Source organism: Dyella sp. (assembly GCF_036384435.1).
GTDB lineage: Bacteria > Pseudomonadota > Gammaproteobacteria > Xanthomonadales > Rhodanobacteraceae > GSA-30.
Genome location: NZ_DASVMI010000146.1, coordinates 1 through 57,671, shown reverse-complemented (window position 1 = coordinate 57,671; position 57,671 = coordinate 1). Strand labels below are relative to the sequence as shown.

The window sequence follows — 57,671 nt, the reverse complement described above, 5'->3', positions numbered from 1 at the left end:
ACGCACGCTGCCGTACCACTGCTGCTTGGCGGCGTCGCGGGCCGTAAATGCGTCAGCGGGCGCCTGCTCGCGACCGGCGCCATCGCGGCAATGCTGCCCGACGCCGACACGGTCGGTTTCAAACTCGGCATCGCCTATGCCAGCGATTTCGGACACCGTGGCGCTGCGCATTCAATCGCTTTCGCCCTGGCTGTCGCCTGCCTGGCGGCGGCATCGCATCGCTTATTGCTCACCACACCATGGCGGGCATTCGGCTTTGTCGCCTTGGCTGCCTTGTCGCACCCGCTGCTCGATGCATGTACCAATGGCGGACTCGGTGTGGCACTGGCCTGGCCGATGGACGATCATCGGTATTTCCTCCCGTGGCGCCCCATCGAAGTCTCACCGATCGGCGCCCGTTTCTTCAGTGCCCGCGGGTTGGTTGTGATCGGTTCGGAGCTGACATGGGTGGTGCTACCGACCGCCGGACTGGCCGGACTGGCATGGATCGCAGGGCGTCGACGCGCCGCGCGCCGACAAATGCCGCAACGCCGCATGCCATAATGAAACGCTAGCCACACAGCGAACTGGATAATGTCTCGTCGACTTCTCGTCACCCATGCCCTGCCCTACGCCAACGGCCCCTTGCACCTGGGACACATGCTTGGCTATATCCAGACCGACATCTGGGTACGCGCACAGCGCATGATGGGCAACGAGACCATTTTCGTAGCCGCCGACGACGCACACGGCACGCCGATCATGCTGGCGGCCGAAAAGGCCGGTAAATCCCCAGAGGCGTTCATTGCCCAGATCCGCGCCAGCCATGAGGCGGATTTCGCCGCATTCCATTTCAGCTACGACAACTACCACACCACGCATTCGCCCGAGAATGCCGAACTGGCGTCGTTGATCTATACACGCCTGCGTGACAGTGGCCGGATCGCCAAGCGCACGATCCAGCAGTTGTACGACCCGCAGAAGGAAATGTTCCTGCCTGACCGCTACATCAAGGGTACTTGCCCGCGCTGTGGCACAGCCGACCAGTACGGCGACAACTGCGAAAACTGCGGCGCCACCTATGCGCCCACCGACCTGATCAATCCCTATTCGGTGATGTCCGGCGCTACGCCAGTGTTGCGCGATACCGAACATTATTTCTTCGAGCTATCCAAGTTCGAGGCGTTGCTGCGCGACTGGTTCGACGGCAAGTACACCGGCGGTAAGCCGGTCATGAACAGTGGCGTGACCGCCAAGCTCCATGAGTGGCTGGAAAGCGGCCTGCGCGACTGGGACATTTCACGTGACGCGCCTTACTTCGGCTTCCCGATTCCCGATGCGCCGGGCAAGTTCTTCTATGTGTGGCTGGACGCCCCGGTGGGCTACCTGGCCAGCTTCAAGAACCTGTGTGATCGCACAGGCATCCGCTTCGACGATTTCCTGGCCCCCGGTAGCGGCGCCGAGATGCACCACTTCATCGGCAAGGACATCATCAACTTCCACGGTCTGTTCTGGCCGGCGATGCTGCACGGCGCGGGCCTGCGCGTGCCCACCGCACTGCACGTCAACGGTTACCTGTCGGTCAACGGCGCGAAGATGTCCAAATCGCGCGGCACCTTCATCATGGCCCGCACCTACCTGGACGTCGGCCTCAACCCGGATTTCCTGCGCTATTACTTCGCCAGCGTGCTGGGCGATACGCCCGTGGACGTCGATCTTGACCTGAAGGCCTTCGAGGAACGCGTCAATTCACACCTGGTTGGCAAGTGGGTCAACATCGCCAGCCGCACGGCAGGTTTCGTGCAGAAGTTCTTCGAGGGCCGGCTCGCTGACGCTTTCGGCGAGGAGGAAGCCCTCCTGTGGCAAGCACTGCTCACGCAGTACGACGATATCCACACGCTGTACGAAAGTGGCGAGTTTGCCGAGATAACCCGGCGCTTCGTCAGCATGGCCGACTTGGTCAACGGCCATATCGCTACCAAGGCGCCCTGGGTGCTGGCCAAGGACGATACCCGCCGCGTTGAACTGCATCAGGTGTGCTCCTTTGCGCTGGCGGCTTTTCGCCTGCTCGCCGGCCTGCTCAAGCCGATTGTTCCAGCCACCGTCGAGGCAGCCGAGCACTTCCTGGGAGCGCCCATCGCCAGCTTCGACGACGCGCGCACCCCATTGCACGGCCATACCGTCAACCCGTTCGAACCGCTCCTTGCGCGCATCGATCCCAAGCACGTGGAGGCCATGGTCGAAGCGTCACGGGAGTCATTGGGCGAGGAAGCGGCTACACCTGCCGCCAAAACCAAGGAACCTGCAAAACCCATGACCTCCAATACCACCTCCGAGCCGGCGGCCACTGCCACTATTGGAATCGACGATTTCGCCAAGCTCGACCTGCGCATTGGCAAGGTCCTGGCCTGCGAATTCGTCGAGGGCTCGGACAAACTGCTACGCTTCGAGCTCGATGCCGGCACGCTCGGCAAGCGCCAGATCTTCTCGGGCATCCGCGCTGCCTATGGCGAACCGGAAAAACTGATCGGCCGCAACGTCGTGTTCATCGCCAATCTGGCCGCACGCAAGATGCGCTTTGGCGTGTCCGAAGGCATGATCCTTTCAGCGGGGGAAGGCGGTAGCGACTTGTTCCTGCTCGACGCCGACCAGGGCGCACAACCAGGCGCGACCGTGCGCTGATCATCTCGTTCACGGGCGCCGCAGTCGAATACACTGCGGCGCCTTTCGTTTTTTTGCCCAGCCAGGATGCTTAGCATGTCACCGATTCGTCAGTTGTCGTTTGCCCTGATCCTGCTCGCTGGCACTGCCGCCATGCAAGCCAGGGCCGAATGTGCCCAGGCCGCTGCTATCGTGCAACACGCCTACCCCAATGCCACCGAGGGCGACAATGGACACTACGAGGCCGGCGGTTACACCCTGGCCGTCCCCGGTGACGGCTATAACGACTCGCACACCATGATCTGCAAGACCTGGCCTGCGCATCCGGAGCTCACGCTTGCGGCCGTGCCCTTGATGCAGTCCAGCACGGACGACGAAAACGCCGGCGATCTGGATGTACTCGTGCTCGACAGCGCAAGTCAGAAAGTGCAACAGCGGCTGCGCTTGAAGCATTTCATGGATGACGATGCCATCCGCATCGAAACCATCGCTTTCGATACCGCGCGCTACCAGCTTGCACCTGGCATCCTGGCATTCGGCGTTCGCAAGACACTGGAAGGTAGCTCACACGTCAATCCCTTCGAGGAAGTCGATCTTTCTCTGTATGTCATTGACAACGGCAAGCTACGCGCGGTAATCGATGGCGTGGTGGTATCCAAAAGCAACGGCGAGTGGGATGGCAACTGTGCTGGCACATCCACCGACAGCAAATCCGTGCTCAGCATGTCCAAGGACAACAGCCATGGCTTTGCTGGCATCGATATCGCCACGACCACGCAAGAAGCCAGCAGCGAACTGGACAGCCAGAAGCAGTGCCAGGACAAGCTGGGCAAGTCTCGCCGCGACCAGGTGCATCTCAGCTATGACGGCCAGAAATACGCGATGCCCAAGCATCTGGTACCGATATCGTGAATTCGCTGGTCGATCGCATTGATGCTCTGCTGCCACAAACGCAGTGCGAGCAGTGCGGTTACCACGGCTGCCGTCCGTACGCACAAGCCATGGCCGACAACCAGGCGTCCATCAATCGTTGTCCCCCCGGCGGGGCGGAGGGCATCGAACGATTGGCGGCACTGCTCGGTCGCCCGGCACTCCCCCTTGATCCGGAACATGGTGTCGAAAAGCCACGTCAACTTGCCCGTATTGTCGAAGCCGACTGTATCGGATGCACCAAGTGCATTCAGGTATGCCCAGTGGACGCCATCGTCGGGGCCGCCAAATTGATGCATACCGTCATCGCCGATGACTGCACCGGCTGCGAACTATGCGTGCCGGCGTGCCCTGTCGATTGCATTGCCCTGTTGCCCATGCCCGAAGCGCAGATCGACCTGCCGCATGCCGATAAGGCCAGGGCACATTTCCAGCGTCGCGAGGCTCGCCTGGAAGGGCTGCGCACCCGCCGCGATGCCGAGCTTGTCGCGCGCAAAGCACAACTCGATTCGCAGACCAATCCCGTGCTGGCAGCGCTCGCCCGAGCACGGATGAAGAAGGACTCGTCCCCGTGAAGCGCATCGCCATCATCGACATGTTCTCGCGTCTTCGCGAACTCGACCCGCACCCGACCACCGAACTGGATTACACCTCCCCCTTCGAACTGCTGGTCGCAGTCGTGCTCTCGGCACAAGCCACCGATGTCGGCGTGAACAAGGCAACCAGGAAGCTTTTCCCCGTCGCCAATACACCGCAAGGCATCGTTGACCTGGGCGAAGAGAAGCTCAAGAAATACATAAGCACCATTGGCTTGTTCAATGGCAAAGCCAGGAATGTCATCGCGCTTTCGAAGATCCTGGTCGAGCAGTACGACGCGCAGGTGCCCAACAGCCGGGAAGCGCTGGAGGCCTTACCTGGCGTCGGGCGCAAGACAGCCAATGTCGTATTGAATACGGCATTCGGTCATCCGACCATTGCCGTGGACACACACATCTTTCGTGTCTGCAACCGCACCGGCCTGGCACCGGGCAAGGATGTCCGCGCCGTTGAAGACAAACTGGAAAAAGTGGTGCCTGCGGAATTCAGACAGGATGCACACCACTGGCTCATCCTGCATGGCCGTTACGTGTGCAAGGCACGCAAGCCGGAGTGTCCGCGCTGCGTGATCCGTGACCTATGTGCATTCAAGCCCAAGGTGACCCAGTAAGGAGTGCGTGAATCAGGAGTAAGGAGCGAGAGAAAAGCGCGACCCGGCGAGGCTGCTGGATGCCGGGCTCTCCTCTCACTCCCCACTCCTCTTCACTTACTCCTATAAAAGCGGGCTTCCTCAGGCAGCGCTCTTCTGCCCTTCGACCCTGCGATTGAGCTCCGCCCAATCCACGATCAACTCACTTCCCTTCGAAGCGGCGCTCCGCCCCCAGTCCCGCAACAATTCGAGACAGGCCTGGTCGATGTGATGCAAGCGATCGAGCACCACTTTCAGGCGCGTATTAGGAGGCACCTGCTCAAGCGTACGCGCCATGCTGGGCACCTTGAGAAAGGTCGCCGAACCTTCCAGGCGCAACGAGGCCAAGCCTGGTTCGTTGCGATCCTGGTCAAGACCAATCTTAAGGCGCGAGGAAAGCAACGCGAGGCGGAACAACGAGGCTGCGAAGCCGATGATCACGCCGGTCAGCAGATCGGTCGCGACAATGGCCAAGGTCGTGACCACATAGATCGCCGCCGTGCCCTTTCCATAGGCCGCAAGCGACTTGATCTGCATGGGATTGACCATTTTGATGCCTGTGTAGACCAGGATGCCTGCCAGGCAAGCCACCGGGGTCATGCGCAGCAACCAGGGCAGAAGCAAAGCAAACACCATGATCCACAAGCCATGCAGGATGGTCGCCATACGCGTGGCCGAACCGGCCTGCACGTTGGCTGCGCTGCGCACAATCACACCCGTCATGGGCAACGCACCCAGCAAACCACAAAGAAGGTTACCCACGCCTTGTGCGGTCAGCTCCTTGTCGTAACGCGTGCGAGGACCATCATGCATGCGATCAACGGCTGCTGCGGAAAGTAGTGTTTCCGCACTTGCGATGAAAGCGAACGTGACAGCGGCAATCAACATGGAAGGCTGCAGAGCGTTGGTGAAATCACCCAGGCCAGGCAGGCTGATCGTAGCCAGCAGGTTGGAGGGTACATCCACCTTTTTTACGTCCAATCCCATGAGTTGCACCGTGGCCGTCAGGATCACCACCGCAAGCAAGGCACCCGGCAGGAATCGCAGGCGCGCGGGACGCAACTTCTCCCATGCCAGCATGATGGAAATCGTCGCCACGCCGACACCGAATGCCGCAAGGCTGCCAGCGCCTTCGATTTCACGCATCGCGTCGAACATGGCCGTTGGCCACGCCACGAAGTTCTCCAAGCCACGTGCCTTGGGAGTGGCATCGATCAGCACATGCATCTGGGAGGCGAGGATCAGGATACCAATGCCGGACAGCATGCCCGCGATCACCGCAGGCGAGGTCATGCGAAACCAGACACCCGCACGACACAAGCCAGCCACGATCTGGATCAGGCCCGCCATCAGCACGACCGGGCCGAGCGCCGCCGCACCATGCTCGCGCACAAGCTCGAACACCAGCACCGCCAGGCCCGCGGCTGGACCGCTGACCTGCATGGGAGAGCCAGCGATCATACCGACGACAACACCGCCGATCACACCCGTGATCAGCCCGGCTGCCGGCGGCATGCCGGAGGCGATGGCAATGCCCATGCACAAAGGCAGGGCTACGAGGAAGACGACAACCGAACCGAGCAGGTCTCGTCCAAACAGGCCTTGGGAAAAATAGGCGCGCATGTGATGTCCTTAAGCGGCGTTCGCCGCTGCGACTCGCAACGAAAATCGAGCATGCGGCGTCGCATCCGGAACGTTATCGGACTGCGGATCAAGCTTGACGAAACGCCCTTCATTGGCATCGAAGGCCGAGATGTCAGCATGCTCGATGTCGTAGATCCAGCCATGGATATTAAGGCTGCCAGTGGCAATGGCTGCCGCCACGGACGGCAGGGTACGCAGATGCTCAAGCTGCCCGACTACGTTTTCCTCGGTGAGTCGGCGCAGGGTTTCGGAATCGGTCATGGTCGCGCCATGCTCGGCAACAACGTAACGGGCAACATCCGCATGCTTCAGCCACGCTTCGACAGATGGCTTGTCCTGCAAGGCGGCCGGATTCATCAGTGCCTTCATCGCACCACAATCGGAATGACCGCAGATCACGATATGCGCGACACGCAGAACCTTGACTGCATACTCGATCGCCGCCACCACACCGCTGACGTGCTGGGCATACGGCGGCACGATGTTGCCGATGTTGCGATAGACAAAGAGCTCGCCAGGCTGTGCGGAAAAGATCATCTCCGGCATCACGCGCGAGTCGGCACACGTAATGAACAACGTATGCGGATTTTGCTTGTCGGCCAGGCGTTTGAAGAGCTCTCGCTGCTGCGGAAATACGTCACGACGGAACGTATCGAAACCTTGGATGAGTCGTTTCATGGTCGGATATCTCCAGATAAAAGGATGAAAATGCCAGCGCTTGAGCGCAGGCGATGCCCATCGGCGACGCGCGATGCGTCGATTGATGAAAATCAGGGAAGTACGGAGAAATGGTGACCACGATCACTGCGCACCATAACGGCGCATCGAGGTGTCAGGTCACAACTTGGGTTCGCCTCGAGTAAGGTACGAACCGACCGCCTGTCAGGAGATGGAAGGAGGGCGCGGCATCAGAGAGGTATCGTGATGAAAACCGAGGCACTCAAATGGATGAGGTTTTGCATCCGGACGCTGTTGTAAAGCCACCTGGAAGCCATCTGGCACGATGGCCGGCTCTTCGAGGTTGCCGCTGTCATCGCTGCTGGAGCCCAGGTCGTCGCTCGCCTGGGCATCGTCTGGCTGATCCAGCAGCGCCACGACCGCACCCACCGAAGATGTGCCATGCAGTGAGGTAGCCTGTGCCAGGGTCGCCATCGCCAGCATCATGCCCAATAGGCATGCGAAATACGGCAACAGGTGGCGGCGGAGATAAGGCATGGGGTGAAACTATCGAAAAGATGCCGAGTTAGGCAAGTCCAATACTGAAAAGTTCCATAACAGAACCCCGTTGATCCACACCAGCCCATGCCACCCAAAAAGGACATAAGCTAGGCAAAAGCCTGGCATCCAAGAATAGGATGGCGCGGCTCCGCTCGAGCCATAACACTTATACAGCCATGCACATCCTGCTTGTGGAAGACGACACCGAATTGGGAGAGGCCATCAAGCACGCACTTGAGCATCAGTCCTATGCGGTGACCTGGCTCAAGGATGGCCGGCAGGCCATGGCGGCGTTGGCCGACGGGGCGATGGACCTGGTACTCCTGGATCTCGGCCTGCCGGGCAAGGATGGATTGGACGTATTGGCCGAAGCCCGGCGCGACGGAGTAAAGACGCCCATCCTGGTGATGACCGCCAGGGATGCGCTGGAAACCCGCATTCGAGGCCTGGATCTAGGTGCCGACGATTACCTGGTCAAGCCCTTTCACTTAGGTGAGCTGGCCGCCCGCATCCGCTCCCTGACCCGGCGCGCGCAGGGCCTGGCCGACAACCGTGTCGAAGTCGGTGGTCTGCGCCTGGACTTGGCCACCATGGAGGTGCAATTCCGTGACCAGAGCATTACCCTCACCCGCCGCGAGTTCTCGGTGCTGCGCATCCTGATGGAGCGCGCCGGCCGCATCGTGCGCCGGGAAACACTGGAAAATTCGGTCTATGGTTTCGATACGGTCGTCGATCGCAACGCCATTGAAGTCCAGGTCCACTGGCTGCGGCGCAAACTCAGCGCGGATGTGATCCACACCGTGCGTGGCATTGGCTACATGATCCCTCGCGATCCTCGATGAAGACCGCCAGCCTACGGACACGACTGACTTGGTTGATCATCGCCGTGCTGGTGGTGGTACTGATCCCACTAGGCACGATTAGTTATCGTCGCGAGCAACGCGAAATGAACCAGTTGCTCGATGGCCGCCTGGCCCAGGCCGGACGAACCCTCGGCACCCTTATCGCCTATAACCAAGGTAGCTACCCCGCAGCGGCCTCATCCACGGGCCTGACATTGCCCAGCGATGTCCAACATGGCAGCGTGGTGGTGTCGGTCCATCCCCGCAATTACGAGCCCGAAGTCGGCTTTCAGGCCTACGACCCCCATGGGAGGCTGATCGCTGCCACCGCCAATCTGGCCGACCTGGCGCCCCCGCCCCCCGAAGAGCGCGGCTTTAGCGATTTGCACCACCATGATCATCGCTGGCGTCTTTTCACGCTCAAGAATCGCTTTGGGCTGGTGATCCGCATCGGCGAACGCTATGACAACCGCCGGGACATCACGCGGGGATTGATCCTCGAACACGGGCTTCCCTTACTGATCGGCCTGCCCCTGCTGGCCATTCTGGTCAGCCTTGCCGTCAAACGAGGATTACGCCCACTGGACCTTCTGACCCGCCTGCTGGCCAAGCGCACCCCCGGTAGCCGGCGCACGATTTCGATCGAACGCACGCCGCGGGAGATCAAGCCGCTGATTGTGACTCTTAATCAACAGTTGGAACGGCTGGAGGACGCCATCGATCGCGAACATCGTTTCGCCAGCGACGTCGCGCATGAGTTGCGCACGCCATTGGCCGCAACCATGATCCATCTGGAAAGCGCGATCATCGCCGAAGACCCTGAAGAAATTTCCTACACGCTCAAGAATGCCCGGCGCAGCCTCGCCCGCCTCGGGCGGCGTATCGAGCAGATTTTGGCCATCGCGCGACTGGAAGCTGGCGCAGCGTCACAACAGCGCATGCCGCTGGACCTGATCGTCATCGCCACCGAAGTTGTCGAGGAACTGGCACCGATCATCGCCGAAAAAGATATCTCGCTCAGCCTCAACCACGATGAACCGGATTTGCATGTCTCCGGGCACGAAGTCGCCTTGACCGCCATGTTCCGCAACCTGGTCGAAAACGCCTTGCGCTATGCGCCCTCGGGAGGTCAGGTGGATATCGCCATCGCTCGCGTCGACGGCAAGGCGGTTATTGATATCAGTGACGATGGCCCAGGGATTCCAGCCGAACGCAGGGAAACGGTATTCAAGCGATTTCACCGTGAAAGCGAAGCCACCTCGCAGGGCTTCGGCCTGGGCCTGAGTATCGTGCAGCGCGCGGTGGAACTGCATGAAGCGACGATCTCGCTACTCGAATCGCCCGGCGGCCAGGGACTGCTGGTACGTATTCGCATGGATGCCCTGCCAGCCTGATCGATAAGATCGACCGTCCTTTCCTGCCATGCCATGGAAAGGTATCGGCCTGACCGGGTGACTGGCCCGGGGCCCCAAAAGGTTTCCACAAGCATCCCCGCCGATGATGGTTCTGGGCGCTTCTGCCCGACGCAAAGCCAAGTGTTATTCGCGATGAACCCGCTCTCCACGATTCGACACGCCGACGGCAACTCCTGTGTCACATCCGCGTCATGCAGGCATGCTGAGGAGCCCAAGGCATGCTAGCCCTCGTACGCATAGCCCTGTCCCGCCCGTACACGTTCATCGTGCTCGCGCTGGTCATCCTGATCGCCGGCCCGTTGGCCGCCATGCGCACGCCGACGGATATCTTTCCCAACATCGGTATCCCGGTCATCAGCGTGGTGTGGTCGTACAACGGCCTGCCCCCGGACCAGATGTCTGGTCGCGTGATTTACTACTACGAACGCCAGCTGACCACGGCGGTCAATGACATCGAGCACATCGAGTCGCAATCGCTGCCTGGCGTGGGCATCGTGAAGATCTTCTTCCAGCCCGGCGTCGACATTCGCACCGCGACGGCCCAGGTCACCTCGATCTCTCAGACCGTGGTCAAGCAGATGCCTCCCGGCATCACGCCGCCACAAATCCTCAACTACAATGCCTCGACCGTTCCGGTGTTGCAGATGGCACTGTCCAGTACCGAGCTGAGCGAAGCCAACATCCGCGACATCGCGCAGAATTTCATGCGCCCTACGCTGATCTCGGTGCCCGGCGTGGCCATCCCGACTCCTTACGGCGGCAAGCAGAAGCAAGTCACGCTGGATCTCAATCCGCAGGCACTGGCGGCCAAGGGGTTGTCGGCACAGGACGTCGGTAACGCGCTGAGTGCACAGAACCAGATCATTCCCGTGGGCACCGCCAAGATCGGCACCTACGAATACCACGTGCAGCTCAACAACAGCCCAACGCTTATCGATGAGCTCAACCGCTTGCCGATCAAGACTGTCAACGGTGCCACGATCACTATTGGCGACGTGGCTCATGTGCGCGATGGCGCGCCACCGCAGAACAATATTGTACGCGTGGATGGCAAGCGCGCAGTACTGATGCCTGCCTTGAAGAACGGCAATGCATCGACGCTGGACGTGGTGGCCGGCATCAAGAAACTCCTGCCACTTATCCAGGAGACGCAGCCGAAGTCGCTGAAGATGAACCTGCTTGCCGACCAGTCGTTGTTCGTCAAAGCAGCCATCACTTCGGTGGCGCGCGAAGGCATCATCGCCGCCTTGCTTACCTCGGTGATGATCCTGCTGTTCCTCGGCAGCTGGCGCTCGACCGTCATCATCGCGTTGTCGATCCCGCTATCGATCCTCTCGGCTATCGCGCTGCTGGCGACATTCGGCCAGACATTGAACGTGATGACGCTGGGAGGACTGGCACTGGCCGTAGGCATCCTGGTCGATGACGCCACGGTAACAATCGAAAACATCAATTGGCATCTCGAACAGGGCAAGGATGTGATGACGGCGATCATGGACGGCGCCAAGCAGATCGTGACGCCAGCCTTTGTGTCGCTGTTGTGCATCTGCATCGTGTTCGTGCCGATGTTCATGCTCAACGGCATCGCCGGCTTCCTATTCCGTCCGATGGCCCTGGCGGTGATCTTTGCCATGGCTTCCTCGTTCATCCTGTCTCGCACGCTGGTGCCGACACTGGCGATGTTCCTACTCAAACCGCACCATACCGAGGGCGGCGACGGTGACCATCCCGAGGATGCCTACCTCAACCATCACGAGGGCGACCAGCATCCACCACGCAAGCGCAACGCGATCGTTGCCGGACTTGTCCGCTTTCAGCATGGGTTTGAACATCGCTTTACGCGAATCCGCGATACGTATTACGCCACACTCGCCGTAGCACTGGAAAACCGCAAGCGCTTCATTATCGGGTTCCTGTGCTTCGTGCTGGCTTCATTCGCCCTCGTGCCGACCCTTGGACGCGATTTTTTCCCAGCCATCGATTCCGACTCCATCGCCATGCATGTTCGTGCGCCGATGGGTACGCGCGTGGAAGAAACCGCCGCCGAATTCGATCGCATCGAACACGCCGTCAGGCAGGTGATACCGCCCGATCAGTTAGAAACCATCATCGACAATATCGGTCTTCCGTTAAGCGGCACCAACCTGGTCTACAACAGCAGCGGCACCATTGGCCCGCAGGATGGCGATATCCAGATCGTGCTCAAGGATGGCCACCAGCCAAGTGCCGAATTCGTCAAGTCGCTGCGCGAAAAACTACCGCATGAATTCCCTGGCACCAGCTTCGCATTTCTGCCTGCGGACATGACCAGCCAGATCCTCAACTTTGGCGCGCCGGCTCCGCTGGATGTTTCCATTGCCGGCCGCGATCGTAAGGGTAATGAGCGCTACGCTTTGGAAATCCTCAAGGAACTTCGCAAGATTCCCGGCATTGCCGACGTGCGAATGCAGCAGAGCTCCAGCTATCCACAGCTCAACGTCAACGTTGATCGCGTTCGCGCCGATAGCCTGGGCATTACCGAACGTGATGTCACGAACAGCATGGTCGCCTCGCTGGCCGGCAGTTCGCAGGTGGCCCCAGCGTTCTGGCTCAATCCCAAGAACGGCGTGTCCTACGCCATCGTCGCAGCCACGCCACAGTACCTGATGGATTCGATGTCCGACCTGACAGGCCTTCCGGTCACCTCGTCCACCCAGAAGGCCACGCAGATTCTTGGCGGCCTGGCCAGCTTCACGCGCGGGCCCAGCGACGCGGTAGTCTCGCATTACAACATCATGCCGGCGTATGACATCTACGCGACCATCCAGGGACGTGACCTCGGTGGCGTGTCCGGCGATATTCAGAAGGTGCTCGATCGGTTCGCCGGTACGCGCCCGAAGGGAACGCTGGTCAGCCTGCATGGGCAGGTCGGCACGATGAACGAAGCTTTCGGTGGCTTGATCTTCGGCCTGATCGGTGCGGTGGTGCTGATCTACCTGCTGATCGTCGTGAACTTCCAGTCCTGGCTCGATCCGTTCGTGATCATCACCGCCCTACCCGCCGCGCTTGCGGGCATCGTATGGATGCTCTTTCTTACCCATACGAGCCTTTCCGTACCGGCATTGACCGGCGCCATCATGTGCATGGGCGTAGCTACCGCAAACTCGATCCTGGTCGTGAGCTTCTGCCGCGAACGCCTGGCCGAGCATGGCGACGCGGTCAAGGCTGCCATGGAGGCCGGCTTTACACGCTTCCGCCCGGTCTGCATGACGGCGCTGGCAATGGTCATCGGCATGTTGCCAATGGCGTTGAGCCAGGAGCAGAACTCGCCCCTGGGCCGCGCCGTGATCGGCGGTCTCATGTTCGCCACCTTTGCCACGCTGCTGTTCGTTCCGGTGATCTTCTCGATCGTACATGAACGCAAATCACCCGCACCCAATCAACATCGCCTCATCGGAGATACCCCTCATGTCGCATGACGCCACCGCCGCGCTTCCCGGGCGTCCGCCGCGCCTGCGCCTGGCCATCACCATCGGATTGGGCCTGGCTGTGGCTGCCGTGGTTGCCGGTCTTTCCTATCGCTCTGTCGAGTCGCACGATCTCAAGCAATGGACGGATGCGCAGATCACCCCTACGGTGACGGTGATCGAGCCGTCCCACCACAGCGGCGTGCAGAGCATGACGCTGCCTGGACATCTCGACGCCTGGATCAGCGCACCTATCCATGCGCGCGTCGGGGGTTACCTGAAACATTGGAGCGTGGACATCGGCGACAAGGTGAACGCCGGCGATGTCCTTGCGACCATCGACACGCCCGAGCTCGATCAGCAATTCGAACAGGCCAAGGCCGAACTCTCACGCGCACAGGCGAACGTACGCCTGGCCGACACCACAGCCAAGCGTTGGCAGAACCTGCTCCAATCACGCTCGGTGTCCAAGCAGGAGGCCGATGAAAAAGCCAGCGAAGCGGAGACAGCCCGTGCCAACGCGCTAGCGGCCAAAGCCGATGTGGATCGCATCGCCGCGCTGGAGTCGTTCAAGCGCATCGTCGCCCCGTTCGCCGGCACCGTGACCAGCCGCAATACTGATATTGGCGACCTGATTACCGCCAATAACAATAGCGGCAAACCGCTGTTCACGATCGCCGATACCAACAAGATGCGCTTGTACACGGAAGTGCCGCAGAGTTTCGCCTCGTCTGTCACGCCCGGCATGAAGGTCAAGTTGCTCGTGTTGGGCCATGGCGGCGAAACCGTCGACGGCACTCTGATCGGTAACTCCAACGCCATCAACCAGGCATCAGGTACATTGCTGGCGCAGTTCCAGGTCGACAACCCGCGCAAGGATCTTCTGCCCGGCGATTTCGCCGAAGTGCAACTGCCGCTGGCCGCCAACGAGAAAACGGTCACCGTACCTGCCACTACCCTGCTGTTTCGTGCCGCCGGCCCACAGATCGCCGTGGTGGGCAAAGATAATCATGTGGTACTGCGTGACGTGCACATTGCGATGGATCTGGGTGATCGACTGGAAATCGACCACGGCCTGGAGCCAGGCGACCGTGTCGTCGACCACCCTTCCGATTCGCTGATGCAAGGCGACACGGTGCAAGTTGCTTCAACCGTGAAGGATGAGCCGGGCCATGCCAAAGAACATTGATCGCGCGCTGCGTCTTCTTCCCCTGTCGCTGCTGCTCGCCATGAGTGGCTGCTCGCTCGCACCAACCTATCAAAAACCCGGAGTCGGCCCGCTGCCCGAAGCCTTCAAGGGTGCGGCCGCCCCCGAGGGATGGACGGTAGCCAAGCCTGGCGATGACACCACCCGGGGAAGCTGGTGGAAAGTCTACGGCGATCCAAAGCTGGATCAGCTTGAAGATACGCTCGACATCAACAACCCCAACATTGCCGTGGCACTAGCGCGCTACGATGCTTCGCGCGCCTTCGAGCAGCAATTGCGATCGGACCAAATGCCGCACGCTGGCCTGATGGCCAGCCCGACCAACGACCGGCAATCGGATAATCGCCCACTGCGTGGCGCCAACCAGCCCAACGAATACGACACGCGCACCGTGCAATTGTCAGCCATCTATGAGCTGGATCTGTGGGGGCGTATCCGCAATGAAGTCGCCGCAGGCGCGGCGCAAAGTGAAGCGGCAGGGGCAGACCTCGCATCGGCCAAACTCAGCCTGCAAGCCCAGTTGGCGGATCTGTACATCCAGCTCCGTGGCTACGACGTGGAAGCTCGCATCATCAAGGACTCGCTCGATGCCTATCAGCAGGGCCAGCAGATGACGCAGCAGCGCATGGAGGGTGGCGTATCGTCGGGCCTGGATGTAGCTCGCGCCAACGCTCAGTACGCCGATGCGCAGGCACAGGCATCGGATCTTCGTGCGCAACGGGCATTGACCGAGCATGCCATCGCCGCCTTGATCGGACAGCCTGCGTCGAGTTTCTCGCTCGCGCCGCAGACCACGGCGTTGAGCATTCCGGCCGTGCCATTGGGCGTGCCTTCCACGCTGCTGCAGCGCCGCCCCGATATTGCCGCGGCCGAGCGACGCACGTATGCGGCCAATGCGAATATCGGAGTAGCGCGCGCGGCCTTCTTTCCGACGCTCAGCCTCAGCGCAGCTTTGGGCTGGCAGGATGTCGGTCATGGTAGTTTCGTCGCCAAGGGCAACCGGTTCTGGGCACTGGGACCACTGGCCTCATTGAACCTGTTTGACGGCGGCCTGCGGCGTGCCCGGGTCGCGCAGGCGCATGCCGAATTCGATGCCGCATCCGCGCAATATCGCGCGGTGGTACTCACCGCGTTCCAGCAGGTCGAAGACAACCTGTCGCTGTTACAGGAACTCGGCCAGGAAGCCATGCAGGAAGATGCCGCCGCCGATGCCGCCAAGGAATCGCAGACTCTGGCGACCAACCGCTACATGGAGGGTGTCGTGAGTTACCTGGATGTGGTCAGCGCGCAGACCAGCGCGCTACAAGCCGAGCGCAGGGCTGAACTGGTACGCACGCGGCGCCTGCAAGCGAGCGTAGATCTGATTCGAGCACTCGGTGGAGGATGGCAGTCACCCGACGACAAGGGCACCGAAGTATCTTCACGCTGAGGCGCATTCGCGCCTCACGCCACAGCACACCCGAATCAGCCAACGCTCCGCCGGAGGCCTCCAGCGGAGCGTTTTTGCATGACGTCTACGCACTGTGCCTGTGGATGCATGCCGGCAACGCCGATCCTGCACTCGCTGAGGCATCGAAGCCAAGCGTTTGACCTGCCCAAAGGCCAGACAGCAAAACGGCGGGACGAGCCCGCCGTTTTTCCATCCCTGGGTCGAACTCCCTTCCGATATTCGGTAAATCAGAACGGATAGTAGCGGAAGCTGGTGAAGAACATGTCTTCCTTGGCTTTCGGAGCGCCACCCACGCCTTCGAACGCTTCGCGCTCGGTGTGCGAATACTGCGCACCAAACTGCGCCTTGCCGAACTTGCCCTGGTAGAACTTCCACCAGAAGCCCATCGTGCCCTGCCAGATTTCCTTGGTGTTGCCTACGCAGCTGCCACCCTCGGTGTTGCAGCCGGCGTTGTTGTACAGCGGGTTGCCGATACCGAGCGGAACGCCGTTGTAGTCGAATGCTTCCTTGTCTTCGCGCTCACGACCGCCAAAGGCATAGATATCCCAATCCGGCGTGGCATGCAGCGTCAGTCCCGCCAGCAGCATGTTTTCCTTGATCGGCGCGATCGAGCCATTGGGACGGAACGTCACGTCAGGCAACTGCGCGCTGCCATAGCGGCCAATGCCTCGACCCTGCATGCCCGAGAACTGGAAGTCCAGCACCTTTTCGACCAATGGCAGGATCACCCCGATACCGTAACCACCGCCATACACGTTATGGTTGCTTGTGCCCTGGCCGGGCGTGGCGTAGCGGTTGTAGAACGCGCGGCCGATGCCGAAGATTTCATAGTGGCCGTAACCCGGGTCGGCGGCCAGCTTCACCACCACATCCGGAATGTGGTTGAGCGAGAGCGTATTGGCCGCATCGAAGCCCGAACCTGCAGCGATGTTGTAAACCGGCTGCACCGGCGCCTTGGACTGATTCGGGCTCACGCCGAACGTGGTCTGCGGATTTTCCAGCGAGATACCGAGCCACCAGGTCTTGTCGAAATCCTTGACCAGGCGGATCTGCGTCTGGCGAGCCCAGGTGAAGCCCGGCAGGTACTGGGCATCGATCTGCGGCGGTGTCAGTTCAGTGCGGGGAGTGATGCCCTTGCTGTTGAGCGTCAACAGCGACCAGTTCTGGCCGGCCAGCAGGTGCAGGCCCGGATTGTCCCAGTCGATAGTCATGTAGACGTTGCGCTCGCGCGGGTTAAACGAGTTGCTCTCGTTCGAGTTCGCGGTCTGGGCACCACCGATGAAGTCGGCCTCGATGTAACCGGCAACATGCGTATCCGGACTCACGTCACCCTGGGCGAGCAGCGAGACGCGGCTCTGGCGGGCGCTGAAGCGCGTTTCGGCGGCATGCCCGGCGACGGAATTCTTGTACGGGATGGCGTTGTAGCTCGATGCGATATCCGCGCCTTCGTTATGCGAGCGATAGATCGTTTCGGCTGCCAGGAAGCCACCCAGCGTGATGTTCACGCCCTTGTAGGCCAGCTTGTCGGAAGACTTCTTCACCTGAGCCTCGGTCGCAGCCTGCTGCTTCTGCACCGCTTCGATGTTCTGGCCGTTGGCTACGTTGATGTCCGACTGCGCGTCAGTGCGCTGCTCCAGCTCCGACACCTTTTCCTGCAGCGCCTGCAGTTGGGCCTTGAGCGCCTCGATTTCGGCGTTCTTGGAGGCCGCATCAGAGCTCTGGCTGGTGGTGTGGGTCTTCTTGGCCGGCGCTGGTGCCGGGTCCGCGCAGACGTGGAAACTGGTAACGCCCAAACCGGCAGCAATGGCCACCGCGAGCAACTTGGAACGCATGGAGTGTACCCCTATGGTGAGAAAGCCCTGACTGGACGGCCGCCGTCGTCGTATGTGTATGGCCGTCCAGGTTTTCGAACATGCGTTAGGATGAAGTTAGGTGTTTACGGTTAAATGCAGTTGATGTGACAGATCCAAGACACCGTAACCACCACGACGGCTGATATGCTTGGCCGATGGAGATAACCAACAACAGCATGGCTAACCGCCTGAGCGACCGCTTTCGTGGCTTTCTGCCGGTGATCGTGGACGTGGAAACCGGGGGGTTCGATGACCAGCGCGATGCGTTGCTGGAGATCGCCGCGGTCACCCTGGGCATGGACCAGGAGGGTTTCATCCATCCTCATCCGGCCGTGTTCGCCCATGTGGAACCCTTTCCGGGCGCCAACATCGATCCGCGCTCGCTGGAGATCACCGGCATCGACCCGGACAACCCCTTGCGCGGCGCCATGAACGAGCGCGCGGCACTGGATCACATTTTTAAAACAGTGCGTGAGTCACTACGCGAGCACGACTGCCTGCGCGCGATCCTGGTCGGACACAACGCTTCCTTCGACCTGGGCTTCCTGAACGCAGCAGTGGAACGCACAGGGCACAAGCGCAATCCGTTTCATCCCTTCAGCACTTTCGACACGGTGACCCTGAGCGGCTTGGCTTACGGCCAGACGGTACTGAGCAAGGCCGTGCAGGCGTCAGGCCATCCCTTCGATGCGCGCGAAGCGCATTCGGCCATTTATGACGCCGAGCGCACGGCGGAGCTGTTCTGCACCATCGTCAATCGCTGGCGCCGACTGGAGCTGTTCGAGCGCGAGCACATCGGGCTGGACGTGCTATGACGGGCATCCGATTCGCAACATATTGCGAATCGGTGCTTTTTCCCTTTGTCGGCCTGTCCGTGGTCATGGGCCATGTGCCGATTTCACAAGGAAAAATGACAGTCTTGCTCGACTTGTCATAAAGATGAAACATTCAACTCATTTCATTGCAACACAGCCCGCATGAAATAGAGGGCGGGCGGGAATCCCCCGTTGCCTTCTCATACCAGGAGCGACCGTGTTGACTACTTCATCCATGACCCGCATCGGTGCCGCCGTTGCGTTCGCCGCCACCTCGATGTTCGGCATGACGGCTCAGGCCACCGATATCACCGGTGCCGGCTCGAGCTTCGTCTACCCTGTGCTGTCGAAGTGGTCCGCCACTTACGCCGAGAAGACCGGTAACAAGCTTAACTACCAATCCGTCGGCTCCGGCGCCGGTGTAGCGCAGATCAAGGAAGGCACGATCGATTTCGGCGCGACCGACGCCCCGCTCAAGGCCGAGGATCTGCAGCAGTTCGGCCTGGGCCAGTTCCCGGTCGTGGTCGGCGGCATCGTGCCCGTCGTCAACGTCGCTGGCGTCGAAGCCGGCCAGATCAAGCTCGATGGCCCCACCCTGGCCGACATCTTCCTCGGCAAGATCACCAACTGGAACGATCCGAAGATCGCCGCGCTGAATGCTGGCGTGAAGATCCCCGACGGCAAAATCACTGTCGTGCATCGTTCGGACGGTTCGGGCACCTCGTTCAACTTCACCAACTACCTGTCCAAGGTCAGCACCGACTGGGCCAGCAAGGTCAAGTTCGGCACCGCCGTCGACTGGCCGACCGGCGTGGGTGGCAAGGGCAACGAAGGCGTGTCGCAGTACGTCAAGCAGATCAAGGGTTCGATCGGCTATGTCGAGTACGCCTATGCGGTCAAGAACAAGATCACCTGGGTAAACATGAAGAACTCGGCCGGCCAATTCATCGCGCCGAATGCCAAAGCCTTTGCTGCCGCCGCCGCGACCGCGGACTGGGGTTCGGCCAAGGACTTCAATGTGATCATGACCAACGCCCCGGGCGCCGAAGCCTGGCCGATCACCGCCACCACCTGGGTGGTGATGTACAAGAAGCCCAAGAACGCCGAACACACCAAGATCGCTTTCGACTTCTTCAAGTGGTCGCTGGAAAACGGCCAGCAGGAAGCCGCTTCGCTCGACTACGTGGCACTGCCCGATACCCTGGTCAAGAAGATCGAGGCCTACTGGTCCTCGGACTTCAAGTAAGTATTCTTCGCCGCCGGACGGGATGTCCGGCGGCAAGCAACGCGGCCGCCCCTCCCTCATAAGGATCGGGCGGCCTGTCGTTGAAAGAGGCCATGGATACGCGCCCCTCCACCCAGGTGCCGTAAGTCGCCTGGATCGTTACAAGCCTTAAGAACAAAGAAGCATTGAGGGATCCCCATCTCATGCAAGCCGAACAGAGCAAGGCCGCTCCCGTGATTGCTCCACCTACCGAGCGCGCCGTTCGCGACGCACGCAATGACAGCCTGTTCGGCGCATTGCTGATGATCTGCGCCTTGCTCGTGTTGGCCGCGCTGTTAGGTGCTGCCGGCGCCACGCTCTGGGGTGGCCGACACGCCTTCGGCACCTTTGGCTGGCATTTCCTGGTCAGCACCGAATGGGATCCCAGCTCGGATACTTACGGCGCACTGGTACCGGTCTACGGCACCATCATGACCTCGTTGATCGCATTGCTCATCGCCGTACCGGTGAGTTTCGGCATTGCGCTGTACCTGTCGGAAGTCGCGCCGCCATGGCTCCGCACGCCGGTCGCCTCGGCCATCGAGCTGCTGGCGGGCATTCCATCGATCATCTACGGCATGTGGGGCCTTTTCATTTTCGCGCCCTTCTTCGCCGACCACATCAAGCCCTGGTTGGCCAATTACCTGGGCGACAAGCCCGACGATGGCCATCCGAGCTGGGTTGCCAGCCATACGTTCCTGGGCAAGCTGTTCGGCAGCGATTATCCATTCGGCGCCAGCGTGCTGACGGCCGGCATCGTGCTGGCCATCATGATCATCCCGTTCATCTCCTCAGTGATGCGCGAGGTTTTCCAGACCGTGCCGACCCGCCTGAAAGAGTCGGCTTATGCACTGGGCTCGAGCACCTGGGAGGTGTCATGGGACATCGTGCTGCCCTATACACGCTCGGCGGTGATCGGCGGCATTTTCCTCGGTCTGGGCCGCGCGCTGGGCGAAACAATGGCGGTGACCTTCGTGCTCGGCAACGCCATGCAATTCTCGCCCTCCCTGCTCGACCCTGGCGCCTCGATCGCATCGACCATTGCCAACCAGTTCAGCGAAGCGGCCGGTCTGCAAAAGTCCAGCCTGATGGCGCTGGCATTCCTGCTGTTCGTGGTGACCTTCATCGTGCTTCTGATCGCACGCATGATGCTGCGCCGCCTCGCCCACAAGGAGGGCCGCTGATGGCCGGCAACCAGTCACTTTACCTGAGCCGCCGCATCAAGAACGTGGTGGCACTCAGCCTCAGTACCCTGGCCACACTGATCGGCCTGGTGTTTCTGGCCTGGATCCTGTGGGAAACCTTGCGCCAGGGCATCGGCGCGCTGAACTTCAAGCTCTTCACCAAGATCACCGCCTACGGCGAGGATGGCGGCCTGCTCAATGCCATGGTGGGCAGCTTGATCATCAACTTCATCGGTATCGCGATCGCCACGCCGATCGGGGTGATGGCTGGCACCTGGCTGGCCGAATACGCCAACCGCACCAAGCTGGGCGAAACGATCCGCTTCCTCAACGACATCCTTCTGTCGGCACCCTCGATCGTGCTGGGACTGTTCGTCTACACCATCGTGGTGCTGCCGACCACGGCAATCACCAGCGGTTCGACCACGTTCTCGGGCTTGGCCGGCGGCGTCGCGCTCGCCCTGATCGCGCTGCCAGTGATCGTGCGCACCACCGACGAGATGCTGCGCCTGGTTCCGTCCACGCTTCGCGAAGCCGCGCTGTCGCTGGGTGTGCCGCAGTGGAAGCTCACCGTCAACATCCTGATTCGCGCAGCCCGTTCGGGCATCATCACCGGCGTCCTGCTGGCATTGGCGCGCATCAGTGGCGAAACGGCACCGCTGCTGTTCACCGCATTCGGCAACAACTACATGACCGCCAACCCGATGGACAAGATGTCCAGCCTGCCGCAGGTGATCTACCAGTACGCCAATGATCCGGGGGAGACGATGCATGCCATCGCCTGGGCCGGTGCGTTCGTGGTCACCATGTTCGTGCTGCTGCTGAGCCTTGCATCCCGTCTGGTCCTTTCCCGCAACAAGGTGTCCCATGACTGAGCCCGCCGCCGCCGGCATCCAACCGCAAGCGTCGACCCCAACGGCGCCGACCAAGATCGCCGTCAAGGACCTGCATTTCTACTACCAGGGTTTCCATGCGCTCAAGGGCATCAACATGGAGATTCCAGAGAAGAAGGTCACCGCAATCATCGGACCATCCGGTTGCGGCAAATCCACACTATTGCGTATTTTCAACCGCATCTACGCCATCTATCCGAAGCTGGAAGCCAAGGGCGAGATCATCCTGGACAACGAGAACATCCTTGATCCTCGCTATTCCATGAATCGCCTGCGTAGCAAGGTGGGCATGGTCTTCCAGAAGCCGGTGCCGTTCCCGATGACCATCTTCGAGAACGTCGCCTATGGCATCCGCCACCACGAGAAGCTTTCGCGTGCCGACATGGAAATCCGCGTCGAGCAGGCCCTGCGTAGTGCCGCGCTGTGGGACGAAGTCAAGGACAAGCTCAAGCAGAATGCGTTAGGCCTGTCCGGCGGCCAGCAGCAGCGCCTGTGCATCGCCCGCGGTATCGCACTGAAACCGGAAGTATTGCTATTGGACGAGCCCACCTCGGCGCTCGATCCGATCGCCACCGGCCGCATCGAGCAACTGGTGGAGGAACTCAAGAACGAGTACACCATCGTCATCGTGACGCATAACATGCAGCAGGCTGCACGCTGCTCGGACCTGACCGCCTTCATGTACCTGGGTGAGCTGATCGAATTCGACCGAACCGAAAAGATCTTCACCAAGCCGAGCAAGAAGCAGACTGAAGACTACATCACCGGCCGGTTCGGTTGATGCGCCCCTGTCCTGACGAGATCACATCATGAGCGGTAGCAGCAAAGAACACATCATCAAAAGCTACGACGACGAACTGACACGCCTGACCGGTGAAATCGTGCGCATGGGCGAACTGGCTGCCAGTCAGCTCGAATCGGCCATCGACGTCATCGAGCGTCGTGACGAACGCGCCGCCCAGGCCGTGGTCAACAACGACGACGCCATCGACCTGCTCGAACAGGAAATCAGCCACGACGTGGTGCGCCTGCTCGCTTTGCGTGCACCCATCGCCGGCGACTTGCGCAACGTATTCGCCGCGCTGCGCATTGCGGCCGATATCGAACGCATCGGTGACTACGCCGCCAACGTCGCCAAGCGCTCGATCCCGCTTTCGCTGGTCGCGCCGATTGCGCCGACCACCGGCCTGGCCTACTTGGCCGAGCTGGCGGCAGCCGAAGTGCGCGAAGTCTTGCTGGCCTACCGTGATCGCGATGCCGAACGCGCCTATCAGGTGTGGAAGGACGATGCGACGCTGGACGAAGCCTATACCGGCTACTTCCGTCAATTGCTGACGTACATGATGGAAGATCCGCGCAACATCACGCCCTGCACGCACCTGCTGTTCATGGCCAAGAACATCGAGCGCATCGGTGACCATGCCACCAACATCGCCGAGAACGTATGGTTCCAGGTGCATGGCGAACCGCTGACGGCCCAGCGTGCCAAGAAGGATTTCACCTCGAATCCGGAAATGACCAAACTGGGCGATCGCGACTGAGGGGAGCTTCGAAAATTCATCCCATCCGTCGTCCCGATGCAGGCCGGAATCTGATTGACGCTGCCTTGATGGAGCGACATGGCCCGGATTCCGGCGCTTGGGTCTTCCCGAGTATTGACCAGCGACGAGCCACAGCCTTGGCTCCAACTTGTAGCCGGAAAGGTGGCGAGGTATCGATCACACCTTGCCCTGTTCATACAGCAATCAATCCACCCGCAATCTCGCCAGGATCGACAGGTCCGTGCCGTCGAAATCCGTCGAGCGGGTGACATCGGCCCAGGCTTCGGCCTCCTGGCGACGTACTGCGTCGGCCTGATTGAACACGTGCTGGGCATCGCTGCCTAGCAGCAGGTGCGTAGGCACGGATTCCCGGCGCGTCAGGTCGACAATGACCTGTGCAACCTTGGCTGGGTCACCGATCTCATGACCCACATAGTGTTGCAGCAGTTGCTGGATCGCTCCTACGCTGGCCTGGTATTCCGGGAGCAGTTCGGGGGCATTGCCACGTGCGTTATAGCCCCAATCCGTGCGCATGCCACCGGGCTCGACGGCAACGACCTTCACACCAAAGCCTGCCGTCTCTTTGGCCAGCACTTCGGTGAATCCGCCCACGGCCCATTTGGCGGCCTGGTAGGCACTCATGCCGGGCGTGCCCATGCGCCCACCTACCGATGACAACTGGATGATGTGACCGGCACGCTGCCTGCGCATCACCGGCAATGCCGCGCGGCTCAAATTCACCACGCCGTAGAAGTTGGTATCGATCTGCGATCGAAAGTCTACTTCGCTGGCCTGTTCGAACGGGGCCAGATGGCCAAAGCCGGCGTTATTGACCAGCACGTCCAGCCGTCCAAACGCGGCAACGGCCGCCTCAACCGCCGCCTGTGCCGCCATCATGTCGGTCACATCCAGCATGAAGCTGGCCAGGCGATCGCCATGCACCGCCTTCAGATCGTCAAGGCGACCTGGATCGCGCGCGGTCGCCAATACGTTGTCACCAGCAGCCAGCGCCGCTTCGACGATAAAGCGGCCCAGGCCGCGCGCACTGCCTGTGATCAACCAAGTCTTACTCATGATGCGAGTCCTCGTTTTTAATGAGCATGTACTTACTCATTTAAATAAACCCAAAAAAAACGCCCTATCAAGTACGGGCGATCCCGGTCCAGAAAATCTCGAAGCCCGAACGCTTGTAGTGCTCGTGCTTGCGTGGATGCGCGGCGATGAAATCCAGCGTCGTGTCGGCGAGCGCATTCAACACGGCGTACGCATATCGGATACCCTGCCCACCGGCCATATGACTGGCGAGGTCCTTGTCCTGCAGCTTGCGGATCGGACGAAATAGCGAATCGCCGCATTGACGACTCTCGTCCGATACCCTGTCCGATGCCTTGAGCTGGCGCATGGCGCGCAGCTTGTGCGGATGAGCCGCGCCCCAGTCGATCAGCCGGCTCCATACGTGCCAGCTGCGCTCACGGGCATCGGCCTGGGCCGGATAACCATCCGTCAGAACCCTGGCCAGGTCTTCTTCGATGCTCAAGAAAAGCTGGTTGAGCAGTTCGTCCTTGCTAGCGAAATAGGTGAAGAGCGTGCCCTCGGAAACGCCCGCGGCCTTGGCGATCCGAACAGTCGGCGCAGCCGTACCCACGGTCGCTACCAGTTCAGCGGCAGCAGCCAGCAGGGATTCGCGTTTTTCCTCGCTGAGTGGACGGGCCATGGGATTAAATGAGTAAGCACTTGCTCATAGAGTAGTGACAGCCAGCTCTGCTTTCAAGGTCTTGCGGGGGAGTCCGGGGCGGCGGATGGGTAACGGAGCACCCCGCCACGGCCCGGGGCGCTTCCAGTCGACGAACGTGCTGCCACAAAAGGGGAACTCATCGCTCGCACGAGCTTGCGCCTCCACGACATATCCCCCATCTGCAATCCCCAGCTTCATCAGGGGCTGGTCAGCTTCAGGCCGACGATGCCTGCCAGTACCAGGCCCACACAGGCCAGCCGCATCGGTGTGGCCGGGTCCTTGAACAGCACGATGCCCGCGATGACGGCACCGACCGCACCGATACCCGTCCACACCGCATACGCCGTACCAATCGGCAATTGCCTGCTCGCCACCGCGAGCAAGATCACGCTGATGACCATGGCACCGATGGTGCCAACGGTCGGCCATGGGCGGGAGAAACCCTCAGAGTATTTCAGGCCGATCGCCCAAACCACTTCGAACAGGGCGGCGATGACCAGGACAATCCACGACATGACGGCAAACCCTCTTGCATACAGGGCCGTCCCCGCGAAATGAAAACACCATGGGGTCGTCCCCGAGGGAGGCCGCGTGCGCGACCTGTCGTCATTCTAGGCCAGGGCGACACGTGCTGGATGCGGCATGGTGTCGCCCCGATCGATTACCAGGCTTGCGTCTTGTGTCCCGCCGCCCGGGCCTGGCGCCTGACTCGCACGCCACGCACGATGCCGAATACGCTGATGAGCACCCACGCCAGTTCCATGAGGAAAGCCGAGGTATTGAAGCTGCCGAACATCAGCGAAATGATCACACCACCGGCACCGAGCGCATTGATCACTTGATAGACCAGGCCCGTGCCATGCAGCACGCGCATCTGCAACAGCAAATACGCCAGCAGCACCAATACAACGCCGATGTAACCGGCCCAGTCGTGCCACAGAACGTTGCTCATGCCAATCCTCCTCGTTGACGCAGCGCCTCGAACAATACGATGCCAGTGGCTACCGACACGTTGAGACTTTCCATGCTGCCAGGCATGGGGATGCGCGCGACAAAGTCGCATGTCTCGCGCGTCAGGCGGCGCATGCCCTCGCCTTCGCTCCCCATTACCAGCGCCACGGGGCCTTTCAGGTCGATGCCATAGATCGATGTCTCGGTGTCGCCGGCCAGGCCAGTGATCCACACGCCAGCATCCTTGAGCACGCGCAGCACGCGCGCAAGATTAGTTGCCGCGATCAATGGAACGCGGTCGGCGCCGCCAGCCGACGCGCGCCGCACGACCGGAGTCAGGCCTACGGCGCGATCCTTGGGCACGATCACCGCGGTCACTCGGGCGGCGGCGGCACTGCGCAGGCATGCACCGAGGTTGTGCGGATCGGTCACGCCATCGAGCACCAGCACCAACGCTTCGCTGCCAGCCTTGGCGAGCAGGTCAGGCAGATCGGACTCGCTGGCCGTCGGAGGGGCCTCGTAGCGCGCGATCACACCCTGGTGGCGCGCCTCGCCGGCCAATCGATCCAGTTGCTCACGCGGACGCTGATGCACGGCAATCTTCAAGCCGCGCGCACGCTCGGCCAGTTCCTGTACACGCGGATTGCGCTGGCCGATTTCGACCAGCACTTCGCGCACACGTTCGGCGTCATTGTTCAATGCGCCATCCACCGGGTTAATCCCGGCGATCCAACTATCGCTCATCGCTTGCCTTTGGGTTTGCCCGACCGCTTGGCGGTCTTAGGCTTGCTTGTTGCTGACTTGCGGGCTTTGGCCGCACGTTTGACGTCGTCCTTCTTGGGCTTGGCGCTCTTGCCGCCCTTCTTGGGCGCGGACACGCCGCCATTATCGCGCGCCATGGCTTGCGTGGGAGCAACACCGCGCCCCTTGGGCAAGGAGTAGCGTTCGCCCGCCGCAGCGTAGTCATAGGCACGCCGCGGCATACCGGGCGGCGCATCGCTCGAAGCGGCATGCTGCGGCACAAGGCGGAAATCGATCTTGCGATCTTCCAGGCTGGCACGCAGCACCTGCACTCGCACATGATCACCCAGGCGGAACTGCGAACCGCTGCGCTCGCCCTTGAGCAAATGGCGAATCGGATCGAAATGGTAGTAATCATTGGAAAGCTGGCTGATGTGTACCAGGCCAGAGACCTTCGACTCTTCCAGTTCAACGAACAGGCCGAATGACGTCACGCCAGTTACCGTGCCGTCGAACTCACTGCCCACATGCTTGGACATCCACGCACACTTGAAGCGCTCGTCGACGTCGCGCTCGGCCTCTTCGGCACGACGCTCGCGCTGGGAGCAATGGACGGCCATGGCTGCCATGTCGCTCGGCGAATAATGGTAGGCGCTGGGCTTGCCCTTGCCAATCGCATAACGGATCGCGCGATGAACCAGCAGATCCGGGTAACGGCGGATCGGCGAGGTGAAATGCGCATAAGCCTCCAGCGCCAGGCCAAAATGTCCTCGATTGTCCGGCTGGTAGGCCGCCATGCTCTGCGCGCGCAACAACACCGATTGCACCAACTCACGCTCGGGGCGATCCCTCACCTTGGCTAGTACCGCCGAGAAATCAGCCGGCGTGACCTGCTCGACCGGCGGCATGCGCAACTTGAACTCGCGCAGGAACTGTTGGAGATCCTCGTATTTCTCTACCGGCGGCGGCTCATGCGCGCGAAACAACGCGGGAATCTTCTTGCGTTGCAGGAACAACGCCGCCTGCACGTTGGCCGCGATCATGCACTCCTCGATCAGCTTGTGTGCGTCGTTGCGCTCGGTCGCGCCCATCGACATCACTTCCCCGGTCTGGTCGAGGCGGAATTTCACTTCCGGCGTTTCGAAGTCGATCGCGCCACGCTGCTTGCGCTGCGCGGCCATCGCCTTGTACAGCGCGTGCAGGTTTTCAAGCTGCGGCAGCACGTCGGCCACTTCGTCGCGTGCCTGGGCATCTTTCAAGCCCACGGCCTGCCAGACCTTGTCGTAGGTCAGGCGTGCGTGCGAGAGCATGACGGCGTTGTAGAACTTCGACCGCGTGACCTCGCCATCCTTGTTGACGTGCATGTCGCACACCATGCAAAGCCGCTCGACTTTGGGGTTGAGCGAACAGATGCCATTGGAAAGGGTCTCCGGCAGCATCGGCACCACGAAGCCGGGGAAATAGGTCGAGGTGCTGCGCTCATAGGCTTCCTTGTCCAGCGCACTGCCTACGCGCACGTAATGCGATACGTCCGCGATCGCCACGACCAGGCGAAAACCACCACCGCGCTTGGGCTCGGCATACACGGCATCGTCGAAATCCTTCGCATCCGCCCCGTCGATGGTCACCAGCGGCAAGTCACGCAGGTCCACGCGCCCCTCGCGCTCGGCCGCGGTCACCTGCGGCTCGACCTCCGCTGCGTCGCGGAGCACCTCGGCGGGCCACTCGCTGGGCAGGTCGTGACTGGCAATGGCCATCTCTACCAGCAATGAGGGTTGCAGTCGTTCACCGAGCACCGTGCGGATCGCACCCAGCGGGGCCCGGAAAGCCGTCGGTGGATCGGTGATTTCCACCACCACGATCTGCCCGGAATGGGCACCCTGCTCCTTACCTGGCGGAATGATGATGTCCTGATGCAGGCGACGATCATCAGGGGTCACCATGGTGACCCCGTTCTCTATCATCACGCGCCCGACCAGGCGCGGTGAGCGACGCTGCAACACCTCGACGATAGCGCCCTGGCGGCGCCCGCGTCGATCCAGGCCGACCACGCTGGCCAGCACGCGGTCGCCATGCAGCACCTGGCGCATCTGGTGCGGAGACAGATAAAGATCGTCCCCTCCTTCGTCAGGTCGCAGGAAACCGTAACCCTCGGCATTGGCAATCACCACACCAGGGATAAGATCCAGCTTGCGCGCCGGCGCATATGCGCCGCGACGGCCGAGCAACAGCTGCCCGTCGCGCACCATCGCATTCAAGCGCTTGCGCAATGCATGCAGCGAGTATTCGTCATCCAGTTGCAGCGCTGCGGCGATGGCCGCCTCGGCCAGCAACTGGCCGCGCTCATCCAGCAGGGCGAGGATGGCTTCGCGGCTGGGAATCGGGCGCTCGTAGCGCTGGGCCTCACGTTCGGCCTGCGGATCGACGATGCCTGCCTCGGGCTGCGGGAGTTGGGGAAGCTTGGGCAACTTCGATGACCGGGCGTTACCTGCCTCGGTCTTGATGGGCGCCGGACGCGCCGAAGCCTTGGCAGGCTTGGCCGTGCGCGAGCGCTTTTCCTTGGTTTTTTTGGTCACTTATCCGCCTTGGGATGAGGCATGGCCTCAATGAAGAGAATCATGCGATGAAAAAAGAATAAAAGAATAGTTGACAAGACCCAGGTCAATACCTAATCTACGCGGCTCACGCAGCCCGAAAGGCGAAGTGACACCTGCCCAGGTGGCGGAATTGGTAGACGCACTAGTTTCAGGTACTAGCGGGTAAAACCGTGGAGGTTCGAGTCCTCTCCTGGGCACCAATTGTAAACGAAGCCCGCAGCGATGCGGGCTTCGTTTTTTCGTGCATTCACTTTTCTTGCGACTTGATGTGGCGCAGGGACGCATGCCGCCTTATGCGCAAGGGGCCGTCAGCGAGGGCACGCCGCCACCGCCCCTCCTTAAACACGCGATGTACGCAAGCAGTTCGCTGCGTTGAAGATCCACGCAAGTTTTCGGGCGCGCGCCCTCACTATCGAACTCTCGGCGCCCTTGCCAGCGTCCCCGAGGCCGACCACAGCAGAGATCGCCACGCCGGTGAGACCGGAGTCGACAGGCCTGCAAACCCTGGCGGAACGACTTATAATCAAGTCTTCGCAAGCTCGCGGTGGGAGAAGCGGGGAAACCCGCTGCCGAAGGCGCAACGCCCGTAATCGCTCAGGCTCCCATACCACCGTGCGCGAAACTCTGGAGAGACCGGTTCAATCCGGCGCCGAAGGGGCACGAAGCGCCAGCGCTTCCAAACTCTCAGGCAAAAGGACAGAGGGGCGCCCCGCGCACGGCACGTGCGCTTGTCTTCGGATGCCCTTCAATCCATGAGCCAGAACTCCACTCCCTCCCTGCGTGAGCTCGAGCACCACGGCGCGTTCATCGAGCGCCACATTGGCCCCAACGACACCGAGATCGCACAGATACTGCGCACGGTCGGCTACGACTCGCTCGAAGCCATGACCGATGCCATCGTACCGGGCAAGATCAAGTCGCCCGCACCACTGGCCCTGCCCCAGTCGGTGACCGAGGAACAGGCGCTGGCCAAGATCCGCAAGATCGCCGACAGGAACCAGGTGTTCCGCAGCTTCATCGGCCAGGGCTACCACGGTACGCTGACGCCCAACGTCATCCTGCGCAACATTCTGGAGAACCCGGCCTGGTACACGGCCTATACGCCATACCAGGCAGAAATCTCCCAGGGCCGCATGGAAGCGTTGATCAACTTCCAGACCATGGTCGCCGACCTCACGGGCATGGACATCTCCAATGCCTCGCTGCTGGATGAAGCCACCGCCGCCGCCGAGGCCATGACGCTGACCAAGCGCTCGGCCAAGTCCAAGTCGAACGTATTCTTCGTTTCCAGCCACGTGCACCCGCAGACGCTGGAGGTGCTACGCACGCGCGCGGACGGCGTTGGCATCGAGCTTCATGTCGGCGACGACGATGAAGCACTCCATGTCGACAGTTTTGGTGCGCTACTGCAATACCCCAATACGTTCGGCCAGATCGGCGATTACAAGGCGCTGACGGACGCCGTGCATGCGCGCGGCGGGCTCGTGGCCGTAGCCACCGACCTGCTGGCTCTCACACTGATCGCCTCGCCGGGAAGCTGGGGTGCCGATATCGTGGTCGGCAACAGCCAGCGCTTTGGCGTACCGTTCGGTTTCGGCGGCCCTCACGCCGCTTATCTGGCCTGCCGCGACGCCTACAAGCGTTCGATGCCGGGCCGCCTGATCGGCGTGTCCATCGATACCGAAGGCAAGCCGGCCTACCGCCTGACCTTGCAGACACGCGAACAGCACATCCGCCGCGAGAAGGCTACGTCCAACATCTGCACGGCGCAGGTGCTGCTCGCGGTCATGGCAAGCATGTACGCCGTTTATCACGGACCCGATGGACTGCGCCGCATTGCCACGCGCGTGCATCGCATGACGGCGATCCTCGCCGCCGCGCTGCGCAACCAGGGCATCACGGTGGGCCCGGACTTCTTCGACACCCTGCACATCGTTGGTATCGACGCCGGGACCATCCATACCAAGGCCAGGGCCGCGGGTATCAACCTGCGGGCGATCGATGCTGGCAGCATCGGCATCAGCCTGGATGAAACGACCACCCGCGACGACCTCACCGCGCTGGCCGGTATCTTCGGCGCCACGCTGGACATCGACTCCCTCGATGCATCCACGCCTGATGCCTTGCCCGCCGCTCTGCGCCGACAGGGTGCGTTCCTCGAGCATCCGGTGTTCAACACACATCACAGCGAGCACGAACTATTGCGCTACCTGCGCTCGCTGGCCGACAAGGATCTGGCGCTGGACCGCACCATGATTCCGTTGGGCTCGTGCACGATGAAGCTCAACGCTACCGCCGAGATGATCCCGGTCACCTGGCCCGAGTTCGCCAACGTGCATCCGCTGGCCCCTGCCGAGCAGACCCAGGGCTACAAGCAGTTGATCGACGAACTGGAAGCCATGCTGGTCGAATGCACCGGCTATGACGCCGTGAGCCTGCAACCGAACTCCGGCGCGCAGGGCGAGTATGCCGGCTTGCTGGCAATCCGTGCCTATCATCGCTCACGCGGTGAAGACCACCGCGATATCTGCCTGATCCCCGAGTCCGCCCATGGCACGAACCCGGCCTCCGCACAGATGTGCGGCATGACGGTCGTCGTGACCAAGTGCGACAGCAACGGCAACGTCGATCTCGACGACATCCGCGCCAAGGCCGAGAAATACTCCGACCGCCTGGCCGCACTGATGATCACCTACCCTTCCACGCACGGCGTGTTCGAGGAAGATGTGGTCGCCATCTGCGATATCGTCCACAAGCATGGCGGTCAGGTATATACGGACGGCGCCAACATGAACGCGCTGGTTGGCCTGGCCAAGCCTGGCAAGTGGGGCTCGGATGTCTCGCACCTCAACCTGCACAAGACCTTCTGCATTCCGCACGGTGGTGGCGGCCCCGGTGTGGGTCCCTGCGCCGTGAAGTCGCACCTGGCGCCGTTCCTGCCGCGCAGTCTGGGTGGCGAAGGGGACGTCGGCATGGTCAGCGCCGCTACATTCGGCAGCGCCAGCATCCTGCCGATCAGCTGGATGTACATCACGCTGATGGGCACCGAAGGTCTGCGCAAGGCCACCCAGGTAGCCTTGCTCAACGCCAATTACATTGCCAAGCGACTGGAAGCGCACTTTGAAACGCTATATACCGGGCGTAACGGCCTGGTAGCCCACGAATGCATCCTCGACCTGCGCCCGATCAAAGACAGCACCGGCATCAGTGCCGAGGACGTTGCCAAGCGACTGATCGATTTCGGCTTCCATGCGCCCACGCTGAGCTTCCCGGTGGCCGGTACGTTGATGGTCGAGCCAACCGAGAGCGAATCGCTGCATGAGCTGGATCGCTTCATCGACGCAATGATCCAGATTCGCGACGAAATCCGTGCCGTCGAACAAGGCAACCTGGACCGTGATGACAACCCGCTGCGCAATGCACCACACACCGCCACCATGGTGACGGCCAGCGAGTGGACGCATGCCTATTCGCGCGAACTGGCCGCATTTCCGCTGCCGAGCCTTAAGGTGCAGAAGTACTGGTCGCCAGTGGCTCGCGTGGACAACGTCTATGGCGACAAGAACGTGATGTGCGCCTGCATCCCGATCGATGCCTATAAGGAAGAAGCCGAAGCCTGATCTTTCAGGTTGCCATGGAGCCCCGCTTCGGCGGGGCTTTTTTGCACAGCGTCCAACCAACACATCTGGACAACACGCTGCATACAATGGCATAGCCGTGCTCGATAGCTTCACAACTGAAGTCATAACGACAACCGCGCAACGTCCGCAGGACTCATTGGGTCAAAACCCGCACATAAGGCTCAAGGAACTAGCCGTAAGCTTGACGCAAACCATTTCGTCAAAACGATGAAAACGATTCCACGCACGGACATTTAGACATCCAATTAGAATTATCCACTTATTTTCAGATACAAAAGCAGACACAACCAACAACACAAATAAATAATCATCTTTTTTATCTCGATTGAAATACCACGTCACAAAACAAATTTTATTCGCACCTGTACATTAACCGCTCGTCGCCCGGCGACGAAGCGAACAGGGGTAGCGTATCGCGCGATGACGCCGATAGGCTTCAGGGACGACTTTCCTTTCCTTGTCGTAAGGAGTCGTTGTGATGATCAAGCTCTGTATCGGAGGACGTATCGCACGCTATGTCGCAGCGGTACTGTGCCTCATCGGCATCATCCTCGCAGGTGTTTCCACTGCCCAGGCGGCCGGCATGCAATTGACGAAAGTCGGCCAACTCAGCGCCGCACGCAAACCCCAGGGTGTACCGGATGATTATGTGGTCACACCCAATGGCTATTTCTCCTCAAGCTGCGTCGTGACCCTGCACAAGGGCGATCAGTTGCAGGCCAGCGGCATGATCAAGCGCGTGACGGGTGTGATGGAAAAACCCGCACAATGCACGCAGCCCAACTACACATTGCAAGGCGACCGCATCGAAGCCAATGGCCAACGCTCCCTGCTCAACAGCAAGACGCCACCGCCAGAGCAGAGTGGCTGGGTGGAATCGGCCAACTACAGCAGCTCCACGCCGATCGGTCGTATCGTCGCCACATGGACCGTGCCTTCGCAACCGTCCAATCGAGGCGACCAGGTGATCTATTTCTTCCCTGGCCTTGAGCAATTGCCCAATGTGCAGTCCATCCTGCAACCGGTACTCGGCTGGAATGGCTATGGCGACAAGGCCTGGACACTGGCGAGCTGGAATTGCTGCGTAGACGGCACCACGTTCCATAGCGACCCCATCTCGGCGAACGCGGGTGACGTCGTTGTCGGCGATACCTATTCCAATTGTGGCGCAGGCGTGGCCTGCTCCAGTTGGAATATCGATTCGCGCGACACCACCACCGGCCAGACCAGTTCGCTGACTACCAACCCCTATGCCGACCTGAACTGGGTTTTCGGCGGGGTTCTGGAAGTCTACAGCGTGGCGACCTGCGACCAGTATCCTGGTGGACCTATCACGTTCAGCAACATCCAGGTCTACGATCGCAACAACAACCGCGTCTCGAATCCACCCTGGCAGGGTTCGGATACCTCAGGCATCAACCCGCAGTGCAACTACGGCATGCAGACATCGGCAACGTCCGCGACGCTGTCCTACTGATCGACCAGGAAGCCGCACGGTGTATCGTGCCGGCTTCTCGCGCATCAAAGCAAAAAGAAAGGCTCCCACCAAGGGAGCCTTTCCATGACGAGAAAGGAGTAAAGACTCAACCGCCGTGCTTTTTCAACCATGCGTCGATGGCCGGTAGGCGCTCGTTGCGCACCTGGATGCGGTACTGGATGTTGGCAATCACAGTATCGGCGCCACGACGCGAACTGGCAGCGATGTACTTGTCCGAGAACGCCTTGACCTTGTCGATAGTGGCCGGGTCCAGCGAACGGTTGGCCAAGGCAGGGTAGTAACGCGCCGTGGAAGTCGAGTCGACCTTCTTGTCCACTTGATCCTTGTGTGTCACCGCAAAGTCAAAAGCCATCTCCGGGTGATTGAAGGACACACCGCTGATCATGCCGCTGCTGTTGGTCGCACCCGGCTCATCGGTCAATGCCAGATCCAGTGCGCGCTGAGCCAGTACCTTGTCGCGGGCGATCGACAGCAGACCATACAACTGATCCTTCACCAGAGGTGTTTTTTCGGCCTGCGCCATGGCGTGCAGGTGATCCCACGTCGTCACATCGGCATTGCGTGCAACCACGCCCAGGATCGTGCGACGCAGTGCCGCCGGCATGGCTGCCGGATCCTTGTCCATGGCCTGAAACCGACGATTGGCTTCCTTGATCACCGCCGCGTCCCCTAACGAGCCCAGGGTGCCGATCAGGTCGTTACGCAGAATCTTGACCGGATCGGCTTCATCGGCGCGGGCCTCCCAGCCAATCTTCTTCAGTTCCGGAGCAAGCTTGGCGATGGCAAACTTGCGCAAAGCCTGCTGGCGTGTCGTGTCCCCGGTGTAGTAGCCATCGAGTCCAGACAGGTCGCTGGCGATCTCTTCCCATACCTGCGGCACGGCATCGACCGATGTACCGGCGATCAGGTCAAGTACGTCCGATGCCGGCTGCTGTCCAGCCATGCCCAATGCCCAGGTATTGTCCATCACACCGAGCTGGTCGATCGGCTGGAGCTTGGCAAAGCTGCCCTTGAGCGCATCGAATTGCTCGCGAACGTACAATGTGCGGTAGTAGCCACTCTGCCCCGCGTTGACGATCACCGGACCACAACCGGCCACTTCGAGCGTGGCATGTCCGCCACTGACCAGCGTGCGCGACGGCTGGCCGCCGATCGTCTGCGCTATCACCGGCACATGCCAGGACAAAGACTGCTTGCCTGGACGATCACGCGTGAACTCGGACTGGCTCAACTGCAAGGTCGTCTTGCCTGCGCTGCATTGCACCGATTCAACCTTGATCATCGGGATACCCGGCTGCAAGGTGAAATCGTGAGCGACCTGGGTAACCGGCTTGCCGCCCGACACAGCCTCGACCTCACGCCACAAGTCATCGGACACCGTGTTGCCGTATGCATGTGCCTTGATATAGCGGCGCACGCCATCGCGCCAAACGTCTGGTCCCACGTACGCTTCGAGCATGCGGATGACCGATTCGCCCTTGGAATAGGTGATCGCATCAAAGGCCTGGCTGGCCTGCTCGACCGTATCGATCTGCTGCACCACCGGGTGCGTGGTAGCAATGGCGTCGCGATTCATCGCCGCCTCGCGCACGCCCACGGCATCAAGCGAGGTATGCCATTCCGGGTGCAGCTTGGCGGTGGTGCGTCCTTCCATCCAGGAGGCGAAACCCTCGTTCAGCCACAAGTTGTCCCACCAGCGCATCGTCACCAGGTCACCAAACCATTGGTGCGCCATTTCATGAGCCTCGACCAGGAATACGCCCTGTTTATCGGCCTGCGTCGATACAGTCGGGTCAAGCAACATGGAATATTCGAACGTGAAGATCGCGCCCCAATTCTCCATGGCGCTGAAGAACTGGCTGCTGCCTGGCGCGGCAACGTTGTCTAGCTTGGGCAGTGGATAGGGCGTACCGAAATAGTCGTTGTATTCGGCCAGGATCTGCTTGGCCGAATCGAGCGCGAAGCCTGCCTGGGATGCCATGCCCTTCTGCGTCACCACGCCTACCTCGGTGTTACCCGCCATGGCCGTAGTGCGCTCGAAATCGCCCAGGCCGAAGAAAAGAAGGTAAGTGGACATTTTTGGCGACTGCTGGAAGTTCACCGTCACCAGCCCGTGGCCAGCGTCCGTCTTATTGGCCGCAGGCATGTTGCTCACCGCCATCTGCTCGGCGGGAATGGTGGCATGCAACGAGAAGGTGGCCTTGTAGTTGGGCTCATCCCAGGAGGGAATGAATCGACGCGCGTCGGAATTCTCGAACTGCGTGTAGAGCGCGCGCTTCTTGCCGCTTTTGGTGTCGTAGTCGAGCGCGAAAAGACCATTGGCCTGTGTGCCGATCTTGCCCGAGTAGCTCATCGCCAGCTTGTACGCACCGGTGGCGACCGGCTTGGCAAAAGTGAAGGTTGCCGTCTGATTCTGCGCATCAATGCTGACCTTGGGCGCAGGCAGCACCTTGCCCTCGGCCGACGTCAGGGTCACCTGCGAAAACGTCATGTCGATTGCGTTCAGCGTGATGGCATTCGTCGCCTTCAGGACATCCACGTCCACGATGACCTTACCGTCAAAGGTCATCGACTGGGCATGCGGCGTCACCGCGACATCGTAATGGGTCGGACGCAGGTCGCGCGGCAACTGGGTCACGGCCTGATCGGTCGTGACGGGCACGGCTGGCTGCGCGACGACCGGAAGAAGGGGCGCCCCCGCCAGCGCAAGAACAATCGCGGAACCCAGATAGCTAAGACGCATGATGACCCTCGAGGTGAAGATGGCCGGAACGGCACGAAACGTCCCAGCATGACCGATTCATCGCGGCTGGCCATATGCCATTGGCTGGGCCGCGCCTTCCGCCGGACCTTCAGCAGGTTTAGAGTGCGATCATCAGCGGAGAAAAACTTGGACAATTCATCCAGCGGCAGCCTGGTCTGCGTCGGCGTAGGCATTACCCTGGGCTCACACATCAGTCCGCTTGCGCGCAGTCACATCGAAGGAGCGCAGGTAGTCTTCACCGGCGTGTCGGACGCCGTGGTCGAAATGTGGCTGCAGCAAATGAACCCCGATGTGCGCAGCCTGCAACCGTTTTATGGCGAGGGCATACCCCGGATGGAAACCTATCGGCGCATGGTCGAAGCCATGTTGGCCGAAGTACGTCTGGGCAAGAAGGTCTGCGGGGCGTTCTACGGGCACCCAGGCGTATTCGCGTGGGCTCCACATCGCGCGATCGCGCAGGCTCGCCTGGAGGGCTTCGCGGCCCATATGGAACCGGGCATCTCCTCCGAAGACTGCCTGTACGCCGACCTTGGCATTGATCCGGGCCAGGTAGGTTGCCAGCATTACGAAGCCAGCCAATTCATGAACTATCGCAGGCAGGTCGATACCTCGGCATGGCTAGTGCTATGGCAGGTCGGCGTGGCCGGCGACAGTGCGCAAGCTCGTTTTGCCACCGGACCGGCGTACCTGGAACTGCTTGTAGAGGTGCTCGAACGCCACTATGGACCCGAACACGAAGTCATCCTTTACCAGGCCGCGACGTTGCCCATCCAGGTGCCGCGCATGGATCGACTGCGCCTTGCCGACCTGCCCCAGGCCGCTACCGGCATGGGAGACACCCTGGTGATCGCGCCGGCTCGCCCACTCGATCCGGACCCGCAGATGCGGGCGCGTCTAGCCGCCCTCGGCTCGTTACAATAATCGTACATTTGCGCAATGTTTTACGCTGTTAAAGATTATCCCTAAAATCGTCGATACATAAGCCGGGATGGGGCTATGATGTCCACAAGGCGGGCAGGTCTACCCTATCCTGGCAAGACAGACGACAATCGATTCAACGAATTGACTATCGGGGGGATAGTTACCATGTCCAACGTCATCGAATTTCTGGAGAAGATGGGGCAGAACGCCATGCTGCGCCAGGCTAGCCACGAGCAGATCACCAACGAACTTGCCAAGGCGCAGGTGGAAGCCTCGCTGTGCGAGGCGATCCTGGCCAGGGATGCCGGCCAGTTGAAGGATCTGATGGGTTTGCGTCCGATGTTCTACATCCAGATGGATGAAGAAGACCAGGACGAAGAACGCGACGACGAGGAGCAGGCTCCCAAGCAAGTCCGGGAGACCGATCGACTCGTTGCAGCGCTTCCCTGAGCCCAGGCCCGGTCCGGCAGGATGCCCAGGCATTTGCTACGCGCTGCATTCCTTGCGCTGAGCCTGGTGACAGGCTCAGCGCAAGCATCGGTGTTCATGCCCGGCGACCTGTCCCAGCAACTCGAACAAGCCGACAGCATCAAGACATCGCGTCATAATGATTTCGTCGAGGAGCTGAAAGATCTCGACAATCACATCAACGAGATGACGCAGCAGGAGCGCTCATACCTGCACTACCTGGAGGCCTGGCAAGTGGCCTTCAGCGGCAAGTACGGCGAAGCCACACCGTTGCTTGACGAAATCGCCACGCAATCGAGCGATGCCACGTTACGGCTGCGCGCCAATGCAACGTTGATCAACATCCTGGGGATATCGCATCACTACGAGGATGCCTTCAGGCATCTCAATCAGCTTGCCGATGAACTACCCAACGTGAAGGATCGCGTGGCTCGTTTCCAGGGCCTGGGTGAAGCGGCGCAATTGCTGATCGGCTCGGGGCAATACGATCAGGCCGTCAACTACGCCGATCAGATGTTGCAGGAAATCCCGGCCGGTGAAAGCACCTGCAAAGCACGCTTCTTCAAGTTGCATGCGCAATTCCACGGCGGACAGCCACAGCCGGTCGATCCGCCGTTCCAGGAGGGCGTCGATGCATGCATGGCCTCGCACGAGCCACTGGTTGCCGATGCACTGCGCGTGGATATCGCCGCCACGTTGATCGCGCACGATCACGCCAAGCAGGCCATCGACCTGCTGCAGTCGCGCTATCCCGACGTGCAGGCCTATCACTATCCGGTGCTCCTGGCCCGCTACAACACGCTGCTGGCACGCGCATATTTTGCCGTTGCCGACGTGGCGCAGACCGAACAATTCGCCAACGCGGCGATCGCCGGCAGCATCAAGAACGAATACACCGAAGAATTAAGCACTGCTTACTCCCTGCTCTACCAACTCGCGCTCAAGCGTGGTGATATCCAGGCCGCGTTGAATTTCCATGAGAAATACATGGAAGCGGACAAGGGTTACCTCAACGACATCACGGCCCGCACGCTGGCTTATCAAATCGTCAACCAGCAGTTGAAGGCCCGCAAACTCGAAGTCGATGCGCTAAGCAAACGCAATCAGATCCTGCAACTGGAGCGGCAACTGGACGTCAAGGCGGTGGAGACCAGTCGCCTGTACATCATCCTGCTGATTACGGTACTGGCTTCCATCGCGCTGCTTCTTTATCGCATCAAGCGCTCTCAGCTTCGCTTCAAGCGCCTGGCCCAACTGGATGGATTGACCGGCATTTTCAACCGCCAGCACTTCGTTGAAGCCGCTGCCATCGCATTGCGCCAGGCCGAACGCGCGCGTCGTCACACCTGCCTGATCCTCATCGACCTGGATCACTTCAAGCAGATCAACGATACCTACGGTCATGCCGCAGGCGATCGTGTATTGCAATCGGCGGTCGCCGCCTGCCGCCGACATCTGCGACCGGGCGATCTTTTTGGACGCCTTGGCGGTGAGGAATTTGGCATCCTGCTTTCCGAATGCGCTACCGCCAACGCATTTGATCTTGCCGAACAACTGCGCCAAGCCGTGTTGTCGTTGCGCGCAGAGGACGACAATCCACGTACGTCGATCTCCGCGAGCTTCGGCATTTCCTGTTCCGAGCGCGTGGGACACGCATTGCAGAACTTGCTGGTCGATGCAGACCATGCGCTGTATCGCGCCAAACATAGCGGACGCAATCGCGTGGAATCGGGCGATACCATCGTCCGTCCCGAGCCGGTTCGTCCAAGCCATCCAGGCCCCATGCCCGAACCGCCGCCCACGGCAATCCCGGAACCGGTCGGCTGATCCAGCTGTGTCATGCAGCCGTGTTTGTACGTCTATTTGCCGGGCGCGCCAGGTACCTGCTGCAATGCTCCCACCGTGACGTGACCTGTCCAGCCGTCAAAAACGGCGGCGGCCGTCTTGTCGATGCGTGCCACCATCGACTCCTTACGCTGGCAACTGTTGCCTTCGAGCGGGTCGTCCAGGGTGGCCTCGTCCTTGTTGGCCTGCGATAGACCTGCCATGCAATACGTTTCAACGTTCTTGAGGCTGGCCATGCCGTGTTCGTAGCGCTCCTGCGCCCGCCTGGCGGCCACGTCATCGGCGTAGGTGCGACGCATGTCCACGAGCAGCGCATTGGCCGCATCTTTGTCTCGCTGCGAACTATGGGCCAACACATTGTTGTAGTCGCCAGCAAATTTGGAATCGGGGCGCTCCGAGGCAAGGGCAAGCCAAGCCAGCGCCAGCGGGCGATTGGCCGGCTGCTGGTCGCCATTGAGCGCCATGATGCCCAACACATATTGAGCGGGCTTGCTCGCCCACGACGCGGCTTCCTTGAAGTAACGCTCGGCGTACCGGTATTTGTGCTGGCCATAACTTTGAACCGCCAGGCAGTAGTAATAATCGGCGGGTACAAACTTCTCTTCGCCGATCACGCAGACCTGCCTGGACAAGTCAGAATCGCTAGGCGCTGCCGTCGTCGAAGGCGTCGCCTGTGCCCAGACAATCGCTGGCACGACCAGTGCCCATGCCAGCATGCCCAGTGCCTTATGACCTTTCATCGTGCACACTCCCGCTGTCCATGCGCAAATGATAACGGGCATGCGACGCAGGGACTTGTCGCACGAATTTGCGGACCTTCTGCATGGCATTCCGCCTCCGAAGGATTTGCCAGCGTCCCGCAAACGGGGGCCTCCATGCCATATCGCAAAGCCCTGCCCTGCCTGTTTACCGCCACGCTGGTCACCGGCAACCTGGCAGCCACCATAGACCGGCACTACTTTTTACCGTGCAGCAGGCGCGCGATATCATTGCAGGCACACGCAAGATCGTCTCGCCTCGCGGCATCGACACCATGGTGAAGATTCCCGTCAATGGCACCGGGCAATGGCTGTCGATTCGCGGTCACGACGACCGCAATCCCATTCTGCTTTATATACACGGCGGCCCCGCCGCGCCGGAGATGCCACTGGCGTATACCTTCCAGTCGCCATGGGAAGATTACTTCACCGTCGTGCAATGGGATCAGCGCGGTAGCGGCAAGACCTACCTGGCCAACGATCCACAAACCATCGGACCGACACTGAGCATTCAGCAGGTCACCGACGATACGACCGCGGTCGTTCAATATCTACGCAACACCTATCACAAACGGAAAATCTTCGTGCTCGGACACTCCCGGGGAGCGTACCGGGCTTGCGCCTGGCTCAGTCGCATCCCGACTGGCTTTACGCGTACATCGGCGTAGGGCAAATGATCAACACACGGCAGAACGAAGTGGACGGCTATCGTTTCGCACTTCGGCAGGCCAGGGCAGATCATAATCGCACGGCTGTCCAGGCACTGGAGAATATAGCTCCTTATCCTGCATCCGACGGCTCGCTGGACATCGCCAAGCTTGGGATCGAACACACCTGGTCCAGTTATTACGGCGGCCTGGCGTATGGTCGCCATGGGTTCCAATACCAGGCCGATACCGAGCAACTCTCGCCTGATTATACCGACCAGGACTTGGATGCCATCGACAAGGGGAGCGCTCTGGCTTTCCAGCACTTGATGAAGCCACTGGCCGCACTCGACTTCACCTCGACCACGCACTTTGCCTGCCCCGTACTGTTCTTCGCCGGCCGCCATGATTACGCCGTGTCGCACGAACTGGTGGCCCGCTGGTTCGCCACGCTTGATGCGCCCTATAAGCGCCTGGTCTGGTTCGAGGACTCGGCTCACATGCCGATGCAGGAGCAGCCGGGCCGCTTTCTCATGCACCTGGTGGATGATGCCCGCCCCTTCGCCGTGAACGCCGGCAATGCCGCGCCAGGGGAACAGGTTCCATAGCCAAAGGGCTTCACGCGCCGGAAAGCGCCTTTCGTCGCCTCCAGGGCAGACTCGTCACCTGGGCGCTTCATCGCCCTCGGCGCAAGGCTATGCTTGCCTCATCGCAAGTCGGGGAGTCAACGTGAAAAGCTTTTTCTTCATCTGCCGCATCCTGCTGGCCTGGAGCGCCGCCTATCTGGCGATGACCGTTCTACTGCTAGCCAATATCCATGCCAACAACGATGCACCCCTCGTGTTTTTCTGGATATGGGTGATCACGGCCATCTATGTCACCGGCAGCGCGATGTCGCACGTACGGCGCGTGAGGTTGATTACTGGACACCTGGATGCAGGTGTCACCGGCAATCGCCAGCGTCGACAGATCGAGATTCCGCTCGATGCCACCGAGGCATTTGACCTGCTGGATGCCGCGATCCGCGAATTGCCTCGAACCGAGGAAATTGAAAGTGCGCGTGACAGCCTGCAAATTCGCGCCAAGGTCAAACGCCCACCGCTCTACAATCGATGGCGCATGTTTCCGTTCTCCTATTTCCATGCCGTACGCAACCAGATCCTGGCGACGGTGACACCCGGTGATGGCACGGGCAGCGTCACGCTGATCTGTGAGCCGGAGAGCGGGGCATGGAGCGACTGGTTCCGTGTCGACGATGCCACCAACCTGGAAAATGCCGAGGCGATCACTCGCGCCATCAGCCGACGGATCGCAGAACGACGCCTGCGCGAACGCAAGGAAGTCGAGCAGACCTCAGTGGAAAAGGAACTGGCCATCGCCCGGCTCAACCTGCTCAATGCCCAGGTAGAGCCGCACTTTCTCTACAACACCCTGGCCAGCGCGCAATACCTCACCCGTCATGAGCCCACTCGCGCGGATGACATGCTCGGTCACCTGATCCAATACCTGCGCCTGTCGCTTCCTCGCACCGGCCCCTCCGAATCGACGCTGGGCGAAGAATTGGAACGCATCCGCTCTTACCTTGAAATTCTCAAGATCCGCATGGGTGCCCGGCTCGCCGTGCAGGTCGATGTACCAGAGAGCCTGCATGCCACGCCCTTGCTGCCGATGATGTTGCAGACGCTGGTGGAAAACGCGATCAAGCATGGTCTTGAGCCCAAGACCGGCGGTGGCACGGTATGGATCTATGCCCGCCGCGATGGCGAAGCGGTGTCCATCACTGTCGCCGACGATGGGCAAGGCTTTGGCGCTACGAGCGGCGGCACAGGCGTTGGCCTCAAAAACCTGCGTGAACGGCTACGCCTGGCCTATGACGGCAAGGCCGCGCTTGCAGTCGTTGCCAACATGCCAGCCGGCGTGGCTGCCACGATCACCTTACCGGCTATCCGGACGGTCCATCTCCATGCTTAAAGCGATCATTGCCGAAGACGAACACCTGTTGCGCGCCGCTTTGTCGCAACTGTTGCGCGATACCTGGCCCTCGTTGCAACTCGTGGCGGAATGCGAAGACGGTGCAAGCGCGCTTGAAGCGATTGCCGAGCATCGCCCTGACGTTGCCTTTCTCGATATTCGCATGCCCGGCCTCACCGGCCTGGAAGTGGCCACGTCGGCCATGGAGCTTCCCGCGCCACCACAGATCGTGTTCACCACGGCATACGATCAATATGCCATCGATGCCTTCGATCGCGGCGCGGTGGACTATCTGCTCAAACCCATCACAACCGAACGCCTTGCCGCCACCATGCAGCGTATCCAGTCCCGTATGGGCTCAGGCTCGGTCAGTCCCGCGCAGTTGCATGAACTGTTGCGCCAGCTTGGAAACACCAGCCATCAACGCAAAACACCCGCGTTAACCTGGGTTACCGCCAGTGTCGGCCGTGAAACGCGTTTGATCATGGTCGACGATATCGCCTACTTCCGCGCGGACAACAAGTACACCGTTGCCATGACGGCCGACGGCGAGGCGCTGCTACGCACCCCCATCCGGGAATTGCTCGGCATGCTGGACAACCAGGTCTTCAAGCAGATCCACAGATCGACCATCGTCAATGTAAGAGCCATCGCAGCGGTGATTCGAGACGATGGCGGCAAGGGCATCCTACGCTTGAAGACACGCACGGAAACACTCACCGTCAGCCAACCATTCATGACGATCTTTCGAAATATGTAAGGAACTTCACATGATCAAGATCATGGCCATCGTCTATTTCCTCACCGCGCTCGCCGGCTGCAGCGGCGAAGACCGAAGCATCATGACGCGCTCATCAGTCAACGGCGTGGATCAGATCTACAGCAAGGTGCACATTCGGGCAGGCACGACCACCTTCGCCTGCCTTGATAGCATCAGCGGCAGTTGCCATTACGCTATCTTCGACTGTGCGCTGGGGCACTGCCAGGAGCAACCGTTGCGCATGCTCGCCGTAGTCGCCGGGACCGAACAAGATGTTCGGGATCTGCCTGCGACCATCCAGGTCTGCGCGCGCGGCGACGATACGGCCCAGACCGTGAATTGCCTGCGGCCGCAATAATGGGAAGGCACGCCCGATCGGGGTACCTTCCACGTTTGAAGCCCATCAACGGCGACGTTTGACCGGAGTACCCGGTGCAGGATCCGGTGCTCCGCGTGGTGCATGCGGACTCTTCCAGGACCCGCTATGTTCACCCGAACGTTTCTCGTCTTCGAGTGCATCCCGATCCAGGGCTCTGCCGCCACTCTGGTAGGTCGAGCCTACTTTCGGCTCGTCCAATGCCTCCACATCATGAACCAACGAGCGTGCATTGCGATTATCGAAACCATGATGAGGCGCCTTGTCGGCCCCTGCGGGCTTGCCATTGCCTTTTGAGGCAGTGGACGACTTCAATGGGGATTGTCTCTGCTTGGATTTAGCCTGTGACTCGTTGGCCGATGACTTGCGTGGCACCTGCTGCTGATCCGGTGGCGTGAGGTTCATACGACGGCCATCACCGCCTGCTCCGCCAAAACGATCTGCTTCACTCATGATCTGGCTCTCCGTCGACAACACCAACTACATGATGTGACACGCCAGGTCAGGGCGATGTGCATGCAAGCTTGCGATCATCCATACAAAAGCAAACGAGCGCTACGATGAATCAACCGCCTTGGTGGCCGAGCAACCCATGGCTGCGCTCGCTGCATCGCCAATCAGGGATGCCTCACCGTGCAAGTTGTGATTTCCTGCGCGCCGACACATCCGTCGGATAGGACTCCCCCATCGCCTGGAACAGCGCCGCCGTGTCGGCCAGCCGCACTGCGGTCGTCTGGATCGCTGCCACGCGCGCATTCTGGTAGCGCTGCTCGTTGGACAGGGTCACCGGGTAAGCCACCGCGCCAAGGCGATAACGTGACTGGCTCTCGGCAAAGGCATCCTGCGCTGCAGCGGCAGACGCTTGCGCGGCCTGCAAGGCATGTCCGTCCTGTTCCAGCGCAACCAGCGTATCGGCCACGTTCTGGAATGCATTGAGCACGGTCTGCCGATACTGCGCCATGCTGGCGTCGTAACTGGCAATCGCCGCCTTGCGCTCGGCTATCAGGGCACCCCCATGGAAGATCGGCTGGGTCAGGCTCAGGCCTGCGCTCCAGATGCCCGATCCGGCGCTGAACAGGGCCGAGTCCTTGAAAGCCGCCGATCCCTTGGTCGCCGACAGTGAAATATGTGGAAACAGATTCGCAGTCGCCAAGCCAACGCCCGCGGAGGCCTCTCGTAGCGAAGCCTCCGCGGCCAGCACATCCGGCCGCTGGGCAAGCAGATCCGATGGCAAACTCACTGGCACATTTTCGGGCACGTGCCATGCATCCATCGGCAACGGTTCTGGCGCCTGGTCCGGCGTACGTCCAAGCAACACGGCAAGCGCGTGCCGTACGCGCAGCGACTGCGCACGCAACCCAGGCAGGTTGACATCGAATGCATCGGCGTTCTGCCGGGCATTGAGCACGTCATCATGCGATGCGGCACCAAGTGCATACGCCTTGCCTACCAGGTCGGCCTGGGTATGTGCGAGTACCGACAAGCGCTCGCTCACGGTGAGCTGCTCGGCGAGCGAGGAGGCATTTACGGCGGTAATGACGATATTGGCTGCCAGAGCTCGCCGCGCGGCGTCGAGTTGGAATGCCTGCTCATCCATGCGCGCAGCGGCTTGCTTGATGCTATAGCGATCCGCGCCAAACACGTCGAACGTGTAATTGAGGCTCAGTTGCCCGGCATACACGTTGTAGAGGCTGGTCGGCGGCCCGAAGCCCGGAAGACCTAAGGCGCGCTGGCGGGTAACCTGACCCTGCGCGTCCAGCGAGGGCAACATCGTGTCACCTGCCTGGGCGCGGTATTGCTGGTGGACGGCCTCCAGGGTATGCCGGGCGGCATCCAGCGAAGGATTGTTCTTCAAACCTTCTTCCACCCAGGCATTCAACGTATCCGAGCCATAGGCACGCCACCAGTCGGGCACAATGGGCGCACCGGGCCGCACCAGCGCCGATGCGCCATCTCTGGTGGAATCTTCCTGCACGGCATAATGCTGTGGCGAGGGTATGGCAGGCGGCCTGGTCGGAGGTGCGAACGAACAGCCGGCCGCCATCACTGCCAAGGCCAATGCACTCCAGCGCATGGATGAAAACCGGGACCGGATCATGGCGTCACCTCTTTGGCCGGCTCATCGGCACGCACGCGGAACCAGGCGGCATACAGCGCCGGTAAGTAGAAAAGCGTCAGCACTGTGGCCACCGTAATGCCCCCCATCAGGGCTGTAGCCATGGGGCCGAAGAAGTTGCTGCGCAACAACGGAATCAGCGCAAGTACGGCAGCGGCGGCAGTCAGCGTAATCGGTCGGAAACGACGCACGGTCGCACCGACAATCGCTTCCCAGCGCGGATGTCCTGCCGCGATATCCTGCTCGATCTGATCGACCAGGATCACCGAATTACGCATGATGATGCCGAACATCGCGATCGTGCCAAGCATGGCTACGAATCCAAACGGCTGGCCGAACAACAGCAGCGAGCCGATCACGCCGATCAAGCCCAACGGAGCCGTCAGCACCACCATGAAGGTACGCCCCAGGCTCTGCAATTGGATCATCAGCAAGGTCAGCACGGCAATCATCATCAACGGCATCTGCGCGTTGATCGAACCCTGTGCCTTCGCATTCTGTTCCACCGAGCCACCCACTTCGATCCGGTAACCCACCGGCAGGCTGGCGCGCAGCGACTGAAGTTGCTTGTCCAGGTCGTTGGTGACATCCAGGCCTTGCGCACCGCCCAGCACATCGGCCTGCACATTGATTGACGGCTGGCGATCACGTTCCCAGATCACACCGTATTCCAGGCCATAACGCACATGGCCCAACTGACCGAGCGGAATGGCGGCACCTCCCGGCGTGGGGATGGCCAACTGTTCGATCTGATCGGGATGCACGCGGTCTTCCCGCGGCGCACGCACGTCCACCGCGATCAGCTTGTCGCGCTCGCGATACTGGCTGACCGTCACGCCCGACAACGACATGGCCAGGAAATTGGCGACGTCCTGCGAGGTGATACCCAACTGCCGTGCGCGGGACTGGTCGATTTCAAAGCGTACCGAACGCTCGCCGGGCTCATCCCAATCGAACTGCACGTTGGTGGTACGCGAATCCTTACGCATGACACCGGCGATTTTCTCCGCAATATCGCGCACTGTGGCGATGTCATCGCCATTGACACGGAACTGCACCGGAAAGCCTACAGGTGGGCCATTCTCCAACCGGCTCACGCGGGTGCGCACAGCGGCAAAATCATGACTGAGAATGCTATCGAGGGCATGGGCCAGTTTTTCGCGCTGGTCGATGTCCTTGGCGGTAATGACGAACTGAGCAAAGTTCGGCTGGGTCAGTTGCTGATCCAGCGGCAAGTAGAAGCGCGGCGCGCCGCTACCGACGAAACTGACGTAGTTGGCGATCTCCGGCCGCCCTGCAATGGCCTTCTCGAAGCGTTTGACCTGGCTCAACGTAGCGTCGAAAGACGCCCCTTCGGACAGGCGCAGATCCACCAGCAATTCAGGGCGATCGGAACTGGGAAAGAATTGCTTGGGCACCAAACCAAAACCCGCCAGGGCGACCACGAAGGTGAGCACGGTGGCACCAAGCACCACAAAGCGATAGCGCAGGCAGGCATCGAGCCAGCGCCGGAAGCGGCGATAAAACACCGTGTCGTAGATCTCGATATCGCCCTCGTGATGCACGATGGCGGCAGCCTGGGCGCGACGGCGTTCGTTCCAAGCCTGCGGCATCCAGCGCGCCCACCACTCATGACCAGGCTTGGCGCGTGCGTGATGCTCGGGAAGCATGTGATAACCCAGCAGCGGAATCACGATCACCGCGGCCAGCCACGACACCAGCAAGGCAATGGCCGACACCTCGAATATGGAGCGCGTGTACTCTCCGGTACCTGACTTGGCCAGCGCTATGGGCAGGAATCCCGAAACGGTCACCAGGGTGCCGGTCAACATCGGAAATGCCGTGCTGGTATAGGCAAACGCGGCTGCGCGCATGCGGTTCCAGCCTTGCTCTAATTTCACCGACATCATCTCGACCGCGATGATCGCATCGTCCACCAGCAGTCCCAGCGCCAGCACCAGGGTACCCAGAGACACCTTGTGCAGGCCAATGTCGAAGATATCCATGCATAGCGCGGTGGCCGCCAGCACGAAAGGAATCGAGATGACCACCACCATGCCGGTGCGGAATCCCAGGCTGAGCAGGCTGACCAGCAGCACGATCGCCACGGCCTCGGCAACCGACTCAAGGAAATCATCCACCGAATGCGCTACCGCGTGCGGCATGCTGGTAACCGGATGTAGCGTCAGGCCGGCTGGCAAGCGCTTCTGCAAGCCTGACGTCGCCTCATCCAGCGCCTTGCCAAGCTGGATGACGTCGCCACCTGGCTGCATGGTGACGCCAATACCCAACACAGGCTTGGACATGAAGCGCACCTGCTGGCTAGGTGGATCGTCATAGCCGCGCCGGATGGTGGCAACGTCGCCGAGGCGAAAGCTGCGATCGTTGATACGCAACAGGGTGTTGCCCAGGGCATCGAGGTCGTCGAACTGGCCGGAAGGCCGCACATAGACACGATCGTCGGCCGTGGTGATGACGCCAGCGGACGCCACGGCATTCTGCTGGTTGATCGCCTGTGCGATCTGCTGTGGACTGATGCCCAGCTTGGACAGGCGCGCATTGGGAATGTCGATGTAGATGTGCTGGTTCTGGTCACCGAAATAGTCGACCTTGGCGACACCCGGCACACGTAGCAATTCGGCACGCAACTGGTCAGCATAGTCATGTAACTGGGCCGGCGTGAACCCGTCACCCTCAAGCGCGTACATGTTGGTGTAGACGTCGCCGAACTCGTCGTTGAAGAATGGTCCCTGCACGCCTTGCGGCAATTGCGCGGCGATGTCGCCGATGTTCTTGCGCACCTGATACCAGGTGCCTGGCACGATCGATGCTGGCGCCGAGTCCTTGATGTTGAAAAAGATCAGCGATTCACCAGGACGCGAATAGCTGCGCAGGAAATCGATCGACGGCGTCTCCTGCAATTTACGCGAGATGCGATCGGTGACCTGCTCCTGGACCTGTTTGGCGTCGGCTCCGGGCCAGAACGTCTGGATCACCATCACCTTGAAGGTGAACGGCGGGTCTTCCGACTGCGATAGCCGGCTATAGGAAAGCATGCCAAATACCGCCACCATCACCATGGCAAAAAACACCAACGGGCGGTGACGTAACGCCCATGCCGAAAGATTGAAACGCCCCTCCTCGCTCACGGTGCGTCCTCCGGGTGCGGCGGCGCGATAGCTTGCACTTTCTCGCCAGCGCTGACGGCATGCACGCCCTGCATCACGACCTGTTCGCCTGCTTGCAGGCCTTCACTGATCTGCACTTCGTGCTCGCCATAACGCGTGACGGTAACCGGACGCAATTGCAACGTGGATGTCTTGGGATCGAGCACCCATACCGCAGGCCGGTCTCCCTGGTGAAACAAGGCGGTAACAGGCAGGTTCATGCCCGTCGAGGCGCCACCGGGCAGCGACACCTCGGCTGTCATGCCGAGCGGCAGATCTTGACCGTTGGCATCCAGTGCCAGCTTGACGCGGTAGGTGCGTGCCTGGGCATCGGCAGCCGGCGATACGTCGCGCACGTGGCCTGAAAACACCTTGCCCGGCAAGGCCGGCAGGCTGACCGTCGCGTTTTGTCCCACCTGGATGCCAGCGATGCGATCCTCGGGGACATCAAAAAATACGTCTCGCTCACCGGACCATGCAAAACCGAAGATAGCTTGACCAGCCGCCACGACTTGGCCGATCTCCGCCTGCTCGCTGGTGATACGGCCTTCGCGATCGGCAACAAGCGTGGTGTAACGCGATTGGTTCTGCGCTAGCGCCACTTGCTCACGCGCCTGGTCCCGTGCAGCCAGCGCCGATGCGTAGGCATCGTGGGTCTGGTCGAGTTGCAATTGGCTGATGAGGTTCGCTTTCGCCTGTGCCTCGTCACGCTCGCGCTGCTGGGTGGCAAAAACCAGGCGGTGCTCGGCCGCCGCCAGTGTCGCCTGCGCGGCGGCCTGGTTGCGAGAGGCATCCGCCGCGTCGATCTGCGCCAGCACCTGGCCCTTCTTCACGGTGTCACCCAGCTTGGCCTGCCTTGCAACCAGTTGCCCGGGCACGCGGAACGACAGCGGCATTTCGTAGCGTGCATGGATATCGCCGGGGAACCGCACGGTTGCACGACCATCGGTCGCTTTCACCGGCATCGCGATCACTGGCTTGACCGACGCGGCGGGTGTGGTCGATTTACCGCAAGCCGATAACAGCGCAGCGGCAATCGCCAACGGTAAGGCAGCCCACAGCCCGAAACCCGCCTTGTGCGGGGAATTACGCTTTTCCACAAGCCACTCCTGGGAGGCGCGCCCCTGCGGCGGCCACGTGAATACAGTATCGCACTCTAATACATGATTGTATTTGAATTCAAACAGGCATTCAGATGCACCTGTCCAAGGCCGTGCTAGGATGCCTGCATGCCACGCAAACGATTGACCCGCGAAGAAAGCCGAGATCAGACTCGCGAGCGCCTGCTCGAAGCGGGCGCTGCGGTGATCGCGAAAAAAGGATTGGCTGGCAGCAGCGTGGAAGACATCGCCGCACATGCCGGGTACACCCGCGGCGCGTTCTATTCCAACTTCGGCAGCAAGAACGACTTGTTCATTGACTTGCTCAAGCGTGACCACGCCGACATCCAGGAGAGCATGCAGCAGATCCTCGATGCCGGCCTGTCGAAAAAGGATCTCCAGACCAGGCTGGCCGAGTTCTACGTGCAAGCCTATTGCGGCGAAACCAGTTTCGCGCTCTGGGCGGAGGCCCGGGTATGCTCCCTGCGTGACCCGAAGTTTCGCGCCCGCCTCAATGCGCTGATGCTGGAAAAGCGCGACACCATCGGACACTTCATCGAGCTGTTCTGCAAGGCAATGGACAAGCAACTGAACGTTCCGGGCCGTGACCTGGCTTTCGGCATGATGGCCCTCGTCGATGGTGTGCGCTTCTTCAATGTCTGCATGCCCAAGGAACTGCCTGAGGAAAACGCAAAAGACGTCTTGCACACTGTGTTTGCAGCGTTATTCTTCGATTGATGCACAACGCCCAACTTGGCTGCGTCGCCACCGAAGGAGACGGGTGGTCATGAGCGAGGGCTCAGTGCCAGAACTTTTCGAAAATTGCCAGCAGCAAAGAGCACGCTCCGACATATCTTCCTCGGCACGACCACGGCCGCCATCGCGTCGAGCTTGATCATCGCAAGCGCTGGATCTGGGCCGGTTTGTCAACCATACGTTTAGTTTCCGGGTCCGAGCCCACAGACCATGAAAGAAAAAATCGTCATCTTCACCGGTGCTGGCGTCAGCGCGGAAAGTGGATTGAAGACGTTTCGCGACATGGGTGGGCTGTGGGAGCAGTACGCTGTGGAACAGGTGGCCTCGCCGAAGGGTTGGGCGGCCGATCCGCACCTGGTGCTGCGCTTCTACAACGAGCGTCGCGCGGGCGTGCTTGCCGCCGAGCCAAATGCAGCGCACCTGGCCATTGCCAGGCTGGAAGACGCTTTCGATGTCGTGGTCATCACGCAGAACATCGACGACTTGCATGAGCGCGCCGGCTCAACCCGGGTATTGCATATGCACGGCGAAATCCTCAAGTCACGCAGCACGGTCGATGCCAATCTGATCTATCGCATGGACTCACCCACGATTGCATGGGGCCAGCTCTGTGAGAAAGGCAGTCAGTTGCGTCCCGACGTGGTGTGGTTTGGCGAAAACGTACGTTACCTGGCCGAAGGCACGCAGCATTTCGTCGAGGCATCACGGGTGCTGGTCGTCGGCACGTCGCTGACGGTGTATCCAGCTGCCGACCTGGCCGAGATGGCGCCTTATGATGCGAAGAAATACCTGGTCTCGCCGGAACGACAGAAGATGCCGTACGGTTACCGGCACCTCCTGGGTACGGCCACACGCATCGTGCCGCACATGGTCGAGCAGTGGCTGGCCGGCAAGGAACCTGCTCTCGACGGCTAGCCGGTCCTGGTCACTTGGGTTTCTTGCAGCCCCTGGGGAATTGCCAGACCCCATGATCGCCTTGCAAGGTCAACGTGGCCTTGCCGGTGATGTCATGGTCGCACTCGGCGGAAGCTTCCAACTGGGTGGGGGAAATCCAATGCGGTGCATCCAGATCGATGGCCACCTGGTCATCGGCACCGATAAGAATGCTTTCGCCCTTCCATACTTGCTTGCCGTCGATGGAGTAGATATCCCACAGCTCGCCATCCATGCCGTCATCCTGCGAGCGGGCAAGGTACAACCGACGATCCGGCGAGAATGCGACTGCGAAACCGCCTGGCTGCGTCTTGCCACTCGACAGCTCATACAGCGTGCCACTGCTTGACTCGCTGGTAGCACCACTGACCAGCGCAAAGCCCACGGCTGTGCCGCAATAGGTATGAACATCACCGCCGGCCTCGTCATAAGGCGGTTTGTCCTTGAGCACGACCGAGGTATCGTCCATGTGCAGTCTGAGCTCGTGTTTGGACACCCGCTGCACGATGCCTTTCATCTGTGCGATCAACTTGGCTTCCTTGGCCGGCGTATCGACGTTGTCGCAACTGAGCGACGAAACGCCGGTCGGGACGAACGACGATGGCGCCGAATGTGCAAAGGAGGATGTTGCGGCAATGGCCACTAGGAACAAGCTATATCCGCAAGGGTGCTTCATGCGTTGCCCTTTGATTCCTGAATGTCGCAGTGGCCATGCCCCTTCCATGACCGACACGACGAACACATCAGCGCTCGTGTTCGATCTCGTGAATGATATCCACAAATGCCCGTAAACCCGCCGGGAGCAGACGATGGCTGGGGTAATACAAGCAGAAACCGGGAAACGGAGGCGTCCAATCGGTCAGCACTGGCACCACCTCGCCACGGTCAATCGCGGGCTGCACCGTGTCGATCCACACATACGCCAGACCGAACCCCCGGGCCGCCGCCTCCACCATCAGGTCCATTCTGTCCAGAATAACCGTACCGGGCACATCCAGGCGCAATTCCTGTTCGTGACGCTCGAATTCCCAACGGTACATCTTGCCGCTGGGCAGACGCATGCGAATGCAGCGATGGTTGAACAGGTCCTCCGGGACAGCTGGTGTACCGTGGCGGTGCAGGTAGGCCGGCGAAGCCACCACCAGGAATTGCATCGCACCGCCGAAGGGCACCGCCACCATGTCCTGGGGCACTGCCTCCTTGAGGCGTACACCGGCATCGAAACCGTCGGCAACGATGTCGATCAACCGGCCCTCCGTAATCAGTTCAAGGCGTATATCCGGATGGCGTTCCAGAAAGGTCGGGATGATCCGCCGCATCAGCACGGGAGCGGCTTGCTCGAGCATGTTGATACGCAGGCTGCCCGACAGCTTGCCGCCGAGTGCGGAGACATCCAACAGGGTCGCGTCTAGCGCATCGAGGATGGGGACAAGGCCACGGAAGAGGCTGCTGCCGGCTTCGGTCGGCGCCACGCTGCGCGTGGTTCGGTTGAACAGCCGCAGCCCCAGCCGGTCCTCCAACGCACGCATCATGTGGCTCAACGTGGACGGCGACATGCCTAGATCATCGGCAGCACCGCGGAAGCTGGAATGGCGGACGATCGCGGCAAACGCCGTCAGTTCGGCCAGAGTCGGTCGTGTATTCATGGGATTTCACCACTAAGTCATCCCATTCTAGGGCATAGACCCATCAATTCAGGATTTCTATAGTGCATCGCATCGCAGCGAGGCCAGCCACACAGCGCCGGCCCCTGCCCTCAGCTACCGTCGGCAAGCCGTCTTGCCGATTCTTAACCGCTTAAACCCGGAGATTTCCATGCAAACCAAAGCCTATGCGGCCCAGTCCAGCAGCACTCCGCTGGCACTGACGACGATCGAGCGCCGTGAACCTGGCGCCAAGGACGTCGCCATCGAGATCCTTTATTGCGGCGTATGCCATTCAGACCTGCACACCGCGCGCGGCGAATGGGCTGGCGTACGCTTCCCGTCGGTGCCGGGCCATGAAATCATCGGACGTGTCACCTCGGTCGGTGGCGATGTGAGCAAGTTCAAAGCCGGCGACATCGTCGGTGTGGGCTGCATGGTCGGCAGCTGCCGGGAGTGCTCGTCGTGCAACCACGACCTGGAGCAGTATTGCCGTGGCCCGAACGGCTTCCAGGGTACCTATAACGGCTGGGCTCATAGCAGCGACGAGAACACCTACGGCGGCTACTCCGCTGCCATCGTGGTCGACGAGCACTTCGTGCTGCAGATCCGCCATCAGGAAAGCGATCTGGCCGCTGCCGCTCCGCTGCTTTGCGCTGGCATCACCACCTGGTCACCACTGCGCCACTGGAATGCTGGCCCGGGCAAGAAAGTGGGCGTGGTGGGCATCGGCGGTCTGGGTCATATGGGCGTCAAGCTCGCCCGCGCCCTGGGCGCGCATGTCGTTGCGTTCACCACGTCGCCGGACAAGCGCGAGGCCGCGCTGGCCCTGGGAGCCCACGAGGTGGTGGTGTCAAAGAACGCCCAGGAAATGGCTGCCCACACCGACAGCTTCGACTTGATCCTGGACACGGTGGCGGCATCGCACAACCTCGACGCCTTCACTAGCCTGCTAAAGCTCGACGGCACGCTGACGCTGGTCGGCGTACCCGAGACACCGCATCCATCGCCCTCGGTGGGTGGCATCATCTTCGGCCGCAAATCGATCGCGGGCTCACTGATCGGCGGCATCGCCGAAACGCAGGAGATGCTCGATTTCTGCGCCGAACACGGCATCGTGTCCGATGTCGAAATGATCAAGATGCAGGATATCGACAACGCCTACGATCGCATGCTTAAAAGCGACGTGAAGTATCGCTTCGTCATCGATATGGCGACGCTGTAACAAGAGCAAGCGCCATGGTCACGCCGGTCGGCATGACCATGGCCTTGGCCTGGCCTGTTATTGCTCCGGGTCCTGGAGCTTGCAGCCAGGAGGCAGCGGCGCCCAGTTCCAGGTGTCACCCTGCTGCACCAGTTTGACCGTGCCACGCATTTTTCTGGCGCATTTGATCGAAGCTTCGATGACATCTGCCTCGTTCCAGTGGATGTTGTCGAACACCGTGCTGGTATCATCGTAATGATCGATCAGGCTCTCGCCTTCCCACAGCTTCTTACCGTCGATGGTGTAGAGCGTCAGGATTTCCGCGGCAACCCCATCGCCTTCGGTGAAAGCCAGGTAATAGCGACGATCCGGCGAAAAGAGCACCTTGTAGCCGGCGGGCTGCTCCTTGCCCGAGTCGAGCCGATATAGCGATCCCAGCCATTGGGAATCTCCGTAATGGCTGACCAGCACGTAATCGAGCACTTTGCCGCAATACGTGTACGACTCGCTGCCCGCCTGGTCATAAGGCGGCTCTTCCTTCAGGTGAATCGCGTTACGGCCAACATGCAGCACAAGCTCGTGTTTCGAGGGCCGCGTCGCGATGCCTTGCGATTGGTCGATCAGCGCCTGTGCGTGATCATCGCTCGGGCATTCGATCGTGACTGGTTCGCTCCCACCAGCCATGGCCGGACGCACGAATGAGGCGACCACAAGCAGCGCAAACGCGCATCCGTAGAGCACTCGCATGACTTCCCCTTGCGCAAGATTTTGTCTGCAAAAATCATAACATCTTGCGCCAATACCACGTGGACAGAAAGACCGCTTCAGGCCCTCCCATGACAAGGTCTACGGACTTGAAGGAGCCTTAAAGAACTCGCTTATCCATCGCCCCCGCAAGCTCAGGCTTGCGACCTGGCCTTGATCGAGCAACAGGCGCCGGAGGCAGCCTTGGCAGCCCTTCGCCGGGTGGCTACTTCGATGAACAATTTTCGAAACTCCCTGCAAAAGCCGTCAAGCCACCGCGTTCAGGCCTAACGAGATATTCGATTCAGGAGGGGCGAACGATGGGATAACGCCAGGAAGGCTCGATACGTCTCCCTTGAGCTCGCCATAATGCGTATGACCACGAGTATCGGTATAACTATTCGTGCCTTGCGCGATCGACTGGGTACTTTTCTGGAATACCAGGAAACCCAGGGCCGAATTCACGCTCTGGTGAAAATCGATCGGAGCACCCGCCGAGGTGACATAGCTGCCTTGCGGGTCCATGCCATTGAGCATCTGGGTACCGGCCCGCTGGAACATGCTCATGAAGTAAAAGCTGCTGTCGGCCAGTTGAGACACTTTCGCCGTGTCCGCGGCAGATATCGATTTGCCACCCGAGCCCGCTTGCCCCCAAAGCAAATAGCTTTGTGTGGCATCGTCGTGGAACGTGTCAACCGCGTCGAGCAGGCTCTGATTGCCGTTGAGCGTCTGCTGCAACCATGCCTTGTCATGATCGTTCAAGGTGTT

At 60.7% G+C, this 57,671-nt stretch carries 49 protein-coding genes, 1 tRNA gene and 1 riboswitch (1 of these 51 running past the window's edge); of the genes, 30 read left to right on the top strand and 20 right to left on the bottom strand.

Annotated elements, in window-relative coordinates; all coding sequences use genetic code 11:
* The 5 genes from VF436_RS14380 to nth form a co-directional block, all read left to right on the top strand.
* Nucleotides 1-543 carry the 3' portion of a metal-dependent hydrolase gene (locus VF436_RS14380; protein ID WP_330904715.1) on the top strand. The gene continues 15 nt to the left of window position 1, outside the view, so the window shows 543 of its 558 coding nt (coding positions 16-558); its start codon lies off the left edge, out of view; the stop codon is at nucleotides 541-543.
* Nucleotides 544-573: 30 nt separating this feature from the next.
* Nucleotides 574-2,661: a methionine--tRNA ligase gene (gene metG, locus VF436_RS14375; protein ID WP_330904714.1), complete on the top strand. Its 2,088-nt coding sequence runs from the start codon at nucleotides 574-576 to the stop codon at nucleotides 2,659-2,661.
* 75 nt (nucleotides 2,662-2,736) lie between these two features.
* Nucleotides 2,737-3,552 (top strand): hypothetical protein, encoded by an 816-nt coding sequence (locus VF436_RS14370; RefSeq protein WP_330904713.1) that lies wholly within the window; start codon nucleotides 2,737-2,739, stop codon nucleotides 3,550-3,552.
* Complete coding sequence (locus tag VF436_RS14365; RefSeq protein ID WP_330904712.1) at nucleotides 3,549-4,145, top strand: RnfABCDGE type electron transport complex subunit B; 597 nt, start codon at nucleotides 3,549-3,551, stop codon at nucleotides 4,143-4,145. Before VF436_RS14370 ends, VF436_RS14365 begins: the two co-directional genes overlap by 4 nt.
* Before the next feature lie 20 nt (nucleotides 4,146-4,165).
* Entirely contained in the window at nucleotides 4,166-4,777 is a 612-nt protein-coding gene (gene nth, locus VF436_RS14360) for an endonuclease III (RefSeq protein ID WP_414649863.1), read from the top strand.
* Nucleotides 4,778-4,897: 120 nt separating this feature from the next.
* On the opposite strand, the gene VF436_RS14355 is transcribed toward nth, so the two are convergent.
* The 3 genes from VF436_RS14355 to VF436_RS14345 all read right to left on the bottom strand — a co-directional run bounded on the left by VF436_RS14355 (nucleotide 4,898) and on the right by VF436_RS14345 (nucleotide 7,654).
* Nucleotides 4,898-6,418 carry a SulP family inorganic anion transporter gene (locus VF436_RS14355; protein WP_330904710.1) on the bottom strand — a complete coding sequence of 507 codons (1,521 nt, stop codon included), beginning with the start codon at nucleotides 6,416-6,418 and terminating at the stop codon, nucleotides 4,898-4,900.
* 9 nt (nucleotides 6,419-6,427) lie between these two features.
* Nucleotides 6,428-7,117: a carbonic anhydrase gene (locus VF436_RS14350; RefSeq protein WP_330904709.1), complete on the bottom strand. Its 690-nt coding sequence runs from the start codon at nucleotides 7,115-7,117 to the stop codon at nucleotides 6,428-6,430.
* A gap of 204 nt (nucleotides 7,118-7,321) precedes the next feature.
* Nucleotides 7,322-7,654, bottom strand: a complete 333-nt coding sequence (locus VF436_RS14345; RefSeq protein WP_330904708.1) for a hypothetical protein — start codon at nucleotides 7,652-7,654, stop codon at nucleotides 7,322-7,324.
* A 179-nt stretch (nucleotides 7,655-7,833) separates the two neighbouring features.
* On the opposite strand from VF436_RS14345, the gene VF436_RS14340 reads away from it, so the two are divergent.
* From VF436_RS14340 to VF436_RS14320, 5 genes are all read left to right on the top strand, one after another.
* A complete protein-coding gene (locus VF436_RS14340; RefSeq protein WP_330904707.1) occupies nucleotides 7,834-8,499 on the top strand; it encodes a response regulator in 666 nt (221 codons plus the stop codon).
* Nucleotides 8,496-9,893 (top strand): sensor histidine kinase, encoded by a 1,398-nt coding sequence (locus VF436_RS14335; RefSeq protein WP_330904706.1) that lies wholly within the window; start codon nucleotides 8,496-8,498, stop codon nucleotides 9,891-9,893. The genes VF436_RS14340 and VF436_RS14335 overlap by 4 nt, the downstream gene beginning before the upstream one ends.
* 239 nt (nucleotides 9,894-10,132) lie before the next feature.
* Complete coding sequence (locus VF436_RS14330) at nucleotides 10,133-13,372, top strand: efflux RND transporter permease subunit (RefSeq protein WP_330904705.1); 3,240 nt, start codon at nucleotides 10,133-10,135, stop codon at nucleotides 13,370-13,372.
* A complete protein-coding gene (locus VF436_RS14325) occupies nucleotides 13,362-14,549 on the top strand; it encodes an efflux RND transporter periplasmic adaptor subunit (protein WP_330904704.1) in 1,188 nt (395 codons plus the stop codon). The genes VF436_RS14330 and VF436_RS14325 overlap by 11 nt, the downstream gene beginning before the upstream one ends.
* The gene (locus tag VF436_RS14320; RefSeq protein WP_330904703.1) at nucleotides 14,533-15,996 is read left to right on the top strand and encodes an efflux transporter outer membrane subunit; all 1,464 of its coding nucleotides are present in this window, start codon (nucleotides 14,533-14,535) and stop codon (nucleotides 15,994-15,996) included. The genes VF436_RS14325 and VF436_RS14320 overlap by 17 nt, the downstream gene beginning before the upstream one ends.
* Nucleotides 15,997-16,244: 248 nt before the next feature.
* Here VF436_RS14320 and VF436_RS14315 read toward each other — a convergent pair whose 3' ends face one another.
* A complete protein-coding gene (locus VF436_RS14315) occupies nucleotides 16,245-17,849 on the bottom strand; it encodes a hypothetical protein (protein ID WP_330904702.1) in 1,605 nt (534 codons plus the stop codon).
* A gap of 176 nt (nucleotides 17,850-18,025) precedes the next feature.
* Here VF436_RS14315 and rnt point away from each other — a divergent pair, with 176 nt between their 5' ends.
* The 6 genes from rnt (at nucleotide 18,026) to phoU (ending at nucleotide 23,567) form a co-directional block, all read left to right on the top strand.
* Complete coding sequence (gene rnt / locus VF436_RS14310; RefSeq protein ID WP_330904701.1) at nucleotides 18,026-18,685, top strand: ribonuclease T; 660 nt, start codon at nucleotides 18,026-18,028, stop codon at nucleotides 18,683-18,685.
* A gap of 235 nt (nucleotides 18,686-18,920) precedes the next feature.
* Nucleotides 18,921-19,931 (top strand): phosphate ABC transporter substrate-binding protein PstS, encoded by a 1,011-nt coding sequence (gene pstS / locus VF436_RS14305; protein ID WP_330904739.1) that lies wholly within the window; start codon nucleotides 18,921-18,923, stop codon nucleotides 19,929-19,931.
* A 182-nt stretch (nucleotides 19,932-20,113) separates the two neighbouring features.
* Nucleotides 20,114-21,133 (top strand): phosphate ABC transporter permease subunit PstC, encoded by a 1,020-nt coding sequence (pstC, locus tag VF436_RS14300; protein WP_330904700.1) that lies wholly within the window; start codon nucleotides 20,114-20,116, stop codon nucleotides 21,131-21,133.
* Nucleotides 21,133-22,008 carry a phosphate ABC transporter permease PstA gene (gene pstA / locus VF436_RS14295; RefSeq protein WP_330904699.1) on the top strand — a complete coding sequence of 292 codons (876 nt, stop codon included), beginning with the start codon at nucleotides 21,133-21,135 and terminating at the stop codon, nucleotides 22,006-22,008. Before pstC ends, pstA begins: the two co-directional genes overlap by 1 nt.
* Complete coding sequence (pstB, locus tag VF436_RS14290; RefSeq protein ID WP_330904698.1) at nucleotides 22,001-22,807, top strand: phosphate ABC transporter ATP-binding protein PstB; 807 nt, start codon at nucleotides 22,001-22,003, stop codon at nucleotides 22,805-22,807. Before pstA ends, pstB begins: the two co-directional genes overlap by 8 nt.
* A gap of 28 nt (nucleotides 22,808-22,835) precedes the next feature.
* Nucleotides 22,836-23,567: a phosphate signaling complex protein PhoU gene (gene phoU / locus VF436_RS14285; protein WP_330904697.1), complete on the top strand. Its 732-nt coding sequence runs from the start codon at nucleotides 22,836-22,838 to the stop codon at nucleotides 23,565-23,567.
* 204 nt (nucleotides 23,568-23,771) lie between these two features.
* On the opposite strand, the gene VF436_RS14280 is transcribed toward phoU, so the two are convergent.
* From VF436_RS14280 to rnr, 6 genes are all read right to left on the bottom strand, one after another.
* Nucleotides 23,772-24,641, bottom strand: coding sequence for an SDR family NAD(P)-dependent oxidoreductase (locus tag VF436_RS14280; protein ID WP_330904696.1), 870 nt, complete (start codon nucleotides 24,639-24,641; stop codon nucleotides 23,772-23,774).
* 67 nt (nucleotides 24,642-24,708) lie between these two features.
* Nucleotides 24,709-25,281, bottom strand: coding sequence for a TetR/AcrR family transcriptional regulator (locus tag VF436_RS14275; RefSeq protein WP_330904695.1), 573 nt, complete (start codon nucleotides 25,279-25,281; stop codon nucleotides 24,709-24,711).
* A 218-nt stretch (nucleotides 25,282-25,499) separates the two neighbouring features.
* Nucleotides 25,500-25,817, bottom strand: coding sequence for a quaternary ammonium compound efflux SMR transporter SugE (sugE, locus tag VF436_RS14270; protein WP_330904694.1), 318 nt, complete (start codon nucleotides 25,815-25,817; stop codon nucleotides 25,500-25,502).
* A gap of 146 nt (nucleotides 25,818-25,963) precedes the next feature.
* Entirely contained in the window at nucleotides 25,964-26,254 is a 291-nt protein-coding gene (locus tag VF436_RS14265) for a CBU_0592 family membrane protein (RefSeq protein ID WP_330904693.1), read from the bottom strand.
* Nucleotides 26,251-26,997: a 23S rRNA (guanosine(2251)-2'-O)-methyltransferase RlmB gene (gene rlmB / locus VF436_RS14260; RefSeq protein WP_330904692.1), complete on the bottom strand. Its 747-nt coding sequence runs from the start codon at nucleotides 26,995-26,997 to the stop codon at nucleotides 26,251-26,253. Before rlmB ends, VF436_RS14265 begins: the two co-directional genes overlap by 4 nt.
* Entirely contained in the window at nucleotides 26,994-29,570 is a 2,577-nt protein-coding gene (gene rnr / locus VF436_RS14255; protein ID WP_414649862.1) for a ribonuclease R, read from the bottom strand. Before rnr ends, rlmB begins: the two co-directional genes overlap by 4 nt.
* A 136-nt stretch (nucleotides 29,571-29,706) precedes the next feature.
* Here rnr and VF436_RS14250 point away from each other — a divergent pair.
* From VF436_RS14250 to VF436_RS14240, 3 genes are all read left to right on the top strand, one after another.
* Nucleotides 29,707-29,791 (top strand) — tRNA-Leu (locus VF436_RS14250).
* Between the two features lie 414 nt (nucleotides 29,792-30,205).
* A riboswitch (glycine riboswitch) is annotated at nucleotides 30,206-30,301 on the top strand.
* A 42-nt stretch (nucleotides 30,302-30,343) separates the two neighbouring features.
* Entirely contained in the window at nucleotides 30,344-33,211 is a 2,868-nt protein-coding gene (gene gcvP / locus VF436_RS14245; protein WP_330904691.1) for an aminomethyl-transferring glycine dehydrogenase, read from the top strand.
* A 499-nt stretch (nucleotides 33,212-33,710) separates the two neighbouring features.
* Nucleotides 33,711-34,709 carry a hypothetical protein gene (locus tag VF436_RS14240; RefSeq protein WP_330904690.1) on the top strand — a complete coding sequence of 333 codons (999 nt, stop codon included), beginning with the start codon at nucleotides 33,711-33,713 and terminating at the stop codon, nucleotides 34,707-34,709.
* A 106-nt stretch (nucleotides 34,710-34,815) separates the two neighbouring features.
* Here VF436_RS14240 and VF436_RS14235 read toward each other — a convergent pair whose 3' ends face one another.
* The gene (locus VF436_RS14235; protein ID WP_330904689.1) at nucleotides 34,816-37,473 is read right to left on the bottom strand and encodes a M1 family metallopeptidase; all 2,658 of its coding nucleotides are present in this window, start codon (nucleotides 37,471-37,473) and stop codon (nucleotides 34,816-34,818) included.
* A 147-nt stretch (nucleotides 37,474-37,620) separates the two neighbouring features.
* On the opposite strand from VF436_RS14235, the gene VF436_RS14230 reads away from it, so the two are divergent.
* From VF436_RS14230 to VF436_RS14220, 3 genes are all read left to right on the top strand, one after another.
* A complete protein-coding gene (locus tag VF436_RS14230; RefSeq protein ID WP_330904688.1) occupies nucleotides 37,621-38,415 on the top strand; it encodes an SAM-dependent methyltransferase in 795 nt (264 codons plus the stop codon).
* A gap of 165 nt (nucleotides 38,416-38,580) precedes the next feature.
* On the top strand, nucleotides 38,581-38,865 hold the full coding sequence (locus VF436_RS14225) for a hypothetical protein (RefSeq protein ID WP_330904687.1): 285 nt from the start codon (nucleotides 38,581-38,583) through the stop codon (nucleotides 38,863-38,865).
* A gap of 21 nt (nucleotides 38,866-38,886) precedes the next feature.
* Nucleotides 38,887-40,710, top strand: a complete 1,824-nt coding sequence (locus tag VF436_RS14220) for a GGDEF domain-containing protein (protein WP_330904686.1) — start codon at nucleotides 38,887-38,889, stop codon at nucleotides 40,708-40,710.
* Between the two features lie 32 nt (nucleotides 40,711-40,742).
* Here VF436_RS14220 and VF436_RS14215 read toward each other — a convergent pair whose 3' ends face one another.
* Complete coding sequence (locus VF436_RS14215; RefSeq protein ID WP_330904685.1) at nucleotides 40,743-41,468, bottom strand: hypothetical protein; 726 nt, start codon at nucleotides 41,466-41,468, stop codon at nucleotides 40,743-40,745.
* 227 nt (nucleotides 41,469-41,695) lie between these two features.
* Between VF436_RS14215 and VF436_RS14210 the strand changes: the two genes are divergently transcribed.
* The 5 genes from VF436_RS14210 to VF436_RS14190 all read left to right on the top strand — a co-directional run bounded on the left by VF436_RS14210 (nucleotide 41,696) and on the right by VF436_RS14190 (nucleotide 45,222).
* Nucleotides 41,696-42,154, top strand: a complete 459-nt coding sequence (locus VF436_RS14210; protein WP_330904684.1) for an alpha/beta hydrolase family protein — start codon at nucleotides 41,696-41,698, stop codon at nucleotides 42,152-42,154.
* A 5-nt stretch (nucleotides 42,155-42,159) separates the two neighbouring features.
* Complete coding sequence (locus VF436_RS14205) at nucleotides 42,160-42,741, top strand: alpha/beta hydrolase (RefSeq protein ID WP_330904683.1); 582 nt, start codon at nucleotides 42,160-42,162, stop codon at nucleotides 42,739-42,741.
* A 181-nt stretch (nucleotides 42,742-42,922) separates the two neighbouring features.
* The gene (locus tag VF436_RS14200; RefSeq protein WP_330904737.1) at nucleotides 42,923-44,104 is read left to right on the top strand and encodes a sensor histidine kinase; all 1,182 of its coding nucleotides are present in this window, start codon (nucleotides 42,923-42,925) and stop codon (nucleotides 44,102-44,104) included.
* Nucleotides 44,091-44,864, top strand: coding sequence for a LytTR family DNA-binding domain-containing protein (locus VF436_RS14195; protein ID WP_330904736.1), 774 nt, complete (start codon nucleotides 44,091-44,093; stop codon nucleotides 44,862-44,864). Before VF436_RS14200 ends, VF436_RS14195 begins: the two co-directional genes overlap by 14 nt.
* Before the next feature lie 10 nt (nucleotides 44,865-44,874).
* Nucleotides 44,875-45,222 carry a hypothetical protein gene (locus tag VF436_RS14190; protein WP_330904682.1) on the top strand — a complete coding sequence of 116 codons (348 nt, stop codon included), beginning with the start codon at nucleotides 44,875-44,877 and terminating at the stop codon, nucleotides 45,220-45,222.
* Between the two features lie 45 nt (nucleotides 45,223-45,267).
* Here VF436_RS14190 and VF436_RS14185 read toward each other — a convergent pair whose 3' ends face one another.
* The 4 genes from VF436_RS14185 to VF436_RS14170 all read right to left on the bottom strand — a co-directional run bounded on the left by VF436_RS14185 (nucleotide 45,268) and on the right by VF436_RS14170 (nucleotide 51,623).
* Nucleotides 45,268-45,693, bottom strand: a complete 426-nt coding sequence (locus tag VF436_RS14185; protein WP_330904681.1) for a hypothetical protein — start codon at nucleotides 45,691-45,693, stop codon at nucleotides 45,268-45,270.
* A gap of 175 nt (nucleotides 45,694-45,868) precedes the next feature.
* Nucleotides 45,869-47,338 (bottom strand): efflux transporter outer membrane subunit, encoded by a 1,470-nt coding sequence (locus tag VF436_RS14180; protein ID WP_330904680.1) that lies wholly within the window; start codon nucleotides 47,336-47,338, stop codon nucleotides 45,869-45,871.
* Nucleotides 47,335-50,505 carry an efflux RND transporter permease subunit gene (locus VF436_RS14175; RefSeq protein WP_330904679.1) on the bottom strand — a complete coding sequence of 1,057 codons (3,171 nt, stop codon included), beginning with the start codon at nucleotides 50,503-50,505 and terminating at the stop codon, nucleotides 47,335-47,337. Before VF436_RS14175 ends, VF436_RS14180 begins: the two co-directional genes overlap by 4 nt.
* Entirely contained in the window at nucleotides 50,502-51,623 is a 1,122-nt protein-coding gene (locus tag VF436_RS14170) for an efflux RND transporter periplasmic adaptor subunit (RefSeq protein WP_330904678.1), read from the bottom strand. The genes VF436_RS14175 and VF436_RS14170 overlap by 4 nt, the downstream gene beginning before the upstream one ends.
* A gap of 129 nt (nucleotides 51,624-51,752) precedes the next feature.
* Here VF436_RS14170 and VF436_RS14165 point away from each other — a divergent pair, with 129 nt between their 5' ends.
* Together VF436_RS14165 and VF436_RS14160 are read left to right on the top strand one after the other, a co-directional pair.
* Complete coding sequence (locus tag VF436_RS14165) at nucleotides 51,753-52,361, top strand: TetR/AcrR family transcriptional regulator (RefSeq protein ID WP_330904677.1); 609 nt, start codon at nucleotides 51,753-51,755, stop codon at nucleotides 52,359-52,361.
* A gap of 228 nt (nucleotides 52,362-52,589) precedes the next feature.
* Complete coding sequence (locus VF436_RS14160) at nucleotides 52,590-53,294, top strand: SIR2 family NAD-dependent protein deacylase (RefSeq protein ID WP_330904676.1); 705 nt, start codon at nucleotides 52,590-52,592, stop codon at nucleotides 53,292-53,294.
* 10 nt (nucleotides 53,295-53,304) lie between these two features.
* Here the strand turns inward: VF436_RS14160 and VF436_RS14155 are convergent, their stop codons facing one another.
* Nucleotides 53,305-53,988: a hypothetical protein gene (locus VF436_RS14155; RefSeq protein ID WP_330904675.1), complete on the bottom strand. Its 684-nt coding sequence runs from the start codon at nucleotides 53,986-53,988 to the stop codon at nucleotides 53,305-53,307.
* Between the two features lie 67 nt (nucleotides 53,989-54,055).
* Nucleotides 54,056-54,958 (bottom strand): LysR family transcriptional regulator, encoded by a 903-nt coding sequence (locus VF436_RS14150; protein ID WP_330904674.1) that lies wholly within the window; start codon nucleotides 54,956-54,958, stop codon nucleotides 54,056-54,058.
* Nucleotides 54,959-55,127: 169 nt separating this feature from the next.
* On the opposite strand from VF436_RS14150, the gene VF436_RS14145 reads away from it, so the two are divergent.
* On the top strand, nucleotides 55,128-56,180 hold the full coding sequence (locus tag VF436_RS14145) for an NAD(P)-dependent alcohol dehydrogenase (protein WP_330904673.1): 1,053 nt from the start codon (nucleotides 55,128-55,130) through the stop codon (nucleotides 56,178-56,180).
* A gap of 57 nt (nucleotides 56,181-56,237) precedes the next feature.
* Here the strand turns inward: VF436_RS14145 and VF436_RS14140 are convergent, their stop codons facing one another.
* Together VF436_RS14140 and VF436_RS14135 are read right to left on the bottom strand one after the other, a co-directional pair.
* Complete coding sequence (locus tag VF436_RS14140) at nucleotides 56,238-56,906, bottom strand: hypothetical protein (protein ID WP_330904672.1); 669 nt, start codon at nucleotides 56,904-56,906, stop codon at nucleotides 56,238-56,240.
* A 264-nt stretch (nucleotides 56,907-57,170) separates the two neighbouring features.
* A partial coding sequence (locus tag VF436_RS14135; RefSeq protein WP_330904671.1) for a hypothetical protein occupies nucleotides 57,171-57,671 on the bottom strand: 501 nt, incomplete at its 5' end.

Bases quoted from the DNA above. Each gene is read 5' to 3' on its own strand.
- metG (WP_330904714.1), top strand. From the start codon at position 574: ATGTCTCGTCGACTTCTCGTCACCCATGCCCTGCCCTACGCCAACGGC.
- VF436_RS14370 (WP_330904713.1), top strand. From the start codon at position 2,737: ATGTCACCGATTCGTCAGTTGTCGTTTGCCCTGATCCTGCTCGCTGGC.
- nth (WP_414649863.1), top strand. From the start codon at position 4,166: ATGTTCTCGCGTCTTCGCGAACTCGACCCGCACCCGACCACCGAACTG.
- VF436_RS14355 (WP_330904710.1), bottom strand. From the start codon at position 6,418: ATGCGCGCCTATTTTTCCCAAGGCCTGTTTGGACGAGACCTGCTCGGT.
- VF436_RS14350 (WP_330904709.1), bottom strand. From the start codon at position 7,117: ATGAAACGACTCATCCAAGGTTTCGATACGTTCCGTCGTGACGTATTT.
- VF436_RS14345 (WP_330904708.1), bottom strand. From the start codon at position 7,654: ATGCCTTATCTCCGCCGCCACCTGTTGCCGTATTTCGCATGCCTATTG.
- VF436_RS14340 (WP_330904707.1), top strand. From the start codon at position 7,834: ATGCACATCCTGCTTGTGGAAGACGACACCGAATTGGGAGAGGCCATC.
- VF436_RS14335 (WP_330904706.1), top strand. From the start codon at position 8,496: ATGAAGACCGCCAGCCTACGGACACGACTGACTTGGTTGATCATCGCC.
- VF436_RS14330 (WP_330904705.1), top strand. From the start codon at position 10,133: ATGCTAGCCCTCGTACGCATAGCCCTGTCCCGCCCGTACACGTTCATC.
- VF436_RS14325 (WP_330904704.1), top strand. From the start codon at position 13,362: ATGTCGCATGACGCCACCGCCGCGCTTCCCGGGCGTCCGCCGCGCCTG.
- VF436_RS14320 (WP_330904703.1), top strand. From the start codon at position 14,533: ATGCCAAAGAACATTGATCGCGCGCTGCGTCTTCTTCCCCTGTCGCTG.
- VF436_RS14315 (WP_330904702.1), bottom strand. From the start codon at position 17,849: ATGCGTTCCAAGTTGCTCGCGGTGGCCATTGCTGCCGGTTTGGGCGTT.
- rnt (WP_330904701.1), top strand. From the start codon at position 18,026: ATGGAGATAACCAACAACAGCATGGCTAACCGCCTGAGCGACCGCTTT.
- pstS (WP_330904739.1), top strand. From the start codon at position 18,921: ATGACCCGCATCGGTGCCGCCGTTGCGTTCGCCGCCACCTCGATGTTC.
- pstC (WP_330904700.1), top strand. From the start codon at position 20,114: ATGCAAGCCGAACAGAGCAAGGCCGCTCCCGTGATTGCTCCACCTACC.
- pstA (WP_330904699.1), top strand. From the start codon at position 21,133: ATGGCCGGCAACCAGTCACTTTACCTGAGCCGCCGCATCAAGAACGTG.
- pstB (WP_330904698.1), top strand. From the start codon at position 22,001: ATGACTGAGCCCGCCGCCGCCGGCATCCAACCGCAAGCGTCGACCCCA.
- phoU (WP_330904697.1), top strand. From the start codon at position 22,836: ATGAGCGGTAGCAGCAAAGAACACATCATCAAAAGCTACGACGACGAA.
- VF436_RS14280 (WP_330904696.1), bottom strand. From the start codon at position 24,641: ATGAGTAAGACTTGGTTGATCACAGGCAGTGCGCGCGGCCTGGGCCGC.
- VF436_RS14275 (WP_330904695.1), bottom strand. From the start codon at position 25,281: ATGGCCCGTCCACTCAGCGAGGAAAAACGCGAATCCCTGCTGGCTGCT.
- sugE (WP_330904694.1), bottom strand. From the start codon at position 25,817: ATGTCGTGGATTGTCCTGGTCATCGCCGCCCTGTTCGAAGTGGTTTGG.
- VF436_RS14265 (WP_330904693.1), bottom strand. From the start codon at position 26,254: ATGAGCAACGTTCTGTGGCACGACTGGGCCGGTTACATCGGCGTTGTA.
- rlmB (WP_330904692.1), bottom strand. From the start codon at position 26,997: ATGAGCGATAGTTGGATCGCCGGGATTAACCCGGTGGATGGCGCATTG.
- gcvP (WP_330904691.1), top strand. From the start codon at position 30,344: ATGAGCCAGAACTCCACTCCCTCCCTGCGTGAGCTCGAGCACCACGGC.
- VF436_RS14240 (WP_330904690.1), top strand. From the start codon at position 33,711: ATGATCAAGCTCTGTATCGGAGGACGTATCGCACGCTATGTCGCAGCG.
- VF436_RS14235 (WP_330904689.1), bottom strand. From the start codon at position 37,473: ATGCGTCTTAGCTATCTGGGTTCCGCGATTGTTCTTGCGCTGGCGGGG.
- VF436_RS14225 (WP_330904687.1), top strand. From the start codon at position 38,581: ATGTCCAACGTCATCGAATTTCTGGAGAAGATGGGGCAGAACGCCATG.
- VF436_RS14220 (WP_330904686.1), top strand. From the start codon at position 38,887: ATGCCCAGGCATTTGCTACGCGCTGCATTCCTTGCGCTGAGCCTGGTG.
- VF436_RS14215 (WP_330904685.1), bottom strand. From the start codon at position 41,468: ATGAAAGGTCATAAGGCACTGGGCATGCTGGCATGGGCACTGGTCGTG.
- VF436_RS14205 (WP_330904683.1), top strand. From the start codon at position 42,160: ATGATCAACACACGGCAGAACGAAGTGGACGGCTATCGTTTCGCACTT.
- VF436_RS14200 (WP_330904737.1), top strand. From the start codon at position 42,923: ATGACCGTTCTACTGCTAGCCAATATCCATGCCAACAACGATGCACCC.
- VF436_RS14190 (WP_330904682.1), top strand. From the start codon at position 44,875: ATGATCAAGATCATGGCCATCGTCTATTTCCTCACCGCGCTCGCCGGC.
- VF436_RS14185 (WP_330904681.1), bottom strand. From the start codon at position 45,693: ATGAGTGAAGCAGATCGTTTTGGCGGAGCAGGCGGTGATGGCCGTCGT.
- VF436_RS14180 (WP_330904680.1), bottom strand. From the start codon at position 47,338: ATGATCCGGTCCCGGTTTTCATCCATGCGCTGGAGTGCATTGGCCTTG.
- VF436_RS14165 (WP_330904677.1), top strand. From the start codon at position 51,753: ATGCCACGCAAACGATTGACCCGCGAAGAAAGCCGAGATCAGACTCGC.
- VF436_RS14160 (WP_330904676.1), top strand. From the start codon at position 52,590: ATGAAAGAAAAAATCGTCATCTTCACCGGTGCTGGCGTCAGCGCGGAA.
- VF436_RS14155 (WP_330904675.1), bottom strand. From the start codon at position 53,988: ATGAAGCACCCTTGCGGATATAGCTTGTTCCTAGTGGCCATTGCCGCA.
- VF436_RS14150 (WP_330904674.1), bottom strand. From the start codon at position 54,958: ATGAATACACGACCGACTCTGGCCGAACTGACGGCGTTTGCCGCGATC.
- VF436_RS14145 (WP_330904673.1), top strand. From the start codon at position 55,128: ATGCAAACCAAAGCCTATGCGGCCCAGTCCAGCAGCACTCCGCTGGCA.
- VF436_RS14140 (WP_330904672.1), bottom strand. From the start codon at position 56,906: ATGCGAGTGCTCTACGGATGCGCGTTTGCGCTGCTTGTGGTCGCCTCA.